46 protein-coding genes and 1 pseudogene (2 of these 47 running past the window's edge) are annotated in these 57,671 nt (G+C 51.8%); 33 read left to right on the forward strand and 14 right to left on the reverse strand.

Annotated elements, in window-relative coordinates; translation table 11 throughout:
- Together ET464_RS17645 and ET464_RS17650 are read right to left on the reverse strand one after the other, a co-directional pair.
- Positions 1-4, reverse strand: the beginning of a protein-coding gene (locus ET464_RS17645; RefSeq protein WP_129443215.1) for a response regulator transcription factor. 1,598 nt of this gene lie to the left of the window's left edge; 4 of the gene's 1,602 nt are visible here — the first part of the coding sequence; the start codon lies at positions 2-4; its stop codon lies beyond the left edge, outside the window.
- Between the two features lie 2 nt (positions 5-6).
- A complete protein-coding gene (locus tag ET464_RS17650) occupies positions 7-1,749 on the reverse strand; it encodes a sensor histidine kinase (protein WP_341869713.1) in 1,743 nt (580 codons plus the stop codon).
- 369 nt (positions 1,750-2,118) lie between these two features.
- Here ET464_RS17650 and ET464_RS17655 point away from each other — a divergent pair, with 369 nt between their 5' ends.
- From ET464_RS17655 to ET464_RS17670, 4 genes are all read left to right on the forward strand, one after another.
- Positions 2,119-3,021 carry an ABC transporter permease gene (locus ET464_RS17655; RefSeq protein WP_129444551.1) on the forward strand — a complete coding sequence of 301 codons (903 nt, stop codon included), beginning with the start codon at positions 2,119-2,121 and terminating at the stop codon, positions 3,019-3,021.
- A 95-nt stretch (positions 3,022-3,116) separates the two neighbouring features.
- Complete coding sequence (locus ET464_RS17660; protein WP_129444553.1) at positions 3,117-3,959, forward strand: carbohydrate ABC transporter permease; 843 nt, start codon at positions 3,117-3,119, stop codon at positions 3,957-3,959.
- Between the two features lie 51 nt (positions 3,960-4,010).
- Entirely contained in the window at positions 4,011-5,678 is a 1,668-nt protein-coding gene (locus tag ET464_RS17665; protein WP_129443217.1) for an extracellular solute-binding protein, read from the forward strand.
- Positions 5,679-5,749: 71 nt separating this feature from the next.
- On the forward strand, positions 5,750-6,802 hold the full coding sequence (locus ET464_RS17670; RefSeq protein WP_129443219.1) for a Gfo/Idh/MocA family protein: 1,053 nt from the start codon (positions 5,750-5,752) through the stop codon (positions 6,800-6,802).
- Positions 6,803-6,898: 96 nt separating this feature from the next.
- Here the strand turns inward: ET464_RS17670 and ET464_RS17675 are convergent, their stop codons facing one another.
- The 3 genes from ET464_RS17675 to ET464_RS17685 form a co-directional block, all read right to left on the reverse strand.
- Complete coding sequence (locus ET464_RS17675; RefSeq protein ID WP_129443221.1) at positions 6,899-7,123, reverse strand: sulfurtransferase TusA family protein; 225 nt, start codon at positions 7,121-7,123, stop codon at positions 6,899-6,901.
- A 13-nt stretch (positions 7,124-7,136) separates the two neighbouring features.
- Positions 7,137-8,204, reverse strand: coding sequence for a YeeE/YedE family protein (locus tag ET464_RS17680; RefSeq protein WP_129444555.1), 1,068 nt, complete (start codon positions 8,202-8,204; stop codon positions 7,137-7,139).
- Positions 8,205-8,466: 262 nt separating this feature from the next.
- Entirely contained in the window at positions 8,467-8,886 is a 420-nt protein-coding gene (locus ET464_RS17685) for a MarR family winged helix-turn-helix transcriptional regulator (RefSeq protein WP_129443223.1), read from the reverse strand.
- A gap of 150 nt (positions 8,887-9,036) precedes the next feature.
- On the opposite strand from ET464_RS17685, the gene ET464_RS17690 reads away from it, so the two are divergent.
- From ET464_RS17690 to ET464_RS17760, 15 genes are all read left to right on the forward strand, one after another.
- On the forward strand, positions 9,037-10,503 hold the full coding sequence (locus ET464_RS17690) for an MFS transporter (RefSeq protein WP_129443225.1): 1,467 nt from the start codon (positions 9,037-9,039) through the stop codon (positions 10,501-10,503).
- Between the two features lie 116 nt (positions 10,504-10,619).
- Positions 10,620-11,486 carry an alpha/beta fold hydrolase gene (locus ET464_RS17695; protein ID WP_129443227.1) on the forward strand — a complete coding sequence of 289 codons (867 nt, stop codon included), beginning with the start codon at positions 10,620-10,622 and terminating at the stop codon, positions 11,484-11,486.
- Entirely contained in the window at positions 11,486-12,268 is a 783-nt protein-coding gene (locus ET464_RS17700; protein WP_129443229.1) for a DUF1684 domain-containing protein, read from the forward strand. The genes ET464_RS17695 and ET464_RS17700 overlap by 1 nt, the downstream gene beginning before the upstream one ends.
- A gap of 313 nt (positions 12,269-12,581) precedes the next feature.
- Positions 12,582-14,213, forward strand: a complete 1,632-nt coding sequence (locus ET464_RS17705; RefSeq protein ID WP_129443231.1) for an ABC transporter substrate-binding protein — start codon at positions 12,582-12,584, stop codon at positions 14,211-14,213.
- A gap of 22 nt (positions 14,214-14,235) precedes the next feature.
- A complete protein-coding gene (locus ET464_RS17710; protein WP_129443233.1) occupies positions 14,236-15,249 on the forward strand; it encodes an ABC transporter ATP-binding protein in 1,014 nt (337 codons plus the stop codon).
- Positions 15,246-16,250, forward strand: a complete 1,005-nt coding sequence (locus tag ET464_RS17715) for an ABC transporter ATP-binding protein (protein ID WP_129443235.1) — start codon at positions 15,246-15,248, stop codon at positions 16,248-16,250. Before ET464_RS17710 ends, ET464_RS17715 begins: the two co-directional genes overlap by 4 nt.
- Positions 16,251-16,323: 73 nt before the next feature.
- Positions 16,324-17,298: an ABC transporter permease gene (locus ET464_RS17720; RefSeq protein WP_129443237.1), complete on the forward strand. Its 975-nt coding sequence runs from the start codon at positions 16,324-16,326 to the stop codon at positions 17,296-17,298.
- A complete protein-coding gene (opp4C, locus tag ET464_RS17725; RefSeq protein WP_129443239.1) occupies positions 17,295-18,215 on the forward strand; it encodes an oligopeptide ABC transporter permease in 921 nt (306 codons plus the stop codon). The genes ET464_RS17720 and opp4C overlap by 4 nt, the downstream gene beginning before the upstream one ends.
- A 368-nt stretch (positions 18,216-18,583) precedes the next feature.
- Positions 18,584-19,423 carry a YitT family protein gene (locus ET464_RS17730; protein WP_129443241.1) on the forward strand — a complete coding sequence of 280 codons (840 nt, stop codon included), beginning with the start codon at positions 18,584-18,586 and terminating at the stop codon, positions 19,421-19,423.
- Between the two features lie 353 nt (positions 19,424-19,776).
- Positions 19,777-21,129: an ABC transporter substrate-binding protein gene (locus ET464_RS17735; protein ID WP_129443243.1), complete on the forward strand. Its 1,353-nt coding sequence runs from the start codon at positions 19,777-19,779 to the stop codon at positions 21,127-21,129.
- Positions 21,130-21,221: 92 nt separating this feature from the next.
- Entirely contained in the window at positions 21,222-22,079 is an 858-nt protein-coding gene (locus ET464_RS17740) for a carbohydrate ABC transporter permease (RefSeq protein WP_129444557.1), read from the forward strand.
- Between the two features lie 23 nt (positions 22,080-22,102).
- A complete protein-coding gene (locus tag ET464_RS17745; RefSeq protein ID WP_129443245.1) occupies positions 22,103-22,984 on the forward strand; it encodes a carbohydrate ABC transporter permease in 882 nt (293 codons plus the stop codon).
- A gap of 286 nt (positions 22,985-23,270) precedes the next feature.
- On the forward strand, positions 23,271-23,756 hold the full coding sequence (locus ET464_RS17750; RefSeq protein ID WP_129443247.1) for a GNAT family N-acetyltransferase: 486 nt from the start codon (positions 23,271-23,273) through the stop codon (positions 23,754-23,756).
- 13 nt (positions 23,757-23,769) lie between these two features.
- On the forward strand, positions 23,770-24,870 hold the full coding sequence (locus ET464_RS17755) for an LLM class flavin-dependent oxidoreductase (protein ID WP_129443249.1): 1,101 nt from the start codon (positions 23,770-23,772) through the stop codon (positions 24,868-24,870).
- 182 nt (positions 24,871-25,052) lie between these two features.
- Positions 25,053-28,358 (forward strand): OmpL47-type beta-barrel domain-containing protein, encoded by a 3,306-nt coding sequence (locus ET464_RS17760; RefSeq protein WP_425271734.1) that lies wholly within the window; start codon positions 25,053-25,055, stop codon positions 28,356-28,358.
- Between the two features lie 263 nt (positions 28,359-28,621).
- Here ET464_RS17760 and phnE (ET464_RS17765) read toward each other — a convergent pair whose 3' ends face one another.
- The 4 genes from phnE (ET464_RS17765) to ET464_RS17780 form a co-directional block, all read right to left on the reverse strand.
- Entirely contained in the window at positions 28,622-29,425 is an 804-nt protein-coding gene (phnE, locus tag ET464_RS17765) for a phosphonate ABC transporter, permease protein PhnE (RefSeq protein ID WP_129443251.1), read from the reverse strand.
- On the reverse strand, positions 29,422-30,243 hold the full coding sequence (gene phnE / locus ET464_RS17770; RefSeq protein WP_129443253.1) for a phosphonate ABC transporter, permease protein PhnE: 822 nt from the start codon (positions 30,241-30,243) through the stop codon (positions 29,422-29,424). The genes phnE (ET464_RS17765) and phnE (ET464_RS17770) overlap by 4 nt, the downstream gene beginning before the upstream one ends.
- The gene (gene phnC / locus ET464_RS17775; RefSeq protein WP_129443255.1) at positions 30,240-31,010 is read right to left on the reverse strand and encodes a phosphonate ABC transporter ATP-binding protein; all 771 of its coding nucleotides are present in this window, start codon (positions 31,008-31,010) and stop codon (positions 30,240-30,242) included. Before phnC ends, phnE (ET464_RS17770) begins: the two co-directional genes overlap by 4 nt.
- A 122-nt stretch (positions 31,011-31,132) precedes the next feature.
- Entirely contained in the window at positions 31,133-32,143 is a 1,011-nt protein-coding gene (locus ET464_RS17780; RefSeq protein ID WP_129443257.1) for a phosphate/phosphite/phosphonate ABC transporter substrate-binding protein, read from the reverse strand.
- A gap of 178 nt (positions 32,144-32,321) precedes the next feature.
- Between ET464_RS17780 and ET464_RS17785 the strand changes: the two genes are divergently transcribed.
- Positions 32,322-33,902: a bifunctional metallophosphatase/5'-nucleotidase gene (locus tag ET464_RS17785; protein WP_129443259.1), complete on the forward strand. Its 1,581-nt coding sequence runs from the start codon at positions 32,322-32,324 to the stop codon at positions 33,900-33,902.
- 212 nt (positions 33,903-34,114) lie between these two features.
- The gene (locus ET464_RS17790; RefSeq protein WP_129443261.1) at positions 34,115-34,606 is read left to right on the forward strand and encodes a hypothetical protein; all 492 of its coding nucleotides are present in this window, start codon (positions 34,115-34,117) and stop codon (positions 34,604-34,606) included.
- Positions 34,607-34,698: 92 nt separating this feature from the next.
- Here the strand turns inward: ET464_RS17790 and ET464_RS17795 are convergent, their stop codons facing one another.
- Genes ET464_RS17795 through ET464_RS17805 form a run of 3 tightly spaced genes read right to left on the reverse strand, consistent with a single transcriptional unit; the run spans position 34,699 to position 37,555 of the window.
- Positions 34,699-35,511: an ABC transporter ATP-binding protein gene (locus ET464_RS17795; protein ID WP_129443263.1), complete on the reverse strand. Its 813-nt coding sequence runs from the start codon at positions 35,509-35,511 to the stop codon at positions 34,699-34,701.
- Positions 35,512-35,528: 17 nt separating this feature from the next.
- Positions 35,529-36,575, reverse strand: coding sequence for a FecCD family ABC transporter permease (locus ET464_RS17800; protein ID WP_129443265.1), 1,047 nt, complete (start codon positions 36,573-36,575; stop codon positions 35,529-35,531).
- Entirely contained in the window at positions 36,572-37,555 is a 984-nt protein-coding gene (locus ET464_RS17805; protein WP_129443267.1) for a FecCD family ABC transporter permease, read from the reverse strand. Before ET464_RS17805 ends, ET464_RS17800 begins: the two co-directional genes overlap by 4 nt.
- Before the next feature lie 185 nt (positions 37,556-37,740).
- Here ET464_RS17805 and ET464_RS17810 point away from each other — a divergent pair, with 185 nt between their 5' ends.
- Positions 37,741-38,745 carry an ABC transporter substrate-binding protein gene (locus ET464_RS17810; protein WP_129443269.1) on the forward strand — a complete coding sequence of 335 codons (1,005 nt, stop codon included), beginning with the start codon at positions 37,741-37,743 and terminating at the stop codon, positions 38,743-38,745.
- Positions 38,746-38,992: 247 nt separating this feature from the next.
- The gene (locus tag ET464_RS17815) at positions 38,993-39,892 is read left to right on the forward strand and encodes a DUF72 domain-containing protein (protein ID WP_129443271.1); all 900 of its coding nucleotides are present in this window, start codon (positions 38,993-38,995) and stop codon (positions 39,890-39,892) included.
- An 85-nt stretch (positions 39,893-39,977) separates the two neighbouring features.
- Here ET464_RS17815 and ET464_RS17820 read toward each other — a convergent pair whose 3' ends face one another.
- Positions 39,978-40,214 (reverse strand): hypothetical protein, encoded by a 237-nt coding sequence (locus ET464_RS17820; RefSeq protein WP_129443273.1) that lies wholly within the window; start codon positions 40,212-40,214, stop codon positions 39,978-39,980.
- Positions 40,215-40,623: 409 nt separating this feature from the next.
- Positions 40,624-43,332: an aconitate hydratase AcnA gene (gene acnA, locus ET464_RS17825; RefSeq protein ID WP_129443275.1), complete on the reverse strand. Its 2,709-nt coding sequence runs from the start codon at positions 43,330-43,332 to the stop codon at positions 40,624-40,626.
- 327 nt (positions 43,333-43,659) lie between these two features.
- Here acnA and ET464_RS17830 point away from each other — a divergent pair, with 327 nt between their 5' ends.
- The 10 genes and pseudogenes from ET464_RS17830 to ET464_RS17875 form a co-directional block, all read left to right on the forward strand.
- Positions 43,660-45,543 carry an LTA synthase family protein gene (locus tag ET464_RS17830; protein ID WP_129443277.1) on the forward strand — a complete coding sequence of 628 codons (1,884 nt, stop codon included), beginning with the start codon at positions 43,660-43,662 and terminating at the stop codon, positions 45,541-45,543.
- A gap of 182 nt (positions 45,544-45,725) precedes the next feature.
- Positions 45,726-47,212 (forward strand): annotated as a pseudogene (locus ET464_RS17835) (spore germination protein).
- 6 nt (positions 47,213-47,218) lie between these two features.
- Positions 47,219-48,328, forward strand: coding sequence for a GerAB/ArcD/ProY family transporter (locus ET464_RS17840; RefSeq protein WP_129443279.1), 1,110 nt, complete (start codon positions 47,219-47,221; stop codon positions 48,326-48,328).
- Complete coding sequence (locus ET464_RS17845; RefSeq protein ID WP_165280046.1) at positions 48,321-49,475, forward strand: Ger(x)C family spore germination protein; 1,155 nt, start codon at positions 48,321-48,323, stop codon at positions 49,473-49,475. Before ET464_RS17840 ends, ET464_RS17845 begins: the two co-directional genes overlap by 8 nt.
- 270 nt (positions 49,476-49,745) lie before the next feature.
- Positions 49,746-51,116 carry an extracellular solute-binding protein gene (locus ET464_RS17850; protein WP_129443283.1) on the forward strand — a complete coding sequence of 457 codons (1,371 nt, stop codon included), beginning with the start codon at positions 49,746-49,748 and terminating at the stop codon, positions 51,114-51,116.
- A 79-nt stretch (positions 51,117-51,195) separates the two neighbouring features.
- The gene (locus ET464_RS17855; protein WP_129443286.1) at positions 51,196-52,086 is read left to right on the forward strand and encodes a carbohydrate ABC transporter permease; all 891 of its coding nucleotides are present in this window, start codon (positions 51,196-51,198) and stop codon (positions 52,084-52,086) included.
- 17 nt (positions 52,087-52,103) lie between these two features.
- On the forward strand, positions 52,104-52,985 hold the full coding sequence (locus tag ET464_RS17860) for a carbohydrate ABC transporter permease (RefSeq protein ID WP_129443288.1): 882 nt from the start codon (positions 52,104-52,106) through the stop codon (positions 52,983-52,985).
- 79 nt (positions 52,986-53,064) lie between these two features.
- On the forward strand, positions 53,065-54,897 hold the full coding sequence (locus tag ET464_RS17865; protein WP_244226584.1) for a sensor histidine kinase: 1,833 nt from the start codon (positions 53,065-53,067) through the stop codon (positions 54,895-54,897).
- Positions 54,894-56,081 (forward strand): response regulator, encoded by a 1,188-nt coding sequence (locus ET464_RS17870; RefSeq protein ID WP_129443290.1) that lies wholly within the window; start codon positions 54,894-54,896, stop codon positions 56,079-56,081. The genes ET464_RS17865 and ET464_RS17870 overlap by 4 nt, the downstream gene beginning before the upstream one ends.
- Positions 56,082-56,199: 118 nt before the next feature.
- Positions 56,200-57,671, forward strand: partial view of an LTA synthase family protein gene (locus ET464_RS17875; protein WP_129443292.1) — the 5' portion only. Its footprint extends 469 nt past the window's final position; the window shows 1,472 of its 1,941 coding nt (coding positions 1-1,472); the start codon lies at positions 56,200-56,202; its stop codon lies off the right edge, out of view.

Consider the following 57,671-nt stretch of genomic DNA (forward strand, 5'->3'; position numbering starts at 1 on the left):
TCATCGTTATGCCTCCATTCTAAGCGGTTCTGCGGGCGGGTCGGGCAGCCACAGCACGACGGATGCGCCGCCTTGTGCCGTGTTGGAGAAATGAACAATCGCTTTGTTCTGATACAGAAATTCCAGCCGCTGAACGGTGTTGGTAATGCCGATATGGGTGCCGCTCGTCTGGTCAAGCGGCTGGCCGGCGGCGAGCTGTTCCAGCTCCTGCTGCGGAAATCCCGGGCCGGTATCGGTGATCCGGATAACGGTCATAAACTGCTCATCCATAAACTGGCGATCCACCGTTAACGCGATTTGCACCTGGGTTTCCCGGGATACGGCATATTTAATCGCATTTTCAATAAAAGTTTGCAGCACGAGCGGCGGAATTTTGACCCCTCTTGACGGATCGGACTGCCTGATCTGATACACAAAGGCGTCGCGGTAACGGTGCTTCTGAATATCGAGATAGATCCGGATATGTTCGAGCTCATCTTCGAGCCGGACAAAGTCCTGGTCGTTCTGGAAAATATACCGGAAATATTTGGATGTCGACAGCGACATCTGCTCGATTTCCTCATGCATTTGCATTTGCGCCATGCTGTAAATGCTCGTCAGGCAGTTCAGGAAAAAATGCGGCTTAATTTGCAGCTTCATAAAGTTCAGCTGGATCCGCTGCTTTTCCAGCTCGCGTTCGTAAATGTCAATTTTATATTTTTTAATTTGGGTTACCAGCGTAAGAAACTGCTTATTCGCTTTTTCCAGCTCGAAGATTTTGCTGCTTTCGACATCCAGCGGCTCGCCGTCGCCGGTCCAGAACGTCAGGTTGTAGGAGAAGCTTTTGATTGGCGTCAGCACCTTCTTCTTGAAATAGATCAGGATGAAGCTGAGATTGCAGGCGATGATGACGGCGAGCAAAATGATGAGCAGCTGGGCAATCATAATTTTTTCGAAAGCGCCAAACTGGATAATAAGTTCTACATAAAAGGAAGCGTTCGTAAAGTCGGCGTTGACGGTAGTCCTCGTATGCATAAAGTCCGAGACGATCGAATGCGCTTCATCGCCGCTCACGACCGTGCCTTTGCTGGAGATAGGGCTTGTAATGCGCACGCCTTTCTCATCCACCAGGGAAGCAAAGCCGTTTTCGCCCAAATTCAGCTGATGCAGCGGAAGAATGAGATCATCGGCGGAGATCAGGCCAATCATGTACGTATCGTGATAAGGAACGATATTAATGACGTAATAGGTGCCCATTAAGTCAATGGTGGACCAGTTGGAGTAATATTGGTCGTAAATGCTGCGGTCGTTCACCATTTTAATAATCTGGTTTTTCAACGACTGGTATTCGGTATATTTCATGTTCATCGGCGTGAAGTTGGACATAAAGTCCAGCTTGTTAAAGTAGAGAAAAAAATTGTAGTCAGGCCCGTAAATTTTTTGCAGCTCGACGACCCGTTTAAACAGGTCGCTGTTTGCTTTAATAAATTTGGTGCTGTTAATATCATTTTTTTGCATGATTTCTACATTTTCATCATTAGCAAGCGTCCAGCCCATAAAGTGATTAATATAATTGAAGTCTTTATTAATCTGGTTAATGTACAAATCTGCCGTATCCTGCAGAGAGCGGGTAGACTGCTGCTTGACGATCGTTATAGAGGTTATGCTGATGGCAAAGTCCAGAACAAGAGCGGAGAACGAAATAAACAGCATGATTTTAACGTAATGTTGAATGGAATAAAGCTTGTTTTCCGCCGGTTTAGCCATCATGAATGACCAGACTCCCTTCTGGCGTTCTTGGTCTTGAATGCGTTTTCTTATTAAAAATATTATAAATCCGGCACGCAGAAATACAAGAAAGGAAATGCGTTTCCAAGCCTTCAAGTCCGGATAGTGTTAGGAAAGGTCTGGATAATGCAAGCATAAATCGGGTAGAAGGTGCGGGAATGGGACGGCTGGCCAAATCGGCGGAGGTAAAAGGTCTGAATATAACGATCATGAGGTCTAAATAGTACCAACGGTCGGCGATATACTAGTAACTGTCCAGCGATAGAGCAAACTGGAAGCGGCTTCATAGACGATATGCCGCGTTAACAGCAGCAAACGAAGGAGGGGGACCTTGAATTGAGAACGAGCCCAATGCAGCGTTCGCTTGGAAGGATCGGGAAAAACTGGGGCTTGTATTTATTATTGCTTCCGGCCGTAGTTCTCCTGATTTGCTTTACTTATAAGCCAATGTACGGGGTCATCATTGCATTTAAAGATTACAGCCCGGCGTTAGGCATCTCCGACAGCCCATGGGCAGGCTTCAAATATTTCGAGAAGTATTTCCATTCGTACCAATTCTCGAATACGATCAAAAACACGCTAGTAATTAGTTTATACAGCTTTGTGACATTCCCGATTCCGATCATGTTTGCGCTGCTCGTCAACCAGATGCGGGTAAACCGGTTCAAGCGTGTATTCCAGACGGTTACGTATATGCCGCATTTTATTTCCACGGTCGTTATCGTAGGCTTAATGCTTATTTTGCTCTCGCCGGGAAATGGTCTGATCGGCAATATTTATCGCCTGTTCGGAGCGGAAGCTCCCAACCTAATGGGCTCCGGCGCTTTGTTCAGCAGCGTGTACGTCTGGTCGGATGTGTGGCAGCATACCGGCTGGGACAGCATTATTTATTTGGCGGCGCTGTCAGCGGTTGATCCAAGCTTATATGAAGCGGCAACTGTGGATGGAGCAAGCCGATGGCAAAAAATCCGGTTTATCGATATCCCGATGCTGATGCCGACCGCCATTACGCTGCTCATTCTTAGGGTCGGCGGACTGCTGGGCGTGGGCTTCGAGAAAGTATACTTGATGCAAAACAATTTGAATATTACAGGCAGCGAAGTAATTTCGACATACGTGTACAAAATCGGCTTGCTGAGCGCCCAATACAGCTTCTCCTCTGCAATCAACCTGTTTAACACCGTCATCAACTTTATTTTGCTCATATTGGTGAACTGGATTGCACGAAGGAACAGCGAACACAGTTTATGGTAACGGAGGGGGGATGAGAGGTGGAGCAAACAGAATTGTCATCCAAGGTAACAGCCGTAAGCTTAAATAACAGCCGGTCGGACCGTTTCCTTGAAATTATGCTGTATGTATGGGCGGCGATCGTATTGCTTGTCGTCATGTACCCGCTATACTTTATCATAATCGCATCTTTCAGCGACCCGTCCGCAGTCGGGAACGGCAAAGTATGGCTGTATCCGAAAGGGTTTACATTTGACGGCTATCAAGAGCTGTTGAAGCACTCCAATATATGGGTCGGATATAAAAATACGATTTTATATACCGTCATCGGGACGATGATCGGCCTCGTCGTTAACATATCAGCCGCCTTTGCGCTTTCGCGAAAAGAATTGTTTGGCCGTAAAACGATTACCTTGTTTTTTATCTTTACGATGTTTTTTAACGGCGGCCTTATTCCGACTTTTTTGACCATCCGCGATTTCCATATGTACGATACGTTTCTCGTTATGGTTCTGCCGTTTTCCGTAGCGGTGTTTGATATTATCGTAGCCCGGACCTTCTTCCAGTCGAGCATCCCGAACGACCTGTGGGAAGCGGCCCAAATCGACGGCTGCGGCCATCTGCGTTACTACACGCTGGTCGTGCTGCCGCTTTCGAAAGCCGTCATTTCGGTACTCGCCTTATGGATGGCGGTTGGCCACTGGAACTCTTATTTTAACGCTTTAATCTATTTGCAAAACAAAGATTTATACCCGCTGCAGTTAATATTGCGCGATATTCTCATTACCAACTCGATGCAGTCCGCGATGGGAACCGGCGAAGCGGCGCAAATTGCGATGCGGCTTGCCAACCTGCTGCGTTATTCCGTTATTATCGTATCTACGATTCCGATCATGTGCTTCTACCCGATGGTGCAAAAATACTTCAACCAGGGGGTGATGATCGGCGCCGTAAAAAGCTAGAACATGCTTTAGGAAACCGGCTTTTCATAACGAATTAAAGGGGATAGGTGAATGAAAAAGAAAACGGCACTAGTCATGAAGAAATCAGTCACCGGCGTTATGCTTGTATCCGCCCTTGGCTTCGTGCTTGCGGGCTGCAGCAGCAATAATAACGGCAACTCGGGTTCCAACTCCGGCGCATCTCCGTCGGCGTCGGCTGCTTCAACTGCGGACACCGGCAAAAAATCGACCGGCAATTTCAATGAAGAAGGCTTGCCGATTGTGAACGAACCGGTAACGTTGAACGTCTTGACCGTCCGCTGGGGCGATATGGGCGACAGCTTTACGAAAAATACATTCCTGCAAGATTTGGAGAAAAACACAAACGTCAAAATCAACTGGCAAGTCATGTCCTCCAATGACTGGAACGACCAAAAATCGGTTATGCTGGCCAGCGGCAAGCTGCCGGACGTTATTTTGGGCGACATCGCTTACGGCGATTCGGATATCGTGAACAACTCCAGTTTCTTCCGGCCGCTTGACGACTATATTGATAAATACATGCCTAACTTGAAAGCAGCGATGGAAGAATCGCCGGAGCTGAAAAAAATAAGCACATTCCCGGACGGCAAAATTTACTCGCTGCCAGCCCGCCTGCCTTCCCGCCCGCTGACGCAAAACCAGCCGGTCATCAACAAAGCTTGGCTGGATAAGCTCGGCTTGAAAGCGCCTACGACGGTCGACGAGCTGTACAATGTGCTGAAAGCGTTTAAGACACAAGATCCAAACGGCAACGGCAAAGCCGACGAACTGCCGTCCAGCAATGCCGGCGATATTGATATGTTCCTGCTTGCGCCGTTTGGCATTACCGACCTGCGCGGCAACCATATGCTTATCCAGGACGGCAAGCCGGTCTATTACCCGACCTCGGATCAATACAAAGAAGGCTTGAAATGGGTGCATAAGCTGTACGAAGAAGGGCTGATCGATCCGGAGACATTTACGCAGGACAACACGATGCTGACGGCGAAACGCCAAAATCCGGACGCTGCTCTGGTCGGCTTCACGTACCAATGGACGCCTGACGCTGTATTCGGCAAATGGAGCGACCAATACGAAACGATCGCGCCAATCGCAGGACCAGACGGCAAACGTTACCAAGAAGGCGACCCGGACGGCCTCAGCTACAGAAGGAATGAACTGCTGATCACGACTTCCTGCAAAACGCCTGAAGTGGCAGCGCGCTGGGCGGACCAGTTCTACACAGGCGAAGCCAGTATTCAAAACTTCTGGGGCGCAATCGGCTCCGCAATTACGAAAAACAGCGACGGCACTTATGTGTTAAATGATCCTCCTGCAGGCACAAGCGCGGATGCTTGGTATTGGGACGGTTCCCTCCGCGACTTCGGACCTAAATATGTAAGCCCTGAATTCGAGAAAAACATTAAGCTTGATCCAAGTGCAGGGGACGGCTTGAAGCTCGAAATCGACAAACTGGGCAAAGACGATGTAACGACGCCATTCCCGAACGTTATGTATACGGCGGATGAATATCAAGAGCTGCCGCAGCTGACGACGGACATCGACGGCTTTATCGCCAGCACGCGCGCACAATGGGTAACCAAAGGCGGCATCGACGAAGGCTGGGACGCTTATGTGAAACAGTTGAACGATATGGGCCTTCCGAAGCTGATCAAAATTTACGAAGATGCTTACAACCGTTACCAAAACATTAAATAATAATGGCCACTGCCCCGTAGAATTCGTGCTGCGGGGCAGCCTTATTTGCAACTGAAGGGAGAAACGGACGAATGCGCCAATTTAAAATCGGATTGATTGGACTCGGCGGCATGGCCGGGGCACATATCAGATGGATGAAAGAACAAGGCGGTTTTACGATTGTTGCGGTCAGCGACGTAAGCCCGGAAGCGCTGGAGCGGACAGGGGCCAAGCTGGAACTTGGGCCGGAGAAACAATATGCGGATTTCAGGGATTTGACGCAAGATACCGATGTGGAAGCTATTGTAGCGGTCACGCCTAACCAGGTGCATGCAGCTGTTATACAAGCTTGCCTGGAAGCAGGCAAGCCGTTCCTTGCGGAAAAGCCGTTTACCCGCAGCTTTGAAGAAGCCAGGCCGCTGCTGGAGCTTTACGAGCGGAAGCCCGTTCCGGCCATGCTCGGCTTCAGCTACCGGTATACGCCGGCATTCCGCTATGCCAAAGAGCTGCTGCTGGAAGGCAGGCTCGGGAAAATCCGCAGCTTCTCCAGCCAATATTTGCAGGGCTGGGGATCGGCGCTTTATGACGGCTACTATACGTGGCGGTATAATAAAGCGGTTACCGGAACGGGCGCGCTCGGCGATCTCGGTTCGCATATGATCGACATGGCCCGCTACTTGTTTGGCGAATTCGAGCAGCTATCGGCGCAGCTGCATACGTTTATTCCGGAACGCCGCCATCCTTCCGGCGGCATGGCGCAGGTGGATGTGGATGATTTCGCCAGCTTTCAGGCGCAGCTTGCGGGAGGTGTCGTTGGCGTATTCCAAACGTCGCGCAACGCGATTGGCTCCGGCAATCAGCATGAAATCGCGATTTACGGTGATGCCGGGACGCTGCATGCTTCTACGGTTGATCCCGATCATCTCGTATGGATTCGGGAGGAATCGCCGGGCCAGCTGGCCAAATCGGTCATTGATGTGCCGCAGCGCTGCAAGAGGACGCAGTACGGCGACTTTGCAAGCCTGCTGGCCGGCGAACAGCCGGAAGGGCTGCCGGGCTTTATGGACGGTTACCGCAATCAGCAAGTGCTGGATGCTATCGTCCGTTCGTCGGAAGGCGGCACGGCCATCCGGCTGCAACCATAAAGCATAAAGCAAGCCCCCCTCTCAGGCATTTGCGCCAAGCGGGGGCTGCTGTTTGGTACGCAGTTAACTTGTGCGGAAGAAGTTAACTGGCGTGCTTTATTTTTTTTGAACGGTGATCGTCCAGGACGCATCGTCGATTTGCTCGAAATTGGTGACCGAGTGGCCGGCTTCGGCTGCCCAGCGCGGAATAGCTTCCGTTGCCTGGGTGCAGTCAAAGTCGATGACAAGCTCGTCGCCGCTTTGCAGCGTCTCCATTTCCTGTTTTGCTTCGATAAGCGGGAACGGGCATACCATTCCGACTACAGCTAGTTTCTTTTGCATGTGAAGTGCCTCCTTATGCAGTAGCAGCCGCGGTTGCTGCGGATGCTTGTCTTTTCGCTTTGGTGCGAGGGCGGACAAATACGAAATAAGATGCCGTCCACGTGCCAAGAATCATAAATACGAGTGATACCCAGCCCTGCCAAGTCATCATCGCGGTCATGACGAGACCGTTGCCGATGGAGCAGCCGCCGGCCCAGCTTGCGCCAAAGCCCATCAGAATGCCGCCGATAAAGCTGGATACGGCTGTTTTGGCATCCGGAGCGCGGAAACGGAATTCCCGGCTTCCTTTTGCCGCAATAAACGATCCAAGGAAAATGCCAAGGACGAGGAATACGCCCCAGTTAATAAATTTGTCGTCGTCGCCTGTAACCAAATACTGCAAAATGTTCGCCGACGGCGTCGTAATGCCAAGTCCCGAGTTGCGGCCGGTCGCTTCGCTGAGCGGCCAAGCCAATAATGCAACCAGACCGACCAGAACCGCCGTAAAGAACGGATGCCAGCGTTTTTCGAACAGCAGATGGTTGAGGCCTTTCCGTTTGGCTTTCATCGAAGGAATGGCGACTTTCGGCTTGCGGAGCGTGCGGATAACGACCCACAGCGTAATGATAACAAGCAAAGCGATAAACGGCCATACCGAAATGCCAAACGTATCGGCAATCGAGTTATGAGGCGCCGTGTAATCTTTCAGGCTGTTGTTGACAGGCACCAGGGCGCCTGTTTTCATCATCGCAGCCATTGCCATGTAGCCAAACAAAGCAATCCAGCTGCCGATCAAGCCTTCGCCTGCGCGGTACCAGGTGCCGGTTGCGCAGCCCCCGGCCAATATAATGCCGATGCCGAATACAAACGAACCAATTATTGTAGATACCCACGGGAAAGCTCCCGCGCTAAATTTGATCAAATCCATCTGAATCAGAGCGTATACGCCTACGCTTTGAATGGAAATCGCAATCAGCAGCGCGTAAAACATCCGGTTGTCTTTGGTCAAATACATGTCGCGGAAGCCGCCGGTTAAGCAAAACCGTCCCCGCTGCATAACAAAACCAAGCAATGCGCCGCACAATAGTCCGGTCAAAATCATCTGTGCCACTTGATGTCTCCTCCATTTTGTCGAAAGTATAGTAATCTAGTAGGATTAAAGGTATTTCTGATTGTAGCACAAATGAGGAAGGAGTAAATACGACTTTTTAACCATATAGGCCATTAAATTCCTAAACGATGAAAGGACCTGATCGCCAGGCGGCTGCCTTTCGTCAGGTCCTTTCTATAAGAAGCGGCGGATGCGGTTCATGCGCTTTTGCTTGTATATATGGCATAGGGCGGGAAAATAATACGGGTACCGTTTATTCGTCTTCGAAGTAAAGCTTCTGCAGCAAACCGATCAGCCGGTTTTCTTCTTCTTTCGTTAAATGGCGGGCGATAAGCTGGTTATTGCGGTTTAATATCGCTTGCAGCTCCGGCCAAAACTGCACCGCTTTGTCGGTCGGATAAAGCAGATGGGAACGGCGGTCGTCCGGATCGGGCTTCCGTTCAATATAGCCGGACAGCTCCAGCTGCTTGATCGACCGTGCGGTTGTCGCTTTATCGAATTTCAGCTCCTGCGTCAGCTGCTCCTGCGTAATGCCGGGGCGCCGAATGACGTTGATCAGGAAGCTGTGCTGGCCGCCCGTGCCGATGCCGTAAGGAGCGAGCATTTTTCCAAGCCTTTTTTGATTTTGGCGGTGTGCGGAAGATAGCAGCTTGCCGATCGATTCTTTATTCATCAATTCGAATTCCTCCGGTCAAAATTTCTTCCATTATTTTAACTTATAGTTGTTGCGTGCGCAACTAATTTGGGATACACTGTTGTTGTAAATTTGTTGCGCACGCAACTAAAAGGACAAATTTAAAGTTCGGAGATGGAGGATCGTTTCATGAGTGCAGGCTTTCGGACTTATCAGGAAGATGCGGCTGTGCAAAGCAAACGCTGGATCATTCTTATCGTTTTAAATTTATTTACGTTTATGTCGACGCTTGACGGGAGTATCGTCAACATCGCTTTACCGGTATTATCCAAAGATCTTGGCCTGCCGATCGCGCAGATCGAATGGGTGACGACATCCTATTTGATGGCGATATGTACCGCCATTTTATTTTTCGGCAAACTTGGCGATATAGTCGGTAAAATTAACATTTACCGGATCGGCACGTTTGTATTCGTCATCGGTTCGCTGCTGTGCGGGTTGAGCCACAATTTGACGTTCCTGATCGTCTCGCGCGTCGTGCAGGCGCTTGGCGCTTCGATGACGATGGCGAACAGCCAGGGCATCCTGGCGGATATATTCCCGGCGAAGGAGCGGGGACGGGCGCTGGGCCTGATCGGCACGTTCGTTTCGCTTGGCAGTATTGCCGGCCCAAGCGTCGGCGGCATTCTGGTCGATACGCTCGGCTGGGAATCGATCTTTTGGGTGAACGTCCCGATCGGCGCTATTGCCATTTTTGTCGGGTGGAAGGTGCTCCCTGCCGATTTGGTCAAAATCAAAGCCAAAATCGACGTGCCCGGCAGCTCGCTGTTCGCCGTATTTATTATGACGCTGTTTACCGGCCTGCTGCTCGGCCAGCAGTTCAGCTTCAGCAACGGCTGGATTGTCGCGGCGCTTGCTGCGGCTGTCGTTTCCTTTGTGTATTTCTTAAGGACGGAAGTAAAGCGGGAGCATCCGCTTATCCAGCTGTCGCTGTTCCGAAACCCGCTTTTTTCTGTAAGCATCTTGTGCGGCTTTCTCGTATTTTCGGCGAATTTTTGCTTCAATATTATCGGACCGTTTTACGCGCAAAACATGCTGGGCTTGTCGCCGTTTTACGCCGGCTTTCTGCTGATGCTGATGCCGATCTGCATGGTTATCGTCGCTCCGCTTAGCGGCGCTTTGTCCGACAAGATCGGCTCGGAGCTGCTAACTTGCGCCGGCCTGATCGTGATGGTCATCGCGCAGTTTGGCCTTGCCTGGCTGCATGAAGGAAGCTCGATTGCCATCGTTGGCGTATGGATCGGCATGCTGGGCATCGGCAGCGGATTGTTCCAATCGCCTAACAACTCGCTGGTCATGTCGCAGGTTCCGCGTACCCAGCTTGGTTCCGCAGGCAGCGTTAACTCGCTTGTCCGGAACGTGGGCATGGTCGTGGGCATCACGACGGCCACGACCATCCTGTTCCATGTCATGAGCACGAAAGCCGGCTACCGCGTGACCGGCATTATCCCGGACCGGCCGGACTTGTTCCTGTCCGGGATGCATGTCGTGTTTTCGACGTCGGCGTGCATTTGCCTGGCAGCGGCCGCTTTGACCGTATGGCGGATGTACCGCGCGCAAGCGGCCAAACGGGCGGCAGCAAAAGCGCAGTCGTAAGGTGAACCGTTCGGACGCATAACCGGCTTGGTTACGGCGGGGAATGGGGATGATTGACGCTGGCTTGTCCGTTAGCCATAATAAATGGATAACTTAACGGAAAGCGATGTGTATCTATGTTTGCATCTTTGAATGGGACCCGCATTTATTTTGACGTCGAAGGCTCGGGTTACGTGCCGCAAGGCGACCGGATGGTCAAACGGCCGGTGCTGTTTGCCGTGCATGGCGGCCCCGGCAGCGACCACTCGGATTTCAAGCCGTGGCTGACGCCGCTTGCCGAGCATATGCAAATCGTCTATTTGGACCAGCGCTGCAACGGCCAGTCCGATCGGGTGGACCCGGCGACCTGTACGCTGGAGCAGCTTGCTGATGATATTGAGGCGCTGCGCCGCTATTTGGGGCTGGAACGCATATACCTGCTGGGCCATTCGTTTGGCGGAATGGTGGCGCAGGTGTATGCCACCCGCTATCCCGATTCGCTTGCGAAGCTGCTGCTGATCAATACGGCGCCGAGCAAGGAATTTTACCCGGCGGCGCTGGATTATGCCAGCCGGGTGGCAACGCCGGAGCAGCTGAAGACGATTCCGGAGCTGTTTGAAGGCAATATCCGTGACGACGAGCATTTGATCCAGTGGTGGGAGGTCTGCTACCCGCTTTATTTCCATGTGCTGGACGAAGAAGTAATGCGTGAGACCGGCAACCGCCCGATCGGCTCGCTGGAAGTCGCGAACTATACATTTAAACATTTGATTCCGAAGTACGATGTACGGGACAAGCTGCCGGCGCTGCAAGTACCGACGCTTATCGTCGGCGCGCGTTACGACTGGATTACGCCGCTGTCGCAATCGGAGGAGATGCACCGGCTTATTCCTGGCTCGGAACTCGCAATCTTCGAACAAAGCGGCCATATGCCGTTTATTGAAGAGCATGCTGCGTTTATCGAACGCTTGACGGCATTCCTTACCGATAAGGAAGCTGCCTGATGAACATGACGCTGGAACAGTGGAGAGAAGAGCGGCGGCGCTCGGTTGCGAAACCGCAAGGCGATCTGGCCTTGACCGGCTTGCATCTTATTATGGCCAAAGGCGCCGTACCCGGCATTCCCGGCGTATGGGAGCCGCTTGCTCAAGGCCAGCCCGGTTTGCTGCTGACAGCGGAAGCCGCCGACGGCTTGACCTGGGACGCAACCGGCCAGCCGGTAGAAGGAACGGTAAAGCTGGAGGCTGAACGCGAAATCGTTCGCGTATCAGACAGCGTAACCGTGATGGCGACGGAGCAGCCCGGCAGCGATCATTTGCTTGCCGTTTATGATGCCAATGCCGAAGCGGTGCAAAAGTATGCGGGCATTTCGTTTTATCCGAATAATCCGGATTGGATTATCGGAGGCGAGTTTGCTGAGGCGGATAAGCAGACGGCTGCTTTTGCGCATGTGGGCGATGCGGAAGGCAAGGTTCGCCATCACCGGTCGCCGGGCGTTATTCGTTTCGAATACGGCGGCGAGTTTTACGCGCTGACGCCGTTTGCTTCAGGCGAAGCGCTAATCGTTGTATTCGGCGACCGGACCAACGGCGAGGAGACGTACGGGCTCGGCCGGATGCTGCTTATTGAGCCGGACGCGGAAGGCAACGTACAGCTTGACTTTAACCGCGCGTTTTTGCCTTCCTGCGCCTTTTCGCATCATTTCAATTGCCCGCTGCCGCCTGCCGGCAACCGGCTGCCGTTCCGGGTGGAAGCCGGCGAACAACAAGTGATTTTTGGAAGCTGACGCATGGCAGATAAAGGGGGTTTACATGACGTAATGTTCGTGTAAATCCCCTTTTTTTTGATGAATTTTGTCGTTTTGTGTAGAACAATCGGGGAATTCCGATTATTTTTATTTGAACAAGCATTTATTTGATAGTAATATGATTATCTGTAGGTCGTTTTATAGGTCGAAAGAAATGCTAACGATAGGAGTAGACACAGGTTTCCAGCTCCGTTGGGTATCCTAAATTGGCATTGACAACGCCATGAAATAACCTGATAGTATAGAAAGCATATAAGAATAATAGGAATTGGACAGGGAGTGTAGAGTAGAAATGACATCGAAGAGCATTCGTAACAAAGCATTTGCTTTTTTGTTATTGTCCATGCTGCTGATTATATCGGCATGCGGCAGCAATAACGGCAACAATGCGGGCACAGCTGCCGGCAGCTCGGAACCCGGCGGGAAAAAAGTTGTCAATATCGGCGTAACCTATGCGCCAAGCGGCATTAACCCGTTAGCTCCGGTAGGGCTGGTCTCGACGTATGTTGCAGGACTCATGTTCCCGCCGCTTGTAGAGCTGGATTCCGACCTGCAGTACAAGCCGATGCTGGCCGACTCGATTGAAACGACGGACAACACGACGTTTACGGTGAAGCTGAACCCGAACGCAAAATGGACGGACGGCACGCCGGTTACGGCGGACGATGTAATTTTTACGCTGAAGCTGATGAGCAACTCGAAGGTTGCTTCCAACTATGCCTATATGTTTGCCATTATTGACGGCCTGGATGATGCCGGTTACTTGCCCGAAGGGCAAACGGACATCTCCGGCGTGACGAAAGTGGACGACCATACGCTGACGCTGAAAACAAAAGCGCCAACGACGCTGAACATTTTTAAAGATACGATCGGCCGCAATTTGCTCACTTTGCCGCAATCCGCGCTGAAGGACATTGCGCCTGAAGATATTAATAAAAGCGACTTTATGCAAAAGCCGACGGTAACGTTTGGCCCGTTCAAAATGACAAGCTACGACCGCGACCACTATGTGGAGATGGAAGCGAACAAAGACTATTTCAAAGGCGCGCCCAAGATCGACCAGCTGAACTTTAAAGTGCTGCAAGGCACGGCGATTGCGGCTCAGCTGCAAAGCGGCGAGATTGATATGAACATCCCGTCCGCGGGGGTCATTCCGATTAGCGATTACGACAAAGTAAAAGGCCTCTCCAATTTGACGACAACAGACGGCCCGCCGCTTGCAACGCAATTTATGTACATCAACGAGAAGGTCGTTCCGGATGCGAAGCAAAGACAAGCGATTTCGTACGCGATGAACCGCCAGCAAATCGTGGACAAGCTGCTGCGCGGCGCAGGCGAAGTGGTGGACGGCTACTTTACGAGCTACAGCCCGTATAAAGACGCCAGCCAGCAGCCGGTGGCGTATGATCCGGATAAAGCAAAAGCGCTGCTGAAGGAATCCGGCTGGGATTCCGGCAAAACGCTGACGATGTCGGTATTGTCCGGCGACGCAACGCTGGAGCAAGCGGCGAACATTATCGCTGAAAACTTGAACGCGGTTGGCGTTAAAGTGAAAATTCAAATGCTTGACCTGGCGACGCTGATCGATAAGCTCGGCAAGCTTGACTATGATCTTGGCATTTTGACAGTGTCTCTGACGCCAATCAACCCGCTGCCGGACCTCGCTTATTATTTGAATGAAGGCAACCCAAGCAGCTATAAAAACCCGGAAGCCGAAAAGCTGATCGCACAGCTTAGCGCCGAAGTGGATGAAGCGAAGCTGAAGGAAGAATACAGCAAGCTGCAGACGATCGTAGCGCAAGACGTGCCGATGCCGTCCATCTACGCGACGAAGGCGCTTGGCGCGGTCAACAAACGCGTTACTGGCGCAACCAGCAAAGATTTCGGCATGTTTATTAACGTAAACGAATGGGATGTGCAATAAATAGTTAAAGGTGGTTAGACCGATGGAGAGCTTGCTGGCCGTCAGCCATCTGCAAACAGCTTTCGAGACGGATCAAGGAAACAGGATAAGCGTTGATGACGTCAGCTTTCAGCTGAAAGCGGGAGAAACCTTGGCTATTGTAGGCGAATCCGGCTGCGGCAAAAGCGTTACGGCACTCTCCATCATGCGGTTGCTCGGTAAGGGCAGCCGCATTCAGCGTGGCGAGGTTATGCTGGACGGCATCAACCTGCTTGCATTAAGCGAAAAGGAAATGAGGGGCATCCGGGGCAACCGGATGTCCATGATTTTTCAGGAGCCGATGACATCGCTCAATCCGGTGTTCAAGATCGGCTACCAGCTTACGGAAGCGATTCGTCTTCATACGCAGCTGACTAAAAAACAAGCCCGCCTGAATGCGATCGAAATGCTCGCAAAGGTAGGACTGCCGCGCCCCGAGCAAATTATGGAGGAGTATCCATTTGCGTTGTCCGGCGGCATGCGGCAGCGCGTCATGATTGCGATGGCGCTGGCTTGCAAGCCGCGCGTGCTGATTGCGGACGAGCCAACGACGGCGCTGGATGTAACGGTTCAGGCGCAAATTATGCGGCTGATGAAGGAGCTGTGCGCAGAAGCCGGCACGGCGATTATTTTGATCACCCATGACTTGGGTGTTGTCGCCGAAATGGCCGATCGTGTGCTTGTCATGTATGCGGGGCAGGTGGTGGAGCAGACCGACGTCTATTCGCTGTTTGAACACCCGCAGCATCCCTATACACAAGGTTTGCTTCGTTCGATGCCAACCTTAGATCCAAACGACGATTCCAAGCTGGAGTCGATTCCCGGCGCAGTGCCTGCCTATTATCAGACGCTGGAAGGCTGCCGGTTTTACAACCGCTGCTCGTTCGCGGCCGAACATTGCCGCACGAATCCGCCGCAGCTTGAGCAGACCGTGCCGGGACACATGGCGCGCTGCTGGGAAGTGGAGCGCACGAGCGGCGTACAGCGTACAAGCGAAGCAAAGGGGGAACAGGGATGAGCCGTATTGCTGAGAATGCCCGCCAGGGGCAGCCCGGCGTCCCTTTGCTGGAACTGGAAGGGCTGAAGACGTATTACCCGATCCGTAAAGGTTTGTTAAACCGTGTTACCGGCCATGTGCAAGCCGTCGACGGCGTCGACCTGCGTATTGAGCAAGGTGAAACCATTGGCCTTGTAGGCGAATCCGGCTGCGGCAAGTCGACGATCGGGCGAACGATTATCGGGCTTGAGAAACCTACGGCTGGCCGGATTTTGTTCGACGGCCGCGACATAACAAGCCGTTCGGCGTCGGATATGGTCCGGCTGAGCACGCAGCTGCAAATTGTGTTTCAAGACCCGTATTCTTCCCTGCATCCGCGTAAAACGGTTGGACAGCTGCTCGCGGAGCCGCTGAAGGTGCACCGCATCGTGCCTGCAAAGGAAGTATCGGCTGAGGTCGACCGCCTGCTGGAAACCGTCGGGCTTCCCAAAGCGAGCAGGGACCGTTATCCGCATCAGTTTTCCGGCGGACAGCGGCAGCGTATCGGCATCGCCCGCGCCTTGTCGCTGAAGCCCAAGCTGATTATTTGCGACGAGCCGGTATCGGCGTTGGACGTATCGATTCAGGCGCAGGTGCTTAACCTGCTGAAAGATTTGCAGCATGAATTTAACCTGACTTATTTGTTTATTGCGCACGGCCTCGGCGCCGTGAAATATATAAGCGACCGGATCGCCGTTATGTACCTGGGCAAGATCGTAGAAATTGGCCCGGCCAAAGACCTGATTCAAAATCCGAAGCACCCGTATACGAAAGCGCTTCTGGATGCTTTTCCAATGGCCGATCCCCGGCTGAAGGAGCGGGAGCGTATCGAGCTGCAGGGCGACGTGCCAAGCCCGGTGAATCCGCCTCAAGGCTGCAGATTCCATACCCGGTGCCCGTGGGCGCAGGAGGTATGCAAAGAGCGGGAGCCGGAGCTGGCGGGCGAAGGCAGTCATGCGTCGGCATGCTTTTTTTCTCGATAGGATGGCTGAAGCCGTCCGGCAGGCTGTCTGATTCTTAAGCAGCCCATATGATATTGGATTTGAGGTGCATGCCTTGTTTAATTATATAATGCGCCGTATTCTGACAGCCCTGCCGGTTCTGTTTGGAGTAACGGTCATTAATTTCATCATTATGAGGATGGCGCCGGGCAACCCTGTCGACATGCTCGTCAGCCCGAAGCTTCCTGCCGCTGCGCTTGAAGCGAAACGGATCGAGCTGGGCTTGAATGAACCTGCTTATGTCCAATACTGGGCGTGGCTCAAAAATTTAATTCTGCACGGCGACCTCGGTTATTCGATGATCACCTACGAGCCGGTAACGAAGCTGATTGGCAGCCATATCGGCCCGACTCTGCTGATTATGGGCACGGCGCTTGTGCTTGGCGTTGCGATTGCGATCCCGCTTGGCGTATTTAGCGCCGTGAAGCAGTATTCGAAGCTGGATTATACAGCCGTTACGGGTTCATTCCTGGGCATTTCCATACCGAACTTTTTTCTAGGCATGGTGCTCGTTTATCTTTTTTCGATCAAGCTTGACTGGCTGCCTTCGAGCGGCATGAAGGAGCTTGGCGGAGGAGGCGGCTTCGGGGACGTGCTGCTGCATATGATCCTGCCGGTTATCGTCCTGACGGCAAACGTCGCAGGCCGGAACATCCGTTATGTCCGCTCCAGCATGCTGGAAATTTTGAACCATGATTATTTGCGGACGGCCCGCGCCAAAGGGCTGAAGGAAACGCTTGTCATTAACCGGCACGCGATGCGTAACGCGCTTATTCCGATCGTAACGGTGCTGGGCATGGAAATTCCGATCCTGTTTGGGGGCGCGGTGGTCATTGAGCAAATCTTCTCCTGGCCGGGCATCGGCCAATTGACCTTATCTTCCATCATGAGCCGCGATTACTCCACCATTATGGGGCTGAATCTGATGGCGGCGGTTGTTGTTATTGCCGCTAACTTGATAACGGATGTGGTGTATGCGTTCGTTGACCCGCGGATTAAAAACAGCTACCAAGGGGAGGCGAAATCATGAAGCTGCTGAAACGATACGCCGGAGGGCGTTTTGCGGCGCAGGAGCCGGTTGAGGCGGCCTTTCCAAGCGGGGAAGCCGGGAGCGGAAGGCTGTTCTGGCGGCGGTTCAAAAAGCATAAGCTTGCCGTCATCGGCCTTGTCTTGATGGGCATTCTTTTTGTATGCGCCGTATTTGCGCCGTGGATTACGGCTTACAAGCCGACAACCGTAACGGATTCTTTTAGCGGTGCGCCCAGCTGGAAACATCCGATGGGCACCGACCAGGTTGGGCGCGACCAGTTGACCCGCCTCATTTTTGCCGCCAGAGTATCGTTGTCGGTCGGTATCGGGTCCGTTCTCATTTCCGCCGCGATCGGTACCGTATTAGGGCTTGTTTCCGGTTATTTTGGCCGCTGGGTCGACAGTCTGATTATGAAAATAACGGATATTTTCATGTCGTTCCCGTACATTATGCTGATCTTGGTCGTTGCCAGCATTGTAGGGCCGGGCTTACTGAATATTATATTGATATTAGGATTTCTGGGCTGGCCAAGCGTCGCGCGGCTTGTGCGGGGCAATGTCCTGTCCATTAAGCAGACGGATTATATCAAAGCGGCTGTGGCGCTTGGCTACAAAAAGCCGCGTATTATGTTCGGTCATATTTTGTCCAACACGATTGCGCCAATATTGATTTACGCAACATCGGGCGTTGCCGGCGCCATTCTGGACGAAGCGGCGCTCAGCTTCCTTGGGCTTGGCGTACAGCCGCCGGCGGCCAGCTGGGGCAACATGCTCGCAAGCGCCCAGTCGCTGACGGTGCTTACTTCCCAGCCGTGGCTGTGGGTGCCGCCGGGCGTGCTCATTGTCATCAGCGTCCTGTCGGTTAACTTTATCGGCGATGCGCTGCGGGATGCGCTTGATCCGAAAAACAACAAATAACCTGTCGCTTATGCGGCCGGCGCCGGCTGCAGCAGGCGCCTGTCCCGGATATGCGAGATCAGAAGCCGGAGCGAAGCTGCTCCGGCTTCTTTTTTTTGCTGCATCAGCATTGTACCAGCCCCGCGCCAGCCCCTCGTCAGCCAAGTCGCACGGATGCGTAAATGAGGAGGATTGGACGCTCCCATGCGACCCGAAGCACGATACTTTCAATCTGACTACCTTTTTGCCCTGCTAACGGTCTGCGCAGCCAGTTTAGTATGCTATTGTGCTAATGCGTTGCTGTTAACTATCTGGCGAAAGTTTGATAAAATGACGTGGTGATTATTATGCAGGCCGGTTGTTCGGCGTTTTAAACGGGGTGTTTGTGCTTGACGAAAAAACGGATTATCGACATCGCTTCGCTTGTTGCGGGGTCTTTTATTTTTGCGCTTGCCATTAACTTATTTGTAATTCCAAACGATCTGGGCGAAGGCGGCGTTACCGGTATTACGATTATTTTCTATTATTTGTTCGCCTGGTCGCCCAGCTTGCTGAATTTAATAATGAATGCATTTTTGCTGGTGATCGGCTATAAGTTTCTGGATAAAACAACAACGATTTATACGATTATTGTCGTAGCTTTAAACTCGCTGTTCCTTCATCTGACTCATGACTGGCGTATTGATTCAAACGAGCTTATCGTCAACGCGATTTTCGGCGGCATTTTTTCCGGCGTCGGGATCGGTATTATTGTGCGTTCCGGCGGCACAACGGCAGGAACCGTTATATTGGCCAGACTCGCTAACAAGTTCCTCGACTGGAACGTCAGCTATGCGCTGTTGTTTTTTGACCTGATTGTCGCCTGCTCGTCTTTCTTTATTATCGGGGCAGAACGGTTAATGCTGACCATTATTATGCTGTATATCGCCACCAAGGTGATGGAATTTATAATAGAGGGCTTAAACCCGAAGAAAGCAGTCACCATTATCTCCAAAAACCATGCGCAAATTGCCGAGCAGGTGACGAAGGTGATGGACCGCGGCGTGACGGTGCTGACCGGGTACGGCTATTATACGAAGGACGCCAAGGAAGTGCTGTACATCGTCATCAGCAAGCAGGAAGTGTCCATGCTGAAAAAAATCGTTAAAGCGGAAGACAAGGATGCTTTTCTCACGATTCACGATGTGCGGGACGTGTTTGGCGAAGGTTTCGTGGATATTTCCAAATAACAATGCTGCGGCGCGTTAGGCGCCTGCGGCAGCCCCCGGGTTCCGGCGGGCTTTGAATTATAAGTTAAGGTCAGCCAGCCTGTCGGGGCTGGCTTTTTTCTTGTCCGCGGCAGCCTGTTCACAGCCGGACAGGTTCGTTGACCGCCCTAAGCGGACAGGCAGGGGAGAGGATACTATCGTATTATGCGGACCCTGCCCTATCTCATATTATTACGCGCTTGTCCGCACATTAGATTTTTATCCCCCCGTTTCATAGGAATATCCCCCGTCAATCCAGGCATGAAATCATCTACACTTTGGTTACAGCCATATGGATTGAGACTTGAAATCATACCATTTAAGGGGGATTACGATTGAAAAAGTCACTACTTGTAAGTGCACTGCTGCTGCTCACGTTAACCGTCTCGGCCTGCGGCGGCAACAACGGAAACGGAGGAAACAACGGCGGCAACAAAGCAACGCCGACGCCAAGCGCCAGCGCGGAAGCAACCGCAGCGCCTACGCCAACTCCGGCAGCTGATCCGGTATCGCTTCGCGTGTTCTCGACCTTCGGTGGTACAGACCCTGCTGCGGCAGCTTTCCAAGCCCTGCTTGACGATTTCACGAAAGCAAACCCTAATGTCAAAATTACGAATGATGCGATGTCGGCCAACGACGACAGCTTCCGTACCAAAGTGAATACGGACATGAACAGCGGCAACGAGCCGGATCTGCTGTTCTACTTTACGGGCGCAGATGCCGACGGCTTTGTCAAAGCGGGCAAAGTGGTTCCGCTGAACGACCTGCTTGATGCAGATGCAGCTTGGAAGGGCGGCTTCTCGCCAAGCGCACTGGAGTCGGTGCGCCAAGCGGACGGCAACATTTACGGCGTGCCGCTGACCGGCTACTATGAAGGCTTGTTCGTGAACAAAGCGCTGTTCCAAAAATACAACGTAGAGCTGCCAACCGACTACGACAAGCTGAAAACGGCGGTTCAAACGTTTGCGAAAAACGGTGTAATACCGATGGCAGAACCGTTTGACCAATCGCATTACTTGATCGAGCACTCGATCCTTGCCGCAGCCGGTCCGGACGGCCAAAAGAAAGGGCTGCTGAACGGCATCGATCCGAACTGGGAGAAAGGCCTCGCTGCTGTCAAAGAGCTGGGCGACCTCGGCGCCTTCCCGAAAGACGCCTCCACGATTGACCTGAGCATGGCCAGCAACTACTTCAGCCAAGGTCTCGCCGCAATGATTATTGAAGGCTCCTGGTCCATCGGCGGCTGGGCGGATGACGTGAAGAACAACACTACCGTGCTTCCGTTCCCGGCGATCCCGGGCGGCGCAGGAAGCGGCAACGACGTTGTAGGCGGCTTTGGTTCCGGCTTCTACCTGTCGAAAGCGACATATGACAATGCAGCTAAAAAAGATACGGCCATCAAGCTGATGAAATTCCTGACTTCGCCGGATGCAATCCAAAAAATCGCAACGGCTAACGGCGGTACACCTGCCGCTGACGTTAAAATCGACGGCTTGCCGCAAGTAGCGCTGGACGGCTTCTCCATGGTAGCCAAATCGGCTTCGATCAACTCGCCGATCGACAGCAAAGTTAGCCCTGAGACGTTCACAACGCTCCGCGCCAACATTCAAAAAATCGTCAAAGGCCAAACAACGCCTGCCAAAGCATTGGAAGAAGCGCAAAAAATCGAGGTTGCCAACAAGAAATAACAGGCTGCCGGCTTTAACATAAGGAAACGGCTTCGCCGCCTCAACGGGCGGCGAAGCCGTTTCATCCAAAATAAACATCAAAGGTGATAAAGATGAAGGGCGATAAAAAATATATCTTGATGTTTTTGCTCCCGGCGGCAGCGGTCATGTCCATCTTTTTGTACTACCCGTTTTTCAAAAGCGTTTATTTCAGCTTTTACCGGACCACCGGCTTTTTTGACAAAAAGTTTGTCGGATTGGACAACTATAAGCGATTGTTCTCGGATCAAATGCTGGGCGATTCCACCCTTCATACCCTTGAAATGATGGTATACGTGCTTGTTTTCCAGGTCGGCATCGCGCTGCTGCTCGCCGTGCTGGTCGACCATATTAAAGGCGGCAAAGGCTTTTTTCGCACCGTTTTCTTTTTCCCGGTCGTTATTTCCGGCACTGCAATTTCGTTATTGTTTGTTTTATTTTATAACTATCAATTTGGCTTGCTGAATCATATATTGGACAGCTTAGGTTTCGAGAAAGTGCTGTGGCTGGATGACAGCAAAGCGTTAAAAGCCGTATCGGTTCCTACGGTTTGGCATTACGTCGGCTTTTATTTTGTTTTGTTCCTTACCGCGATGTCGAAGATTCCTTCCGATTTCTATGAGGCGGCGAAGCTTGAAGGGATCACCAGCGCCAAAAAAACATTCCTGCTGACCATTCCGCTTATACTGAGCGACATTAAAGTTGTCGTTACGCTGGCGATTACCGGCACGCTGAAAGTGTTTGAATTCGTGTGGGTTATCTCCCGCGGCCAGAGCGGCACGGAAGTCATCGGCACGTATATGTACAAAAAAGCGATGGTGGACCAGAACTTCGGCTACGGCTCTACAATCGCCATTTATATCGTCGTGTTCGGGGTGGTGCTGTCGCTTATCGCCAACCGCCTGCTCAAGAGAGAGGAAATCACATACTAAGCTGGTATGAGGGGTGTACATTAATGCAGCAAACGATCAATAGCCATGTCCAGACCGGCCCCCTGCCAGCAAGGCGCAGCCGCCGGTTCAAACCAGGCAGCTTTTTCACGTATCTGATTTTGTCCGTATGGGCGCTAACGACAATTTATCCGATGTTCTGGATCATCAACAACTCGTTTAAGCTCTCGAACGACGTGATGAACCATTCGTTTACGCTGGCGCTTGATCCGGTCATGACGAATTACACTGCAGCGTTCGATAAAATCAACGTGGGCAAAAGCTATATGAACAGCATCATTATGTCCGGCAGCACCGTATTGCTTGTATTGTTTTTGGGCGGGCTTGCGGCGTATGTGCTGGCCCGTTTTCCATTCAAGGGCAAACGGCTTATCTTTTCGGTTTTGTATGCAAGCTTGCTTATTCCGGCCTTCGCAACGGTTGTGCCGGTCTACGAGCTGCTTATTAAATGGAAGCTGGTCAATACGTATTTGGGGCTTATTTTGCCGCAGACGGCCGGCAACCTGACCTTTGCCATTCTCGTTATGGCCGGTTATATGGCGACGATTCCGAAGGAGCTGGAGGAAGCGGCGTTCATGGACGGCTGCAACCGGTGGACGATGTTTATCCGGATGTTCCTGCCGATGTCGAAGCCGGCATTTGCTTCCACCAGCATTTTTGTGTTTTTGTGGTCGTACAACGATTTGTTTTCGGCGCTTATTTTTGTCAACAAGGATACGGTCCGGCCGATCGTCTCCCTGCTGAACGAAATCAGCTCGCAATACGGCACCGACTTCGGCCTGATGGCGACCGCTGTTGCGCTGACGGTCATCCCGGTCCTGATCGTTTATCTGTTTATTTCGAGGTTTATCGAGAAAGGGCTGACGGAAGGCGCCATCAAGGGCTAATAAAAGCTGGCGGGAAGGCGCCGCCCAAGGGTGGGCGATGACCGCCCCGGATGCCTTGGCGCACCCGTTTTTCTCCGGTTGTCCGGCAGGCCATAAAACCGCAGCCGCCTTGTTTTACAAGGCGGCTGCGGTTTTATTTTATTCCTTAAATCAATATCTGATTATTTTAATCGGAATAGTATAAAAAATGATTGCAGCATGCAAGGGAGCGTGTTACGATATGGGCATCCAACAAGCGGAAAACCAATACCCATTCGAACAGGCCTATGAAAAGGAGAGAGAATAGATGAGCAATAACATTGTCATAGCGGCGGCGGAAGACGTACGCAGCGCAGATGCAGAGGAGCTGATTCGGGAGCTGAGCGAAGAGCTGGCCATATTGTATGAAACGACTGACGGCGGAGCAGGATTCCAGCCTTCCGATGTGGAGGTGCCGCGGTCTGCTTTTATTATCGCCCGGATTGACGGCTATCCGGTTGGCTGCGGAGCGCTGCGCCCGCTGGATGAGCAATCCGTTGAAGTGAAACGGATGTATACACGGAAAGAGTTCCGCCGCAAAGGCGTAGCGCAGGCAATATTAGCCGAAGCGGACCGCCTCGCTGCGTCGTTTGGCTATACGAACATTAAGCTGCAGACTGGCCCTAGACAGCCGGAAGCGGCCGCTTTATACGAGCGGGTCGGCTATTACCGGATACCGCGGTTTAGCGGGGACTGGGATTTGGTGCTGGCGTATCAGAAAGATTTGGTGCCGGCCGGAGAAGAGGTCCGTTAAAGGGAGGGCGTTTATGAAATTTGCATTGTTCAGCCTCCTGTCCAACATTCCGAATGCCGTGACAGGGGAGACGTTAACCGCTCAGCAAAAATTTCAAAACGTGCTGCGCCAGGCGGAGCTGGCGGAATCGCTAGGTTTTGAAGCGTACGGCGTAGGCGAGCGCCACGGCGCGCCGTTCCTGTCTTCTTCGCCGCCCGTTATTTTGACGGCGATTGCGGCTCGTACATCGCGCATCCGCCTGCTGACGACGGTAACTGTATTAAGCGTGCTTGATCCGGTTCGGGTGGCGGAGGATTATGCGACGCTGGATCATTTGTCGGGCGGACGGCTGGAGCTTATTATCGGCAAAGGCAATGACCCGCGGCATTATCCGCTGTTTGGCATCAGCGAAGAGGAGCAGTGGGAATCGCTCGCCGAGCGCTATGAGCTGCTGAAGCGGTTATGGCAGGAGGAGAACGTAACCTGGGAAGGCCGTTACCGTCCAAAGCTGGAGCAGGTAACGACGCAGCCAAGGCCGTTCCAGCAGCATATTCCGGTATGGCACGGGAGCGCGTCGAGCACGTTGTCGACGGAGCTGGCCGCCAAGTACGGCGAGCCGCTGTTCTCGTCCAATACGTTTCACCCGCAAGCCAAATATAAGGCGCTTATCGACCATTATCGGGAGCGGCTTGCCTATTACGGCCATGACCCGCAATCTGCTGTTGTAGGAGCCGGAGCGGGCAGTTTATATTTGGCGAATACGAAGGAAGAAGCGATCCGCCGGTTCAAGCCGTATTATGATGCCTTCTACGCAACGCCGGCGGCGCAGCATAACCAGTCGCCGTTCCGGGATATCGAAGACAATGTTGCGAACGGGCCGATTCTGGTTGGCAGCCCGGACAGCGTCATTGCCAAAATATTAGATTACCAGCAGGCGTTTGGCAGCCAGGTGCTCAGCATTAGCGTCGACGGCTTGACAGAAGCGGAGCAGCGGGAGCAGATCGAACGTTTTGCGGATGAAGTGATGCCCGTCCTGCGGCGCGAAGTGCCTAGCACGGTATGGAACAATCCGCCTGTAACACGCGGACAAAGCGTATTCGGAAGCAGCGGCCATTCGCCGGTACTGCATGTATAGCAACAAGAAATATGTCGTTATTTAGCGCTAAACCACCTGGTTTGGCGCTTTTTGTATGCCAGTTGTAAAGTGTTGTGAAATAAAATATATTTCTATCATTTTTTTACAAATTCCTATCACCATCGCCAGAGAAAACATGGTAGAATATGGGCGATTCAGAAAAAGAATGTGGAGGGATTGTTGTGGGGAAATTGGCTAGACTGAAGTCCAGCTGGTGGAAGCTGGCGTTTATGCTGCTTCTGGCGCTGCCGCTTCAATATCAATGGACAAGCCGTTCCGCTCATGCGGAAGGCCCGGCTGACCCGGCTCCTTATATTGAAGCCAAAGTTGTGAATGAAAATGCCGGTAAAAAAGTACTGTTCGACAACACCCACGAAGAGACGGCCGGTGCTGCGGACTGGGTCATCGACGGAGCCTTTTCCGATTTTGGCAATGCGCTTGCTAACAACGGTTATTATGTAAAAGAGCTCCGCAAAACGACACCTTTCACCTACGACGATTTGAAGGATTATAACGTTTTTGTTATCGCAGAACCTAATGTCCCTTTTAAGACAAGCGAACAAGCTGCTATGAAGCAATATGTGGAAAACGGCGGCAGCATCTTTTTTGTAGGCGATCATTACAACTCCGACCGGAATAAAAACCGCTGGGACGGCTCAGAAGCGATTAACGGCTACCGCCGCGGCGCTTTCGGCAACCCGACTAAAGGGATGAGCGCGGAGGAAGCGAACTCTGATGCCATGAAGGATGTGACCAGCACCGATTGGCTGGCTGACAACTTTGGCATCCGGTTCCGCTATAATGCCTTGGGCGATCTGAACGCTACTAACGTAGTGGCGCCAAGCCAGTCATTTGGCATTACGCAAGGCGTATCGGCAGCAGCCGTTCACGCAGGGTCGACGCTCGCCATTATTGATCCGACTAAGGCAAAAGGCATCATCTACGTGCCGCAAACGAATGAAGCTTGGGCAAGTGCTGTTGACCAAGGCGTGTACAACGGCGGCGGCGTAGCTGAAGGCCCCTATGTAGCCGTATCCAAGCTGGGCGGCGGCAAAGCGGCTTTTATCGGCGATTCGTCCGCCGTGGAAGACGTGACGCCTAAATATGTGCGCGAAGATAACGGCGGGAAGAAAACAACCTACGACGGCTTCAAGGAACAAAACGACGGCGTTCTTCTCGTCAATATTATTAACTGGCTGTCGAAGCAGGAAAGCTATACAAGCTTCAGTGATGTTTCCGGCTTGCAGCTTGATCAGCCTACGGCGCTGTACTCCTACGAAATACCGCAAAACTCGACGGAACCGCAAGCAGAGCCTTGGGCTGCTCCGGACCCAGGTTACAAATGGTATGACCGCTCGACGTTCAAGCCGGGTTCCTTTGGCGGAGCGACAGCAGCAGCTAACCCGGCTTACAGCTTCGTTCATCAAAATGTTATTCCGAATAACGGCCAGGAGTTCCCGGTCCGCGTTGTGTTTAACAACCTTGCCCCCAATTCCACCGTCAGCAATTATCAGATCGGCATTTATTTGACAAACGGCGGTACGCAAATCGCCCAGGTTAAAGGCGATAACGGCACATGGCCAACCGCATACGGCTACAGCGCCAACTTCAGCGTAACGGCTGATGCAACGGGACATGCGTCCAAAGATTTGACGGTCCGGCTGAAAGCGGGCTCTACGGGAGCTGCCAGCCTTCGGCTGAGACAAAACGGCAGTAATCTGCTGACCGAATCGGTGACGCTGGACAATGTTCCAGGAGAGTCGCTGCCGGAGGACGAAGGCCCGATTCCGGCTCAAATTTCGATTGCCGAAGCACGCGCTAAAGCGGCAGGTTCAACGGTAACGGTAGAAGGCGTAGTGACGACCGAACCGGGCGCTTACGGCGGCCAAGCCTTTTATTTGCAGGACGCAACGGGCGGCATTTATGTATTCCAGAATGCCATTGGCTTTCATCAAGGCGATGTCGTAAAAATAACGGCTGCAACTGCGTTGTACAATACGGAGCTGGAGCTTAGCGATATTGTCGCTATCGAAAAAACGGGCGCAGCCGAGCTGCCTGCACCGATTCAAGGGGCTGTTGTCAGCAGCGGCAATCAGGGCCAGCTGCTCCAAATTCAAGATGTAACGATCACCAATATCATTACAGCAACGCCGGCAGGCTCGTTTGAGTTTGATGGCGTGAGCGCAGACGGCACGTCTACTCATGTTCGCGTGGATGGACGCATCGGCGTTACGCTGGACAGCTTCCCGTATGCCGAAGGGCAAAAAGTAACCGTAACCGGCGTATCGGCGATCTTTAAAAACCTGTATCAGCTGAAGCCGCGCAGCATTGCAGACTTTGTGCCTTCTGCTCCTCCAGCCGATACGACCGCTCCGACTGCTGCAGCTGAACTGTCCGCAGCTCCAAACGGTAACGGCTGGTTTAATCAAGATGTTCAAGTGACAATCCATTCCGCCGACGATCAGCCGGGCGAAGTAAACACGTTTTATGCGGTAAACGGCAATGATTATGTTTCCTATACGGAACCTGTCGCTATTACGGCGGAAGGCGACAATGACGTTGCGTATTACGCGGTTGACGCGGCAGGCAACAAAGGAGAAGGTGCTCCGCTCCAGATCAAGCTCGACAAAACAGCGCCAGACGTAACGCTGACGCAATCCGGCAAGCCGGCTCACGATGTGCTGGAGACGGATACGCTGGTTTACTCGCTTGTCAGCAAGGACGAACTGTCCGGCGTAGCGTCGGAGCAGCTGCTGCTTGACGGCAGCGCCGTTCCAACCGGATATACGATTGCAGCTTCCAAGCTGGGCACAGGCACACATACTATTCAATACGTAGTAACGGATCTTGCAGGCAACGAGGCGGCTCAAAGTTTTACATTTAAAGTAAGCTCCAAGCCGCTTGCTTCGGGAGCGCCAGGTACGCCGGTGCTGTCGGACAATAACGGATATGATACAGGGCTTCGTGACGGAAGCTATGCGGTAACGATGAACTTGTGGTGGGGCAATAACGGTACGGAGTACCGTTTATATGAGAATGGCGTACTCATTGACACCGTACAGTTGAAGGATGTTTCGCCGGCAGCTCAAACGGCCAGCACGAACATTACCGGCAAAGCAAACGGCACGTACAACTATACGGCTGAGCTGATCAATGCTTACGGCAAATCGGTCAGCAACACGCTTGTAGTCACTGTAACCGACGCTTCCCCGGGCAAAGCGGTATTGTCGCAAGACAACTGGGATGGAGACGGCAATTATAACGTAACGATGAATTTGTGGTGGGGAACGAATGCAACGGAATACCGCTTGTATGAGAATGGCGTGCTGATTGATACCCAATCGTTAAAAGAAGCGACGCCGGCGGCTCAAAGTGCGGTAACATCCATTGCAGGCAAAGCAAAAGGCACATACGTATACCGCTGTGAACTGGTCAATGCAGCAGGCGTCACTTCCAGCGATACGATTACGGTGAACGTAACCAAATAACGACCGGTAATCCGGGCAGATAACCTGCCCGGATTACAAGCAACAGGGTTGTCCAAGCCATCTATTGATGACTTCGGACAACCCTGTTTAGTTGCTTTAAAATATGGCGGGCTTGCAGGCGGCAAGCTCTGCGTATTCTGCTTTGCTTAGCCGGTTAGCCACGGCTGCTGTGCCACAGCTGTGTACCAAGCGGGGCTGAGCCTGTTATGCGGTGTACAACCGGGATGCACCCTGCCAAGCAGCGCACAGGCTAAGCAGCGGCCTTATACCAGCTTTCTGCGGATGGCGCTGGAGAAGAGGTCGGTGATCGTAATCATCACAACGATCCCGAGTAAAATAATGCCGACGCGATCCCAATGGCGTGTGCTTAACGCAAAAATAAGCGGAACGCCGATCCCTCCGGCGCCGATCGCGCCAAGGACGGAAGCGGAGCGCATATTGATTTCGAAGCGATACAGCGTGTAGGACAAGAAACCCGGCAGCACCTGCGGCAGTACGGCAAACCATAACGTCTGCAGCTTATTGGCGCCGGAAGCGGTCAACGCTTCGGACGGGCCGCGGTCAATGTTTTCGATTTCATCGCCGTACAGCTTGCCCAGCATCCCGATCGAATGGACGCCAAGCGCCAGCACGCCCGCGAAGGAACCCGGGCCAACCGCTTTAATGAATATCAAGGCCATCACTAATTCCGGAAAGGTGCGAACGATGCTGAGAATGATTTTGCCGGTTCCCGATACAGTCCGTAAACGGCTCATGTTCCGGGCAGACCAGAAGGCAAACGGAATACAAAGGATAGCGGAAATGAACGTGCCTAATATCGAGATCATAAGTGTATCCAGCAGTCCGCGCAGCAAATCTTCTCCATCCGGCAAATAGACGTAACCCCAGTCCGGCGAGAAGATGCCGCTTACGATGGAGCTGAATACTTTGCCGGCTGTTTTTTTCAAGCCGGAAAATTCAACCCCGGAGAACGCCCATACATAAATGAGGATCAAAGCGATATAGATCAGCCAGCGGTAAGGTTTTTTCCGCGGTTTGCGGACAACGGTATCCCATGTTTTGATCATAGCAGCTTCTCCCGCAGCTTCGTGCTTGCGTAGTCGATAATAAGCACGATAGCTAAAGTAAATAAAATGATGACGCAAGTTTTGTCATATTCCAGGAAGCCTAACGTCGCTTCGTAAAAAAGGCCGATGCCGCCTGCTCCGACAAGGCCAAGCACGGCTGCGGCACGGACGTTGATTTCAAAAGTATAAAGCAAATAAGACATGAAATGGGCTTGGACCTGCGGAACGACGGCGTAGACGATGTTTTGGATACGGTTAGCGCCAACTGCCTGCATCGCTTCCAAAGGGCCGTGATCAATCGTTTCCATCACTTCGTAAATCAGCTTGGACATCAGCCCAAACGAAAAGACGGTTAAAGCCAGCATCCCTGCAAAAGGCCCGATACCGAAAATGGCGACGAACAAGGCGGCCATCAGAAGGTCGGGAACGGTCCGAACCAGGTTCAGTAAAAAACGAACCGGGTAATATACCCAGCGCGACGGCGAAATATTGCTTGCGCACAGCAAGGCGACCGGGATGGAAAGAATGGCGCCAAACGTTGTACCCAGCCACGCCATGCGGATCGTATCCAGCATGCCGTCTACAATATTATCGAAGTAGCTCCATCTGGGCGGGAACATTTCCTTCAGCAGCTTCATCATCTCGGGCATGCCCTCAAACAGCTCCCCGAAAGAAGCTTCCGTCCGGTGGGCGCTGAACCATAACAAGAGCAGCACAAGCACGGCGGTCAAATAATGCTTAAGCCGGTTAGGAGGTTTCGGCCGCTGCTTTACCGGGGTGACAGGAGGCGTTATGTTCAGATCGGCGCGTATGCTCATCCGATCTCACCCAGCAGCTCGCTGCGGTCAATCGGCCGGCCGTAGATTTCAGCAAATTTCTCATCCGTTGCTTCCGACACCGGACCGTCAAATACAACCTCGCCGGCGCGCAAGCCAACGATACGTGTTGCATATTCGCGGGCCAGGTCAATAAAGTGAAGATTGACAATAGTCGTGATACCAAGCTCCTGGTTAATTTTTTTCAAATCGTCCATCACTTGCTTGGTCGTCAGCGGGTCAAGCGATGCGACAGGTTCGTCCGCTAAAATGATTTTTGCTTCTTGGGCCAGCACGCGTGCAATGGCGACCCGCTGCTGCTGGCCGCCGGACAGCTCGTCCGCCCGGGCATACGCTTTTTCCACGATATTGACACGGTCCAGCGCTTCGAACGCCAGGTTCATATCTTCTTTCGGAAACCGCCCCAGAATGGTGCGCAGCGTCGAATGATAACCGACTCGGCCGGCAAGCACGTTGCGCAGTACGCTGGACCGCTTGACCAGGTTGAAGCTTTGGAAGATCATGCCGATATTGCGCCGGATCAGGCGAAGCTCCTTGCCGCTTGCTGTAGTAATTGATTTGCCGCCAATCAGAATATCGCCTTCCGTAATATCATGAAGCCGGTTAATGGACCGCAGCAAGGTCGATTTGCCTGCGCCCGACAAGCCAACAACAGCGATAAATTCGCCTTCGCCAAACGAAAGGTTAATGCCGTTTAGTCCTTTCGTCGCATTGGGGTACACTTTCGATACGTTGCGCAGCTCTATCATGCTTGCACCCTTCCTTTTGGTTAACGTTTGGTATTCGTAATGGAATGGGACAAGCCAGTACAAGGCGCAATGGCGCTTCATACTGGCTTGTCCCGTTCCAAATAAGACCGCTACGGGATAGGCTATTCGGTTTTTACTTTTTCCCCGTATTTGCGGACAATGTCAAACTTGCTGTCATCGGATTTCACATAACCTTGGTGCGAATAGATGTCGAAAATAATTTGGTGGCCGTCCGGATCATTGCCGATGTCGATAAACGCTTGTTGGATTTTAGCAGCCCAGTCTGCGTTCATGTCGGTACGTACGGCAATGGTGTCGTTCGGGATTGGCTCTGTAAATGCCAATACGCGGGTGTCGTCAAATACGGTCGGATAGTCCTTTTGTACGGTCGTGCGCGCATCTTGGAAAATCGCAGCAGCGTCAACGTCGCCGTTCAGCACGGCGATAACCGCTTGGTCATGGCCTTTCAGCGTTACCGGCTGAACATCTTTCAGCGGGTCGAGGCCATTGTCAAGCAGCAAGCCTGCCGGCCATACATAACCTGCGGAAGACGTTACGTTTTGGTAGCCCATTTTTTTGCCTTTCAAATCGGCGATCGATTGGATCGGGGAATCTTTTTTGACGATAATCATCGATTTGTAGGAGTCCACCAGTTCTTGGGTAGGCTGGCCGGTAGCGTCGTCTACGCCAAAACGGGTAGCTTGCAAAATAATGTTTGCTGCGCCTTTGTCTTTCGCCAGTACGTAAGCTGTAGGAGGCAGGAAGCCAACGTCGACTTTTTTCGAGGCCATGGCTTCAATAATCGTGTTGTAGTCTGTCGATACGCTTACTTTTACCGGAATGCCCAGCTTATCCCCCAGAAGTTTTTCGAGCGGTTTTGCTTTTGCTTCAAGCGTGTCGGCGTTTTGCGAAGGCACGAACTGAACGGTCAGCTCCTTTGGAACATAACCTTCCGACTTGGCAGGCTCAGCGGACGGCGATGGCGTTGCCGCATCAGCACTTGCCGAAGCTGTAGGCGACGGGCTGCTGTTCCCGTTTTTGTTCGAAGCGGAGTTGTTGTTATTGCCGCATGCGCTAAGCAGCAATACAACAGCCAAAACAAGCGGTAAAGCAAGAGCACTCAATTTTTTCAACCTGATTCCCTCCAAATATATCTATTTATCGTTACCTGGTTAATATAGTAATATTTTATTAGAATCAGGTAAAGTGGGTATTAATTTATTGTAAATATTTTTATATTACATAATATGTTACATCGGTTTGGTACAATGGTACTAATGGATCACTGGTGTTCGGGGAGGAACGAGGATAATGGAGAAAGATGTTGTTTTATGTAAAATAATAGCGACAAGTGATGTACACGGTCATTTGCGGGGCATAGACTACCGGACAAATGAACAGCGCGCCAGCGGGCTTGCCATGCTGGCGGCCTATATCCGCCAAGAAAAAGAAGCAAGCCCGGATCTGCTTCTGATTGATAACGGAGACTTGCTGCAGGGAGCGCCTTTAGCTTCTTATGCGGCAATGGACCGGCGCGGCGGCACGCATCCTTTTATAGCGGTATTGAACAAGCTTGGGTATGATGCGGCGGTCATCGGCAATCATGAGTTCAACTACGGACTGGATTTTTTAAAGCAGGCTGTAGACGGCTCCCGTTTTCCGTGGCTGGCCGCCAACATTGTGGACCGTTCGACAGGAGCGCCGGCTTTTGGCAAGCCGTATAGGGTGAAAGAAGCGGGCGGGGCAAAAATTGCGCTGCTGGGGCTTACGACGCATTACATTCCCAATTGGGAAAATCCGAAGCATATTGCCGGTCTTGAATTCCGGGATGCGCTGGAGACGGCCAAGGAATGGGTATCCCGCATGCGGCGGGAAGAGCAGCCGGATGTGCTTATCGTCAGCTATCACGGCGGATTTGAGCGGGATTTGCAGACAGGGGAGGAAACGGAGCGGCAAACCGGCGAGAATCAAGGATATGCCATTTGCTGCGAGGTAGAAGGCATTGATGTGCTCATTACCGGCCATCAGCACCGGATGCTGACCGGCGAAATAAACGGGGTAACGATCGTCCAGCCCGGAAGCGGCGGGCAGGCGGCTGCCAAAGTGGAAGTGGCGCTCGAGCGGAAAGACGGACGCTTCGTTATCGTCCGCAAGCAGGCCGAACTGCTGCTGCCGGACGCCGGCAGACTGCCGGATCAGGAAGTGTTGGCTTTAACCGATGCGCTGGAGGCGGCTACACAGCAATGGCTGGACGAGCCGATTGGCAGCGCGGCCGGTGACTTGTCGATCAGCAGCGCGATGGAATGCCGGCTTGAAGCCCATCCGTTTATTCAATTTATCCATGAGGTGCAGCTGGAGGCAACCGGCGCGGAGCTGTCGAATGCCGCGCTGCTCAGCGAAGATTCGCCGGGTTTTGGGACCGACATTACGATGCGCGACGTATTGTCCAACTTTATATATCCAAATACGCTGACCGTCCTGCGGTTAAGCGGTGAAGATATCCGGCTTGCGCTGGAGCAGACGGCCGCTTATTTTGATCTAGATGAAGACGGAAACGTAATCGTCAGCCGCGCATATTTGGAGCCGAAGCCGCAGCATTACAACTACGACATGTGGGCCGGCATCGACTATGTGCTGAACGTGTCGAGACCGGTCGGCAAGCGGGTGGCCAAGCTGGAGCGAAACGGCGAACCGCTTCGTCCGGACCAGTATTTTGATGTGGTGATGAGCAACTACCGTTCAGCCGGGGGCGGAGATTACGAGATGTACCGCGGCAAGCCGGTTGTCCGCGAAGGAGCGGATGATGTGGCGGCGCTTGCCGCCGAATATATCCGCAGGAAGGGAACAATTGCGGCCAGCCGCATTCGAAATTGGCGGGTTGTAACCGATTAGGCTCAAATTGCCGGCTGCATCTGCATGGCTCTCTATAAAGGAATGCTAGCCCCCGCCGCGAGCACGGGGGCTAGTACAATGTAGAGCATTACTTATGCCGGCTACACCAACAAACGCCGGTTTCATCGAATGCTGCATACAATTACCCATACCGCGATATAATATTGTAAGCGTTACCATTTTAAGGAGAAGGAAAGAATGGAGGATGCGGTATGGGAACCCGTTTATGGCTGGAGCAGACGGTAAAGGCACGGTTTCCTCATTTCAGATATGTGCGTGTGCGCACAAGCGGCAAGCATCAAGGCACGATTTACGCTTGGGATAACGACCTGAGGCTTCTGGAGACGGATGCGGCTGCACTGCGGCGATATGCTTCCGGCGGATTGTCTTCGTACATCCGCTTTGGCGTCAAGCCGTATGAGGATGTGCCCAAAGAATGTGGTCCGGAACCGGCAGTTCCGGATGATCTGAGGCAGGCCGCGCTGCAGGGAGAACTGAATCAGGAACGGATATTTGCCCTGTTAGGCAGCTTGCATCCCGGCATCGGGGTGGCGTTCGACCGGTACGATCCCGCGACCGGACTGGTGCATATTCATGTATACGGTCATTCGGTCATTACGGATCAAGATAAGCAGAAGCTGGAGCGCTATACCGAAGAGCTTATTCCGGTCGGCTCGACAGCGAGGCTGGTCTACTACGAATAACCGTCAGCGCGTATAAGCAAAGGCAAAGGCGCATTCTCTGCGGCAGTCCGGACGGACAGGGAGAGAATGCGCCTTATTGAATTGGGGCGGTTTTATACGGGAACGGCAGCAGGAGCGATAATCCGCCCCTTGCCGCGCGGCACGCACAGCGGTGTGCCGAATAAGGGATCGGGAATGATTTCGCATTCCAGCTGAAAAACATTCGCCATCAGTCCGGCGTTAATAATATGTTCCGGTTTGCCTTCCGCTTCGATTTTGCCTTTGCGGATTGCGACGATATGATCGGCATAACGGCAAGCCAAATTAATATCATGCAGCACCATTACAATGGTCCGCTGTTCTTTCCGGTTCAAATCGTAGAGCAAGTCCAGCACTTCGATCTGATGGGTCAGATCCAAATAGGTGGTTGGCTCATCCAGCAAAATAATTGGCGTCTCCTGTGCCAGCGTCATAGCAATCCACGCCCGCTGGCGCTGCCCGCCGGACAGTGAATCGACCTCGCGTTCCTTCAGCTCGTCCATTCCGGTTGCCAGCAAAGCGGAGAGAACCGCCTGCTCGTCTTCCTGCGACCATTGCTTCAGCCAGCTTTGGTAAGGGTACCGCCCTTGTTTCACCAGCTGCAGCACAGTCAGCCCTTCCGGAGCGGCCGGGCCTTGCGGCAAAATCGCCAGCTTGCGCGCTACTTCCTTTGTTTGCATTGTGCTGATTTCGGCGCCGTCCAGAACGACGGAACCTTGTTGCGGCTTCAGCAGCCTGGCCATAGAACGAAGAAGTGTCGACTTGCCGCAGCCATTGCTGCCGATCAGCACTGTAATTTTGCCTTGCGGCACAGCCAGGTTCAAATTCTCGAAGATGTAGTCTCCCCCGTATGACAAACCAAGGCCGGCCGCCTCTAATGTACTCATGCAGTTTCCTCCCGTTCTTAAAATCGGTTCCGGTTACGGTATAGCTGAAATAGGAAAAACGGTGCCCCGATTGCCGCTGTAAGCACGCCTGCCGGAATATCCCTCGGCAGGAACAGCGTACGCGCTGCGAGATCCGCTAATAGCAATATAATAGCGCCAAGCAATGCACTGACCGGCACGATGCTGCCGAACGAGGAGCCGACCAGCCTGCGCGCCATATGCGGCGCCATCAGCCCGATAAACGCAATGGCGCCGCCGATCGAAACCGCTGCTCCGGCGAGTGCGACGCTTAATACTAGCAGAATAAGGCGGTGCATCTGCACCCGGGATCCGGCGCTTTGGGCGACGTCGTCACCGAGCATCTGAATGTTCATATGGCGCGCCTGCAGCCAAGTGGCCGGCAATAATACAATTAGCCACGGCAGCAGCATCCGTACGTCATGCTGCCAGGATACGCCGTATATGGAGCCGGTCATAAACGTCAGCGAACGTTGAGCCAGCTGCATAGGACCGCCGATGATAAACATATAGGATATCGATTTGGCGGCGGCGGATACGCCAATGCCGATCAATACAAGCCGCAGCGGCGAGATGCCGCGCTTCCACGCCAAGATGTACAGCAGCCCCGTAATGGCAAATGCGCCGATCATGGCAGCGACCGGCATCCAGACAATCGAAAGCGAGCCTCCAAATATAAAGATAAACAGCACCGTACCCAGCGAAGCGCCTTCCGTAATGCCGGTCACATCCGGCGATGCGAGCGGGTTCCGGATAATGCCTTGCAGGACGGCGCCGGCAACGGCCAACGATGCGCCGACAAGGACTGCCGTCACTACACGGGGCAGACGCAGTTTCGTTACAATAATCTGGTTCGTCGGATCTGCGTGGCCGAACAGCGCTTTAATGACTTCGATGGGCGATACGAACTGGCTGCCGATTCCTGTAGAAACAACCATCGCAGCGGCGCACAGGAGAAGGAGCAGCAAAGTTGCTTTAACGGCGCGTTTCTCCACTAAAAACGAATATTTTCCGCGAGATGAACGCAAGGACTGGTATTTGCTCATGATTCTTGTCTGCCTTTCCTAGCGATATAGACAAAAAACGGTACGCCGATAACGGCCGTCATAACGCCCACCGGCACTTCCTTCGGCATGGCGATATACCGGGAGCCAAGATCCGCTGCAACAAGCAGCAGCGCGCCGTAAACAGCGCTGTACGGCACAATCCACCGGTAATCTTTGCCGACCATATACCGGACGATATGCGGCACGATGATGCCCACGAAAGCAATCGGCCCTGCGGCGGCAACAGATGATCCGCCAAGCAAAATGATAGCGGCAGCGGCAAACAGCTTAATATGGGCCGTTTGCTGGCCAAGCCCTTGCGCCACGTCGTCTCCCATGGCCAATACGTTCAAATGGCGCGCCAGCAGCAGCGCGATGACAAGGCCAACGCTCATATACGGCAGTACAGTAATGAGCTGGTCCATCTCCCGTCCGGCAACGGAGCCGACAAGCCATACCAGCACCTGGTCGAACATTTTTCCGTCGGCTAACATAAAGCCTTGCGTAAGAGAACTGAAGAACGCAGTCATAGCCGCACCGGCGAGCGTAATTTTAACCGGCGTCATGCCGTCCCGGCCGATGCTGCCGAGGAAAAAGACGATGCCTCCGCTGACGGCTGCGCCGGCGAGCGCAACCCAGGTTGCGCCTTGCAGGCTTGCAAGCCCAAACCAGCCGGTTGCAATGACAATAAAAAATGCGGCGCCCGAATTGACGCCAAGCGTGCTTGGCGAAGCAATCGGGTTGCGTGTAATGACTTGCATGACGGCTCCCGCGACAGCCAGGCTTGCGCCAACCGCCGCCGCAATAAACGCGCGAGGCATTCTGGCCGTACGGATAATCAGGTCGTTATTGCTTCCATCATTATGGAATAGCGCATGCCAGACGATCCGAAACGGGATGTCCGTTACGCCAAAAGCAATGCTGCACAACACAATGCCGCCTAAAGCAAGCAGCGATAAAATGAAACCAGCGCTTCGCATATCATTCGATTCTCCTAAAAAAGCTGTATAATTGAGGTTCCTTCTGAATTTTAGAAGACGTCCACACGGTTGTCAATTATTTTGATAATCATTCTCGAATCCCATTGACACAAGTATTCAATGCGATTATAGTGATTGAGTACTTGTGATAATCATTCTCAAATTACATACAGGGGGAAAATGAAATGAAAGCAACTACAAACAAATCCCGCCGGTTTACATGGTGGGGAGCTTTAGTATTGGCGCTTGTTCTTGTCATTACCGGCTGCGGCAATAACGGCGGCGTTTCGGCCGGAACAGCTTCTCCGGCTGCCGATAATTCGGGAGCGGATGCATCGGCCGTGCGTACGGTTAAACATGCGATGGGCGAGACTGAAATTAAAGGAACACCTCAAAGAATTGTCGTGTTGACGAATGAAGGAACCGAAGCGCTGCTGGCGCTTGGCATCAAGCCGGTTGGCGCGGTTCGTTCCTTTACTGGCGATCCTTGGTATCCGCATATTAAAGATCAGATGGAAGGCGTTACGGTAGTGGGCGAGGAAAGCCAGCCCAATATCGAGCTTATCGCGGGCCTTCATCCGGATTTAATTATCGGCAACAAAATGCGCCAGGAAAAAGTATACGATCAGCTTAAGGCGATTGCGCCGACTGTAATGGCGGAGACGCTGCGCGGCGACTGGAAAGTGAACTTCAAGCTGTATGCGGAAGCGGCCGGCAAGCAGGAGGAAGGCGACAAGCTGCTGAAGGCGTTCGACGACCGCATTGCAGATTTTAAAACGAAAGCCGGCGACAAGCTGAACGAAACGGTATCGGTGGTCCGCTTTATGGGCGGCAAAACACGTGTATACCATACGGATACGTTCTCGGGCGTTATTTTCAACGAGCTGGGCATTGCCCGCAATGAGATGACGAAAAACGCCAAAGACCAGTTTATGGATGAAATTACGAAGGAACGCCTTCCGGAAGTGGATGCCGACCGCTTGTTCTACTTCACGTATGAAACGGGCGACGGCAAAGCGAGTGCGCAAGAGCAGGAATGGCTTGACGATCCGCTTTGGAAAAACTTGAATGTGGTTAAAAACGGCCATGCTTACAAAGTGGACGACGCGATCTGGAACACATCCGGCGGTTATTTGTCCGCCAATCTGATGCTGGATCAGCTGTACGGCTTCTACGGCCTGGAAAAATAATAGAGATGCAGGCAACGACAAGCAAGGCCCCTCTGCTTCCGGAAGGAACAGAGGGGCCTTCTTGCATTGGTTTGGCGCCGTACGCTGTCCGGGCTGCCTGTGGGGGCTGCGGGCAGCCGAAGCCAGTAGAGTTTTCCCTCTCCTCCGGCTTGCTTGGCGCGCAAACAAAATTTATAGTGTTAAAAAGAAGTATCCGGCGGATGAACAAAGCGATACAACGCAGCGATCTGGAAGGGGGAGAAGCAATATGGCCATTCATATCGGACTAGCGGGCTGGGGAGACCATGACCGGCTGTATGCGCCGGAATTGAAGGCAAAGGACAAGCTGAGAGCTTATGCGGACCATTTCCCGCTGGTAGAGGTGGACAGCAGCTTTTATGCGATTCAGCCGAAGGAGCGTTTTGCCAAATGGGCGGAGGAGACGCCGCCGTCTCTTCAATTTGTAGTAAAAGCGTTCCAAGGGATGACCGGGCACCAGCGCGGGGCTGCTGCAGCCCGCGCGGCGGACCCTGCGCCGATGTTTGCGGCGTTCCGCGAGTCGCTGGAGCCGCTCTGCGAAGCGGGACGCCTGAAGGCGGCATTGTTCCAATACCCGCCTTGGTTTGACTGTACGCGCGAGCATGTCCGGCTGCTGCGGGACACGAAGCGGCGCATGGAGGGCATCCCCTGCGCGCTGGAGTTTCGGCACCAAAGCTGGTTTGTGCCGGAATACCGGGACAAAACGCTCGCTTTTATGGAAAGCGAGGGCTGGATTCACAGTGTATGCGATGAGCCGCAGGCGGGAGCGGGTTCGGTTCCAACCGTCCTGCATGCGACGGATACAGCGATGACGCTGGTGCGGCTGCACGGGCGCAACACGGGAGGCTGGAACCAGGGAGGCGCGGCCAATTGGCGCGACGTCAGGTATTTGTACCGCTACAGCGCAAACGAGCTGGAAGAATGGATGGGTATGCTGGCTCAGCTAGAGCGGCAAAGCGCGGACGTTTGCGTTATATTTAACAATAACTCCGGAGGGGATGCTGCGGACAATGCGAAGCAGATGATGGCAATGCTTGGGCAGCGGCGTCCGGACGGCGGCGATCCGCTTGAGCCGAAGCCCATGCCGTTGCAGCCGCAGGCGGAGCAGCTGGATTTGTTTGGTGGCTAGCAGCCCCTTAAACAGCGCAGCCCCTTGCTGCCATGGTAGAGTCATGGCAGCAAGGGGCTGCTTTTATTTTGGATGAGGCACGGGCTTACGCCTGTAAAATGCTATTCCCTTTTGCTGCAGACGGAAGCAGCGAGTACACATTTTGCAGCCAAGAAATTTTCGGGCTGATTTTAAACGTAGAGCCTTGGAACGTGCACCGGTCATAGTTGAAGTTAAGCGATGTGATCACAATCGTGCAATTCGTAAACGAGCAGCCGATATAGTGGGTGCCGTCGAAATGAACCGTAGTGTTTTCAAATTGCTGGTTCAATACATAATCCATAAACTGATTCCTCCTGTCCTGTTTTTTTAAAATACCCAACATGGCGGTTTTTGAAACGTTTTGGTGAGAAATGTATAAATATTCTGACAATTGTAATTTGAACATATACAGCAGCTGTCAAGGCGATAGCATGGATTAAAAAAGAGAGCAGCTTGGTCCGCGTAGTAATGGATAATTAATACTATACTAAATTACTAGGGATTAACGCAACGAAAATTAGCGTGGTAATTTCCGTAAGGCGGTTTGCGGGTTAAAGGGTTAAAGGGTTAAAGGCCGCAAAGCAGAGGGAGAGGCGGAGTTTGCGCAGGAGGCTGCCCAATTCCGCTCAACTTGCAAACGAAAAGCCCCCGGCACTTCAAAGTGCCGGGGGGCTTGCATTAATCCGCTTGCGGTCAAGCGGGCATGCTGCTTACGCTTGAATCATTTGACGAAGAACCGTTTGCAGGATGCCGCCGTTGCGGTAGTAGTCTACATCGACGAGGGAGTCCAGGCGAACGATAACGTTGAATTCCAGCTGGCTGCCGTCTTCGCGTGTAGCGATAACGGATACTTTGTCGCCAGGCTGAACTTCGTTGTTCAGGCCAACGATATCAAACGTTTCGCGGCCGGTAAGCCCAAGAGCGGCCCAGCCTTGGCCTTCCAGGAATTGAAGCGGAAGCACGCCCATGCCTACCAGGTTGGAGCGGTGAATCCGTTCGAAGCTTTCCGCGATAACGGCTTTGACGCCAAGCAGGAATGTGCCTTTAGCCGCCCAGTCGCGCGAGCTGCCTGTGCCGTATTCTTTACCGCCGATTACAACCAGATTTGTGCCGTCAGCTTGATATTTCATCGACGTTTCGTATACGGACAACACTTCGTTGGTTGGCAGGTAAGTGGACCAGCTGCCTTCCGTACCTGGCGCAACATGGTTGCGGATACGGATGTTAGCGAACGTACCGCGTACCATTACTTCATGATGACCGCGGCGGGAGCCGTAAGAGTTGAAGTCTTTGCGCTCTACGCCATGCTCGATCAAATATTTGCCGCCAGGAGCGTCCGGACGGATGCTGCCTGCAGGGGAGATATGGTCCGTCGTAACGGAATCGCCGAGCAGGAGCAGCGTTCTAGCCGCTTTAATGTCTTCAACGTCGCGGATGCCGTCAGCGAGCTTGTCGAAGAATGGCGGGTTCGCGATATAAGTGGAAGCCGGGTCCCATTCGTACAGTTCGCCTTCCGGCACAGGGATCGCATTCCAGCGTTCGTTTTGCGTATATACATTTTCGTATTTGGCGCGGAACATATCCGGTGTCAGCGAAGCGCCGATCGCATCGTTGATTTCTTGCGATGTTGGCCAAATATCTTTCAGGAATACCGGTTCGCCTTGCGGATCGTAGCCGATCGGCTCTTTAGCAAAGTCGATATTAACGGTTCCGGCCAGCGCGTAAGCGACTACGAGCGGCGGCGAAGCCAGATAGTTGGCTTTGATTTGCGCATGGATACGGCCTTCAAAGTTACGGTTGCCGGACAATACGGCAGCAACCGTCATGTCGTTGTCGGCAATCGCTTGGCTTACTTCGTCCGGAAGCGGGCCGGAGTTGCCGATGCAAGTCGCGCAGCCGTAACCTGCCACGTGGAACCCGATAGCTTCAAGCGATTCCATGAGGCCTGCTTTTTTCAAATATTCCGTAACGACCAGGGAACCTGGCGTCAGCGAGCTTTTTACATATTCCGGCTTTACAAGGCCGCGTGCAACGGCTTTTTGCGCAACGAGACCGGCGCCAACCATAACGCTAGGGTTGGAGGTGTTCGTGCAGCTTGTAATGGCGGCAAGCACAACAGCGCCGTCTTTCATTCGGCTTACTTTGCCGTTGTTATGGCGGACTTCAACTTCTTGTTCAAGCTTGCTGTCCGTCAGGCCGTAGCCGCCTTTGTCGATCGGCAGGCGGGCTGTCGTGTTCCACGTTTCTTTCATGGCCGTCAGCTCGATGCGGTCTTGCGGGCGTTTAGGGCCGGCAAGGCTTGGTACGATGGTCGACAAATCCAGCTCCAGCACATCTGTAAAGGTAGGGTCCGGCGTGCTGTCCGTGCGGAACATGCCTTGTGCTTTGTAATACGCTTCGACCAGTGCGATTTGCTCTTCCGTACGGCCGGTTTGGCGAAGGAATTCAAGCGTAGTCGAATCGACAGGGAAGAAGCCGATCGTTGCGCCGTATTCCGGAGCCATGTTGGCAACCGTTGCACGGTCAGGCAAGCTGATGTTCGACAGGCCGGAGCCGAAGAACTCTACGAATTTGCCTACAACGCCTCTTTTGCGGAGCATTTGGGTAACGGTCAGAGCAAGGTCGGTCGCCGTAGCGCCTTCCGCCAGCTTGCCCGTCAGCTTGAAGCCGATAACTTCAGGCGTTACAAAATAAAGCGGCTGGCCCAGCATGCCGGCTTCCGCCTCGATGCCGCCAACGCCCCAGCCAACGATGCCAAGACCGTTGATCATTGTCGTATGGGAGTCGGTGCCGACAAGGGAATCCGGGAATACGTAAGTTTCGCCGTCGATCACTTTCGTAGCGGCAACCGAAGCCAGGTACTCCAGATTGACTTGGTGAACGATACCGGTATCCGGCGGTACAGCGCGGAAGTTGTCAAATGCCGTTTGCGCCCAGCGGAAGAAGCGGTAGCGTTCCGCATTGCGTTCAAACTCGATGCGCTGATTGATTTCAAGCGCGTCAGGCGAGCCGAAAGCATCGACCATGACGGAGTGGTCGATAACAAGGTCAACCGGTACAAGCGGATTGATTTTTTTCGGATCTCCGCCTGCTTTTTTTACCGTCTCGCGCATCGCTGCAAGGTCAACGACAACCGGAACGCCGGTCAAGTCCTGCAGGACGATACGGGAAGGAATAAAAGGAACTTCTTTGTCTTCGCGTTTTTCAGCCCATTCAGCGAGCTGTTTCACATGTTCTTTTGTAATGGCACGGCCGTCAAATTGGCGGACGGCGCCTTCGAGCAGCACTTTAATGGAGAAAGGCAGCTTCGATACGTTGCTGATGCCTTGTTTCTCAAGCTCTTGAAGGCTGTAGTAGTTGTACGTTTTGCCTCCGACCTCCAGCTGTGTGCGGGCGGAGTACTGGTTTTGCGTAGCCACTGTAATAATGCCCCCTTGCGTTGATAGGAATTGGATAATGAATCGAATAGATGTTGGATTGGCTTCACATAGTGTTTCATTGTATGAAACCTCGTTCCAAAATCGTTCATGTATTTATTATAACCTCTTCCATTCCTGTTCGTAAAGGGATAAGAAGCGTTTGCAAGCGGAAATATGCCGGGAAAGCGCTTGTTTCATCAGTGGAATTGTCAGTCAATTTACAACCGGGACTGAACCTATTAGACTTCTAAATAGAAGGAGTTTAATGCAACGGGGCAGACACCAGGATGCCATCATAATTCAGAATCAAAATGGAGATGATTGCAAATGCGGAATGTGCAGTGGAGCGACACATCGCGCAGGCCAACGTGGAAAGACAGGCCATTTATTCTGTTCACGGTTATTATGCTGCTGAAGCTGGCGCTTGTATGGGGAGTGGTGTTCCGGGCGGACGGCTCAAGCATCTGGATGATGCTGGGGACGGGACTTGCCTCTACCTGGGTCGTGTTCAGTTTGGTAGAGATGGTTTTATATAAGAAGAAACTTGGCGCTTATTTATTTTTTGACTTGATCTTTACGATCATTTATTTCGCCGTCATTATGTACTACAAGTATTTTGGCGTCATTGTCACTTATCATGAGCTGCGGCAGGTCAATCAGGTTTCCGAAGTGAACAACAGCGTTATTTCGCTGATGGATCCTTATTATCTCCTTATTTTTATTGATATCGTTGCACTCGTGATCGGATTAATCGCAAGCAAAAGGCTGCGTGCGTGGGGCAGAAGCTTGGCCGTTCGCGGGCGCACATCCGGTTATGCCGCCGGGTTTATCGTCATGGCGGCGGTATGCGCATTTTGCATTTGGCCAAACCGCGCCATTATGAACGAATTTAAGCAAGCGGAAGGCATGGGGCTGCTGAACTATCAGGCTTATGTCGCGTTTGCTGCGGATAAAACGGCGGATGTTGATCCAAGCACGATCAACCAGGACGCCATTAACAGCCTGAAAGGAATTACGCCGCCGGCTGCGCCGCAATACTGGCAGGCTGAACAAGGCAAAAACTTGATCATTATCCAGCTTGAAGCGTTCCAGAACTTCCTGATTGATTTGAAGATCGACGGGCAGGAAGTAACGCCAAATATGAATAAGCTGGCGCATGAGCATTTTTATTTCCCTAACTTCTATCAGCAAGTTGGACAAGGCAACACGGCGGATGCCGAATATGTCGTGAATACGTCGCTTGTCGTTCCGCCAAATGGCGCAGCATCCGAAGTTTATGCCAACAAAGAGCTGCCAAGCATGCCGAAGCGGCTGACGGAGGCGGGTTACCAGACGGCATCGTTCCATACGAACAATATCAAGTTCTGGAACCGTGCCGAGTTGTATAAGGCGCTTGGATGGGGCACTTATTACGACGATCATTTCTTTGGCAAAGACGATCCGGTTGCGTTTGGCTCTTCCGATGAGGTGCTGTATGCCAAAACGTCGGCGGAGCTGGCTAATCTGCAAAAGAACGGGCCGTTTTACGCCCAGCTTATTTCGATGTCCGGCCATCATCCGTTTAATATTCCGGCCCGCAAATATAAAATGCAGCTGCCGAAACGGTACGAGGGCACGCTTGTCGGCGATTACATCCGTGCGCAGAACTATGCCGATTACGCGCTTGGCCAGTTTATCGACGAGCTGAAAGCAAACGGTCTGTGGGATAACAGCGTCATCGTCCTTTACGGCGATCACCAAGGTTTGCCGGTATATTCTCTGGATAAAAAGGAAAAAGCGCTTATGAAAGAAATTTACGGACGGGATTACGAGGTGCCGGATATGATGAATATTCCGCTGATTATCTCCGCTCCGGGGATTGCGCCGCAAGTGGTGCAGCAAACCGGCGCGCAATCGGATATTTTCCCGACCGTATCCAATTTGCTGGGCGTTTCGCTGGATAATCAAATTCACTTTGGCCAGGATCTGCTGAATACAACAAGCAATCTGATGCCGGAACGATATTATTTGCCGACCGGTTCGTTTATTTCGAACAAAGGTACGTATGTGCCGGGCGAATCGTTTGCCGACGGTACGCTTTATCCGTTTGGCGGCGGCAAGCTGGCGAATAAAGACGTGACGGAAGACGAATACAACCGGGTGCATCAGCTTGTTAGCATGGCAGACCGTTATGTTGCCGATCTTCCGGACCGGAAAAATGAAAAGAAATAAAGGTTTATAGCTGACAAAACAGCAGGCTTGAGACGGATCGTATTTCGATCTATCTCAAGCCTGCTGTTTTTTTGCTAATGATTTGACAAAGAAGCCTCTTCTCCGAATAGAGGAAACGATAATGGGGAAAATATCCTTGTTCACCATGCATACCCATTCAGCGGGAAGAGGAGGATCTGGCCATGATAGAGCAGTCAGGCAACGGGCAGGCAGCAGGCAAGAAAACGGCCAGCTTGGAAGAGTCTTTGCGCTGCATTCAGCAGCGTTTTACCGTGACGCCTGATCTGATCGTTCGAAGGCTGGTTATTAAACAAACGGGCGAACAGGCTGCTCTTATTTATTTTGAACACTTGACTGACCGGATGTCGCTGAACCGTGATGTGCTGCAGCCGCTTCAGTTCGAGGACGGCAGCCCGACCGGCGATTTTTTAATGGCGATCGGCAGCATTCGGACGAGTTCGGATTGGGCTGAACTGCTGCAAACATTAATGACCGGTTACAGCCTGCTGTTTGTTGAGGGGCGAATTCAGGCGTATATGCTGGATACGAAAGGCTGGCCGCAGCGGGCGATTGAAGACCCGTCGATGGAACCGTCGCTGAAAGGCGCCCACCAAGGTTTTGTTGAAACCGGCGGGCAGAACATTGCCATGATCCGCAGATATTTGCCCAGCGACAAGCTTAAAATGAAACAGTTTATGATTGGCGAGCGGGGGCAAACCAAAGTATCTCTATTATATATGGAGGACGTGACCAATTCGGATCTGGTCGCCAGGATGGAAGAGCGGTTAACGTCCATCGAGGTAGATGCCATTATTAATACGGGGAATTGGCCGAGCTTATTGAAGATCAGCCGTTTGCACTGCTGCCGCAAATCATGACAACAGAACGGCCCGATACGGCTGCCTCCCAAATTTTGCAGGGCCGGTGCGTAGTTGTGGTCGACCGCTCGCCAAGCGTCATTGTGGCGCCGGCCAGCTTTATGTCGTTTTTTCAGACGGTAGACGATTACAGCACGCGCTGGTCGATTGCGACCTTTTTGCGCCTGCTTCGCATGTTTGCTTTTTTTTCAGCTATTTTTTTGCCGGGATTTTATATTGCCGTGATCTCCTTTCATTTCGAGGTTATCCCGATCAAGCTGCTGTTTACGCTCGGCGAATCCCGCGCTAAAGTGCCTTTTCCTCCTTTTTTGGAAGCCATCGCGATGGAAATTACGCTGGAAATGCTGCGCGAGGCAGGCGTTCGCCTGCCGGCGCCGATTGGGCAAACCGTCGGTATCGTGGGCGGTATCGTCATTGGGCAAGCTGTTGTGCAGGCCGGCCTGATCAGCAATATTATGGTTATTGTCGTTGCATTTACAGCGATTTCTTCGTTTATTATGACCAATGCGGATATGATGGCCGCCGTGCGGCTGCAGCGCTTTATCGTCATGGTGCTTGCAAGCTGGTTTGGATTTATCGGGCTGGTCATCGGGCTGATGCTTCTTATTGGAAGGATCGTCTCGCTGCAAACATTGGGAATGTCTTACGGCGTGCCGATAGCGCCGTTCCGCTTGTCCGATATGAAGGATTCAATTATCAGGCTGCCCCTCTGGCTGATGAACAAAAGACCCGTTGGAACAAGGCCAAAACAGAAGGATCGGCAAGGCCGAAACCGGGAATGGAAGGAGTAACAGAGAATGACTGCCCATTATTTTGCAAGGCCGGTATCTACCCTGCAATTGGTGCTGCTGACGACCGGCTTTCAAGTAAGTGTAACGTTTTTGGAGCTGCCGCGTGATTTGGCTAAAGGGGCAGGCACAGACGGCTGGATGTCAATTGTGCTTGCCTGCCTCATTTCGACATGCATTTCCATTGCGGTTATTAAAGTTATGCAGCATTCGCCGGACGGTACCATTCTTGACCTGCTGAACCGCTCCATGGGGAAATTTGCTGCCAAGACGGCTGCCTTTCTGTTTATGTGCTATTACCTGATGCTGTCCGTTTTCGGAATTGTTTTGGCCGGGCTTATTACAAAGCTGTGGTTATTGCCATCCATGTACATTTATATATTTGCGCTGCTTGTTCTGCTGCCGGCATTTCAAATTGCGCAGCACGGTGTGCAGGTCATATCCCGGTATGCCGAATTGGTAGCAATAATGTCGGTGTGGATCCCGTTTGTGTACGCTTTGACCTTGAAGCGCGCCCACTGGCTGTATTTGCTGCCCTTATTGTCGGAAGGCATTTATCCGGTGCTGGAGACGACGAGGGAGATGGTTCCTCCGCTGCTTGGCATCGTGCTTCCTTTTTTTCTGTATCCGCATCTGAAAAATAAAGAAAGAGCTGTTGCCGGCGTAGTGGCGGCCAATGCGCTTTCCTGCTTTATTTACTTGTTTATTACGATTGCCTGTTTCGTATATTTCAGCCCGGAAGAAATGATTACTGCTGTGGACAATCCCTCGATCAGCGTGCTGAAAACGGTGGAGTTTAAATTTATTGAACGGGTGGAAGTGCCGTTTATTGCCTTCTATTTGCTAGTTTTCTCGTTGTCGTGGATTCCTTCCCTCTATTTGATGTCGTATTGCTCGTCATGGCTGTTTGGCAAAGGCACGCCGCGCGGCCATCTGGCAGTGATGTGTGCGGCCATCATTATCGGCTTGTATATTTACAGGCCAACCATGCTTATGACGGAGAGGACCCTTCCGAAATTGAACTTGTTTGGCTTTGTCATGGAATTTGTGCTGCCCGTTATACTGCTTGTCTTTCTGGCCGTGCGTAAACGTCTGCAAGGAGGCAATGCGCTTGAGTAGCCTAAAAGCAGCGGTACGCTGCGGCATCGTACTGATTCTGTTAAGTGGGTTTCTAACAAGCGCATGCAGCACCGATAAGCTGGATCTTGAGAACGCTTCTGTGCCGCTGGCTCTAGGGCTTGATTTGGACGAAAACCAAAAAATACATTATTACCTGTCTACGCCTGTATTTAATCACGATATTAAGAAAAAAAGCAAAGAGATTGATGCCGAGTTTCTCAGTCTGCGCCAGTCCCGCAAAGACCAGGATTCCATGGTGTCCGGTTCCATTCAAGGGCGCAACTATCAGGTTTTGCTTATTGGGCGCAAGCTGATTGAGACGGAGGGCTGGTTTCAGATGCTGGACGTGATTTACCGCGATCCCCGAAATACGGTAACGGACCGGGTCATCGTGGTTCAAGGGCCGGTATCGGATGTAATCTATTTTCGAGCGGATGATCAGCCGCCGATTTCGGTTTTTTTGCGCAGCCTGATTGATTCGAAAAGTAAAAATGCAGAGACGGTCCGCACGACGGCACAAGAACTGCACAGGCAATATTTTGACCGGGCATTGACGCCTGCCGTTTCGGAAATCAAACTGGAAGAGGGCAGGGTGAAAGTTACCGGCACCGCGCTGTTGTCGCATCTAGGGCTGTACCGGACATCGCTTGGACGCCAGGAAACGGCCTTGCTGGAAATATTGCAGGGCAACGGAAGGCCCGGCCTCATGCTGTCGTACGCCATTCCCGGCGAAAAAAAGACCGGGCCGTTTGCGACAGACAGGCTGAGCTTTACGTTAGGGGTCATTAAGACCAAAATCAAATCATCGTATTCGAATGATAAATTTCATTTTCAAATTAAAATTAAAGCGATTGTCAATGTGATGGAAGAGCTGTTCCCTTATAATATGCTGTCACAGGAATACCATTTGGAGAGACAGGTCGAGCAGCAGATGAAAGGGCAAATCGAATCAATGCTTAGTAAAATTCAGCGGCAGCAAATTGACCCGGTTGGGTTTGGGCTATATGCGAGGGCGTACCAGCATGACGAATTCAAGAAGGTTCAGAATGACTGGGGAAAAGCACTCGCCAAAGCTGATTTTGACGTGAAAGTTTCGATCAAAATCGGCACAATGGGAGCGATAAGCAACGTAAGCGACATTAACTAGGGCGGCAAGCGCCTCTGCGGGCAGCAGAGGCGCTTTCTATTTTGCCCGCAGCAGCGTGAAGCTGCCGGGAAGTCTGCGGGATAAGCACGGCGTGCCCGCAATTTTACACGATTCGTCCATGCTTTTTGGCCTATAGGGCGGCGTTATTCCCGGTGTCGTTTTTTGCGCAATCTAAAGAAAACACACTTCATACCTTAATTTAAACGCATTGTAAGGGTTTGCACTTCCAGTCATAATAAAGCTACACCACAAATCAAGGGGGATATAAGCATGAATAGAACGAAGGGCATATTGACAGGCGTTCTTGCCGGCACACTGGCACTTAGCCTGGCAGCTTGTGGATCCAACAATAACAGCAACAGCAGCAGCACGAGCTCCAGCAACAGCGGCAGCTCGGCCACTCCAGCAGCTAGCGCAGAGCCGACAAAAAGCAGCAGCGGCGAAAAAATTACAATTACGTTCCAAAACATTTATCCAGACCCGACGGATCCTAAAAACCAAATGATGAAAAAGATCGTCGGCCAATACGAGGCTGACCATCCAAACATTAAAATCGAGCTTGACTCCTTGAATACGGACCAGCAAAAGCTGAAGCTGAAAACGCAAGCGGCTTCGCATGAAGTTCCGGACATTACGGTCGTGAACCCGGCCGCTCAAATGAAACCTTACGTTGATGCCGGCCTGTTTGCGCCGCTGAACGATATGGTTGAGCAAAACGGACTGAAAGATACATTCCTTGACGGCATCCTCGACTGGTATACATTCGACAACAACCTGTACGCGCTTCCTGACGGCAGCAACATCGGCCTTGTTTATTACAACAAAGAGTTGTTCGAACAAGCCGGCGTACAAGTGCCTACAACGTTCGAAGACATGATCAATGTCGTGAAAACGCTGAAATCGAAAGGCATTCAGCCAATGGCTATCGGCGAAAAAGATACGTGGACCGGTTCCTTCCTGTTCATGAACGTCTTGCTCCGCACGAACGGCCCAGGCTTCCTGCAATCCGTATTGGACGGCCAAAAAACATTTAACGATCCGGCTTTCACGGAAGCTGTCGATGCATTCCAACAACTGGTGCAAGCAGGCGCATTTGAAGAAGGCGCAACTTCCATCGACTACAATGCCGGCGAAAACCTGTTTAAAACAGGCAAAGCAGCGATGTACTACATGGGCAGCTGGGCAACCGGCGGTATCGAAACCTCTTCCGTTAACGGCAAAGTTGGCGTATTCAAGTTCCCGACTGTAAACGGCAAAGGCGACCCTAACGAATTTATGCTTGCTCCAGGCAGCGCATTTGCAATTTCCGCTAACAGCAAACATCTGCAAGAAACAAAAGATTTCCTGAACTATTACATGATTAACTATCCGAAAGAAACGTTTGCCGTTAAAGGCGCTGTAGGATTGGCGCAAAAAGTGGACGGCGACTTTAAAGCAGCCGGCTACTCCGACATGGCAATGGACGTTCTCGCGATGTTCAAAGACGTTAAAGGCGGCGACCTTGCATTCGACAACACGATGAACCCTGCAACGGCTCAAGGCCACTTGACCAGCATCCAGAACCTGTTTGTACAAAAAGAAGATCCTGCGAAAGTAGCTAAAGAGCATCAAGACGCTTACGACGCCAATAAAGGCCAATAAAAAGAAAAGCCTGATGCAAAAACAAGGAGCTCGCCAGAGCTCCTTGTGCATCGGCATTACGGTATAGGAGGCACGCGAGATGAACGTACTTAGAGTATCCAAATTGACGATAGCGCTGTTCGTGCTGCCGTGTTTGCTGCTTTACGTCTGCCTTGTTTTTGTACCGATTCTAATATCCATTTACAGCGGCTTGCTGGATTGGAACGGTATCGGACAATCAAAATTTATAGGCTTGGACAATTTCAGAACTTTATTGTTTCATGATCCGGTGTTTTGGCCGGCAGTTCGCCATACGTTAATGTTTGCAGTCTTCTCCATGGTTGAAATTCCGGTTGCATTGTTTGTAGCGATATTGCTCAGCCGGTTTATTAAACGGCCTAATTTTCTTGTTTCAAGCTATTTTCTTCCCGTTATTTTATCGGTTGTTATTGTCGGCCAATTGTGGAAGACGATCTATGCCCCGGCTTCGATGGGCGGCATGCTGAACCAGCTGCTGGATTTAGTCGGCTTGGACAGCTGGCAGCGTACATGGCTGGAAAAACCGAGCATAGCAATGTACAGCTTATATTTTGTAGCGCTTTGGCAATATCTTGGTTACCATACACTGATTCAATTTACAGGCATTCAGAACATCCCCGCAGATATTTATGAAGCGGCCAAAATAGATGGTGCAGATGGTCTTAAAGCGGACTGGCATATTACATTTCCAATGAACGTGCCAATCTTTAAAATTTCGATTGTGCTTGCGTTTATCGGCTCGCTTCAATCGTTTGACATGATTATGGTTATGACCGGCGGCGGCCCGGCTCATGCTACGGACGTTATTTCCACCCATATGTACAACAGCTCGTTCTTGAGCCTGAAATACGGCTACGGCAGTGCGATTGCTGCATTTCTGGTTGTGTTGTGTCTCGTCGCTACGATTATTATCAATTACCTGTTCAACCGTCTTGAGCGGAGATATTCATAATGGAGGAGAGAGCTGCCATGAAAACAGACGTACAAGCGGCTGCAGTAAAGCCGAACATCAAGACAGGGCGGCGGGTATACGGGCTTGGCAAAGCATTGATTTATCTTGTGCTCAGCATCCTGTTTGTCACGCAAGTGTACCCTCTCCTCTGGTTGTTTCTATATTCGCTTAAGACCAATGAGGAAATTTTGTCGGGCAAATTTTTTGCACTACCGGCCAAGTTTCAGTGGCATAACTTTCATGATGCTGTTCAATCGGGCAATTACTTCGAATATTTAAAGAACAGTATATTTGTTACTTTGGTTACGATGATTTGCGTTCTGCTGCTTAGCTCGCTGGCAGCTTTTGCGATCAGCCGGTTCAGATGGAAATACGGCCAGGCGGTTATGGTTATTTTCCTGGTCGGCATGATGATTCCGATGCAGGCTACCTTGCTGCCGCTTATGATCATGTTCAAGCATATTCACATTTTGAACACGCATTTGTCGATCATCCTGCCGTATATCGCCTTCCAGACGCCGGTATCCGTCTTTATACTGAGCGGGTTTATGAAGACGATCCCGCATGAGATCGAAGAATCGGCGGTTATTGACGGAGCGGGAATTTTCCGGATTTTCCGCAGCATTATCCTGCCGGTGTCGATCCCTCCAATGATGACGGTTTGTATATTAACCTTCATTAATATATGGAACGAATACATTATGGCAGCGACGTTTATTTCCAAAGAACAACTTAAAACCTTGCCGTTTGGGGTATACAGCTTCGTAAGCCAATATTCGGTCAACTATGGAGCAATCGGCGCCTTCCTGGTTCTCGGAGCTCTGCCGGTTATTATTATCTACTTCTTGCTTGCAGACAAAATTACAAAAGGCATGGTTGCTGGAGCGGTGAAGGGCTAAAAGCCCTTTCCGCTTTTTTGGCATGGAATGATGGTATAATAATTATCTATCCATTATTTTGTTAGGGAGGCAGGCGGGCTTGGCACGTTCCAAAGGTAGACATTCCATTCGTAACCGTCTGTTCTGGTTATATTTATCCTCAACCATGACGCTGCTTATTTTGGTCAGCTTTTTGTATTATCAGAAAACAACTCACATCATCCACGGGAAAATAAGCGATCTTGCTGAAAAAAACGTTTCCCAGACGGTCGGGTTGTTTGATTTGCTTTTGGAGGGTTATGACAGCGTTACCAAATCATTGAACAGCAACTATGAGCTGCTTGATTTGCTGGAAAACCGGGATAAGCAGACAGAGCCGATTGCCAGCAATGATATGGAGCGGTCCATTACGAATATATTGGGCGCTGTTTATTTTTCGCGCGACGATATTATCGGCATTCACGTCATAACGAACAAAGGCAAAATTTATAATTATGAGCGCCGGTTTGCCGGTGTAGCCGACTTAAGCTATTCCAATGCCGACTGGTACAAAAAAATAAAAGCAGCTGACGGCGCCATGGTATGGCTTGGCTTATCCAACGGCTCTTTAATTAACAGCTTGCAGAAGGACGAAGTGTTTGTATTTGGCCGGACGCTGTTTGATTTGACCAACTATAAGCCGATCGGCATCGTATTGATTGAAACGGATCCGGCGCCGATTATGGATGCTTTGTCCAATGTGACGATCAGCCCGAACAGCCGGGTGTATATTGTTGACGAAGAAAACCGCGTAATTGCGACCAGTCAAAAAGCCGGCGAACAGACGCCATCCTTTGCAGGGCTTACGCGGCCGGTCAAAAATGAAACCGTGGTCGATAATCAGAACGATCAGCTGATCGTTTCCGCTAAAGCTTCCGTCGCCGACTGGACCGTCGTTGGTTTTACGCCAAAAGCGGATATGAGTGCGGAGCTGGATCAGACCCGGCTTTATTTGCTGGCGGTTATGGCGGCGGTTATTGTATTATCGACCGTGCTGGCCACTTTGATCTCCCGGAATTTCGCTTCGCCGTTAAAGCTGCTTATCCGGGAAATGAAGCAGGTGGAGATGGGGAATTTCCGGGGTTCGGTAAACGTTAACTCCTTTGACGAGATTAACAGTCTGGTTGCTTCCTTCAACCGGATGGTGCAGCGGATGGATGAACTTATTGAGCGCACGGCTCTTGCATCCATCAGCGAAAAAAACGCCCAGCTTCAGGCGCTGCAATCGCAAGTTAATCCGCATTTTTTGTATAACACGCTGGATATGATTTATTGGATGCTGGATGAACGGGAGAACGACCGTCTCGGAAAAGTGATTTTGGCGTTGTCCCATATGTTCCGCTATAGCAGCGATTGGGAGGAAGCATCTAAAACAACGCTGCGGCAAGAGCTTGATCAAATGCGGCATTATTTAACGATTATCGAAAGCAGGCTGCATGGCCGGATTGAAGCGCAGATTGAGTTTGACAGCAAATGGCTGGATGTCGCGCTGCCGAAGATGACGCTGCAGCCGATTATTGAAAATGCGGTAAAAAGTGGATTGGAGCCGCTGGGCACGTTAGGCATACTAAAGGTATACACCTATGCTGACGAAGTAGCGAATGAGCTGCAAATCGTCATTGCCGACAATGGGATCGGCATGGATCATTCCATGCTGCTTCAGCTGCGCCAGTATTTGGCCGATGCGGAATACGGAACAAGAACGGCAGAGCCCGGGGCTGTCAAACCAAGCGGGCCAAGGCAGCGCAAAGGAATCGGCCTTCCCAATGTACACCGCAGGCTGGTGCTGATGTACGGAGAACGATACGGGCTGCGGATTAACAGCAAGCAAGGCGAGGGCACAACGGTTATCATTGTTGTTCCGCTGCCGGAGAAAGGAGAAGATAGTATATGAACATCTTAATTGCGGATGATGAGAATATTATTCGGGAAGGTATTCAGCGTACGCTGGTAGGCCGGTTTCCGGAACATACGACTTACCTGGCTTCGAATGCAGAAGAGGCGATTGCGATCCTTCGCGCTTGCCGGATTGACATTGCGCTAACCGATATTTTGATGCCGGGTATGACCGGCCTTGAAATGATAAACCTTACTCGCAGCCAATACCCGCATGTCCGCTGGGTGGTCATATCGGCTTACTCTGAATTTGCATACGCACAAGAAGCGATGCGCCTTGGCGCAAAAGATTATTTGCTGAAGCCGATCGGCAAAGAGATGCTGGTCGAAATTATGGAGAAGCTGGGCGCGGAAATTCAAGAAGAATCGGAAGCGACAGAAGAAGCGGAGCTGCTCCGGATGAACCGCAAATTTGTCCGCGAGGCGGTGTTTCAGCGTTTTTCATCCGGCCTGGATATCGGCCGTTTTGATATGAAGCCGTTGATGGAGAGCTATCCGCGTTTTCATTTGATTATGGTTAAGATGGATACGGATAAGGTCGTCCAGCTGGAGCATTTTATTATTGAGAATGTGATGGGGGAACTTATCGAGCAATACGGCTCCGGATTCGTGACGACCCACGACCGGATAAGCCTGTTAGGGCTTGTCGCCGTTCAGCCGGGGCGAAAGCTTGATGAGCTGCTGGAGGAGCTCCGCAAAAACCTCGTCAAATATTTAAAGGTTCCGTTTCAAATTATGCATACGGAGCAAATTAGCGATATACAGCAGGTGCCGCGGGAAGTTCAGCGGATGCGCCAAGCCTCTACCACGCAAGTCTATGAGCATAATGCAAGCGGAGGCGGCGATCAGCTTATTGAGGTTGCGCTGCAATATATCCGGACGCATTATCAGGAAGAGTTGTCGCTGGAGAAGGTGGCTTCTGTCGTTTATTTGAACCCGGTCTATTTCAGCCAGCTGTTTAAGCAAAAGACCGGCTCAGGCTTCAAAGAGCATGTCATTCAAATCCGGCTGGAGCAGGCGAAACAGCTGCTGCTTAATCCCAAGCTGAAGCTCGCGGACGTTGCCGACCGGATCGGTTACCAGGATATCCGGCATTTCTCCCAGCTGTTCCGTAAAAAATACGGGGAGACGCCATCGGAATTCCGCAGTAAAAATCTAACGGCAGCGGGAACCTCATCCTGATCTTGTAAAAGTCTTGCGCAACGTTTGCAGTTGTATTAACATAAACTTCATAATCATAAGGTTCGAAGGCCGTCCGAATGATGGCTTTCTTTTTTTTGCAAATGAGGGGGAAGCTTCGATGCAATTATGGAATAAAAATGGGAGGCTGCCGGTATTTGGGCTGACGGCTGTGCTGCTGCTGGTCAAAATGGCCATGATGCGCCACTGGCTCTACGATAATGCGGTTGCGGCACATTTGGCGGCAGATGCCGGCTCAATTGTTGCGCTGCTCTCTTTGTTTGGGCTAATCGCAACCAAACGCTGGCGGAGTGTCGTCTATTGGGCGGTCAATGTCATCTTATCGGTGCTTTTGTTTGCCGTCACGGTTTATTATGCGTACTACGGCTCCGTGCCCACCTATTTGGCGCTCAACGCAGTTGATCAGGTTGGACAAGTTAAGGCTAGTGTGGACGCGTTAATCCGGCCGCAATATTATTTGTATTTTGTGGATGTCATTATTCTTTTAGCGGGTTTTATTTATAGGAAGGTGCGCAAACGGGGCGAAGCTGCGAAGGCGGAATCTCATGTTCCAAATCATGCAAAATGGCTCACTATGGGCCTTATTGCAGGCATTGCAGTATGTTTCCTGTACATTCGCGACAACATGGATGTAGCTAACGAGCTGGTGCAGTCGGAGCAGCTTGGCGTACTCAATTATGAGCTGACGGCAGCGATTAATGAAAAACGCGAAGCAATGGCGGTTGGCGGCAAAACGATAACGCAAACGAAACAGGATATCCGCCAGCTGCAGCAAACGTATCCTTATGTAATGGGCAAGCCGGGCGCTACGGGGAACGAACCGGAGTCTAACGGTTTTGGCTCGGCTAAAGGGATGAACGTCATTGTCATTCAGCTGGAGGCGTTCCAGAACTTTACGATTCATCTAAGCGTTGACGGGCAGACGATTACGCCGGTGCTGAATAAGCTTATTGATGAAAGCTACTACTTCCCGCATGTGTATCAGCAGATTGGCCCCGGGAATACGTCCGATGCCGAGTTTATGTCGGGCACATCCATTTATCCGACAGGCGCGATAGCGATGTCTACCGGTTACGGGGACCGGAAGCTGCCGAGTTTTCAAAGGCTGCTGTCCAGCAAAGGGTATGTGACGAATACGTTCCACGTTAACGATGTTACGTTCTGGGACCGGATCAAGCTGTATCCGGCTCTTGGATATGATAAATATTACGATAAGCCGTATTTCAACAATGATCATTTTAACGATTTTGGCGCATCGGATGTTGAGCTGTACCGGGTTGGCGTAGAGCAGCTGAAGAAAGTCCAAGATTCGGGTAAGCCGTTTTATGCGCAATTTGTTACGGCATCAAGCCATTTCCCGTTCAAAGTGCCGAAAGATCAGCAGCGGCTCGTTTTGCCGGATGAGTTCACCAATACGGAGCTGGGCGATTATTTGCAGGCAATCAATTATACGGATTATGCGATTGGCAAGCTGATTGATTCTTTGAAAGCGAACGGAATGTGGGACAATACGATGCTGGTGCTTTACGGAGATCATTTTGGCGTCCAAAAAGATATTGTCAGCGACCAGCT

Source organism: Paenibacillus protaetiae (assembly GCF_004135365.1).
Taxonomy (GTDB): Bacteria; Bacillota; Bacilli; order Paenibacillales; family Paenibacillaceae; genus Paenibacillus_AP; species Paenibacillus_AP protaetiae.

Coding starts and splice junctions, on each gene's coding strand:
- ET464_RS17650 (WP_341869713.1), bottom strand. CDS start 1,749: ATGATGGCTAAACCGGCGGAAAACAAGCTTTATTCCATTCAACATTAC.
- ET464_RS17655 (WP_129444551.1), top strand. CDS start 2,119: ATGCAGCGTTCGCTTGGAAGGATCGGGAAAAACTGGGGCTTGTATTTA.
- ET464_RS17660 (WP_129444553.1), top strand. CDS start 3,117: ATGCTGTATGTATGGGCGGCGATCGTATTGCTTGTCGTCATGTACCCG.
- ET464_RS17665 (WP_129443217.1), top strand. CDS start 4,011: ATGAAAAAGAAAACGGCACTAGTCATGAAGAAATCAGTCACCGGCGTT.
- ET464_RS17670 (WP_129443219.1), top strand. CDS start 5,750: ATGCGCCAATTTAAAATCGGATTGATTGGACTCGGCGGCATGGCCGGG.
- ET464_RS17675 (WP_129443221.1), bottom strand. CDS start 7,123: ATGCAAAAGAAACTAGCTGTAGTCGGAATGGTATGCCCGTTCCCGCTT.
- ET464_RS17680 (WP_129444555.1), bottom strand. CDS start 8,204: ATGATTTTGACCGGACTATTGTGCGGCGCATTGCTTGGTTTTGTTATG.
- ET464_RS17685 (WP_129443223.1), bottom strand. CDS start 8,886: ATGAATAAAGAATCGATCGGCAAGCTGCTATCTTCCGCACACCGCCAA.
- ET464_RS17690 (WP_129443225.1), top strand. CDS start 9,037: ATGAGTGCAGGCTTTCGGACTTATCAGGAAGATGCGGCTGTGCAAAGC.
- ET464_RS17695 (WP_129443227.1), top strand. CDS start 10,620: ATGTTTGCATCTTTGAATGGGACCCGCATTTATTTTGACGTCGAAGGC.
- ET464_RS17700 (WP_129443229.1), top strand. CDS start 11,486: ATGAACATGACGCTGGAACAGTGGAGAGAAGAGCGGCGGCGCTCGGTT.
- ET464_RS17705 (WP_129443231.1), top strand. CDS start 12,582: ATGACATCGAAGAGCATTCGTAACAAAGCATTTGCTTTTTTGTTATTG.
- ET464_RS17710 (WP_129443233.1), top strand. CDS start 14,236: ATGGAGAGCTTGCTGGCCGTCAGCCATCTGCAAACAGCTTTCGAGACG.
- ET464_RS17715 (WP_129443235.1), top strand. CDS start 15,246: ATGAGCCGTATTGCTGAGAATGCCCGCCAGGGGCAGCCCGGCGTCCCT.
- opp4C (WP_129443239.1), top strand. CDS start 17,295: ATGAAGCTGCTGAAACGATACGCCGGAGGGCGTTTTGCGGCGCAGGAG.
- ET464_RS17740 (WP_129444557.1), top strand. CDS start 21,222: ATGAAGGGCGATAAAAAATATATCTTGATGTTTTTGCTCCCGGCGGCA.
- ET464_RS17745 (WP_129443245.1), top strand. CDS start 22,103: ATGCAGCAAACGATCAATAGCCATGTCCAGACCGGCCCCCTGCCAGCA.
- ET464_RS17750 (WP_129443247.1), top strand. CDS start 23,271: ATGAGCAATAACATTGTCATAGCGGCGGCGGAAGACGTACGCAGCGCA.
- ET464_RS17755 (WP_129443249.1), top strand. CDS start 23,770: ATGAAATTTGCATTGTTCAGCCTCCTGTCCAACATTCCGAATGCCGTG.
- phnE (WP_129443251.1), bottom strand. CDS start 29,425: ATGATCAAAACATGGGATACCGTTGTCCGCAAACCGCGGAAAAAACCT.
- phnE (WP_129443253.1), bottom strand. CDS start 30,243: ATGAGCATACGCGCCGATCTGAACATAACGCCTCCTGTCACCCCGGTA.
- phnC (WP_129443255.1), bottom strand. CDS start 31,010: ATGATAGAGCTGCGCAACGTATCGAAAGTGTACCCCAATGCGACGAAA.
- ET464_RS17785 (WP_129443259.1), top strand. CDS start 32,322: ATGGAGAAAGATGTTGTTTTATGTAAAATAATAGCGACAAGTGATGTA.
- ET464_RS17790 (WP_129443261.1), top strand. CDS start 34,115: ATGGGAACCCGTTTATGGCTGGAGCAGACGGTAAAGGCACGGTTTCCT.
- ET464_RS17795 (WP_129443263.1), bottom strand. CDS start 35,511: ATGAGTACATTAGAGGCGGCCGGCCTTGGTTTGTCATACGGGGGAGAC.
- ET464_RS17800 (WP_129443265.1), bottom strand. CDS start 36,575: ATGAGCAAATACCAGTCCTTGCGTTCATCTCGCGGAAAATATTCGTTT.
- ET464_RS17805 (WP_129443267.1), bottom strand. CDS start 37,555: ATGCGAAGCGCTGGTTTCATTTTATCGCTGCTTGCTTTAGGCGGCATT.
- ET464_RS17810 (WP_129443269.1), top strand. CDS start 37,741: ATGAAAGCAACTACAAACAAATCCCGCCGGTTTACATGGTGGGGAGCT.
- ET464_RS17815 (WP_129443271.1), top strand. CDS start 38,993: ATGGCCATTCATATCGGACTAGCGGGCTGGGGAGACCATGACCGGCTG.
- ET464_RS17820 (WP_129443273.1), bottom strand. CDS start 40,214: ATGGATTATGTATTGAACCAGCAATTTGAAAACACTACGGTTCATTTC.
- ET464_RS17830 (WP_129443277.1), top strand. CDS start 43,660: ATGCGGAATGTGCAGTGGAGCGACACATCGCGCAGGCCAACGTGGAAA.
- ET464_RS17840 (WP_129443279.1), top strand. CDS start 47,219: ATGACTGCCCATTATTTTGCAAGGCCGGTATCTACCCTGCAATTGGTG.
- ET464_RS17850 (WP_129443283.1), top strand. CDS start 49,746: ATGAATAGAACGAAGGGCATATTGACAGGCGTTCTTGCCGGCACACTG.
- ET464_RS17855 (WP_129443286.1), top strand. CDS start 51,196: ATGAACGTACTTAGAGTATCCAAATTGACGATAGCGCTGTTCGTGCTG.
- ET464_RS17860 (WP_129443288.1), top strand. CDS start 52,104: ATGAAAACAGACGTACAAGCGGCTGCAGTAAAGCCGAACATCAAGACA.
- ET464_RS17870 (WP_129443290.1), top strand. CDS start 54,894: ATGAACATCTTAATTGCGGATGATGAGAATATTATTCGGGAAGGTATT.